This window comes from Nocardioides sp., assembly GCF_036405735.1.
In the GTDB taxonomy this organism is placed as follows: domain Bacteria; phylum Actinomycetota; class Actinomycetes; order Propionibacteriales; family Nocardioidaceae; genus Nocardioides.
The window spans coordinates 1-43643 of record NZ_DASWXC010000068.1 but is presented as its reverse complement, the minus strand read 5'-3'; the positions used below and the strand labels follow the sequence as shown (position 1 = coordinate 43643).

Annotated in this window: 40 protein-coding genes, 2 tRNA genes and 1 pseudogene; 28 read left to right on the top strand and 15 right to left on the bottom strand. The window is 72.1% G+C overall.

Going from position 1 to position 43643, the window contains the following annotated elements:
• The 3 genes from ilvD to VGE38_RS10915 all read left to right on the top strand — a co-directional run.
• Nucleotides 1-1638 (top strand): dihydroxy-acid dehydratase (ilvD, locus tag VGE38_RS10925; protein WP_331142566.1); only part of this gene is annotated, 1638 nt, incomplete at its 5' end.
• Between the two features lie 3 nt (nt 1639-1641).
• The gene (locus tag VGE38_RS10920) at nt 1642-2628 is read left to right on the top strand and encodes a hypothetical protein (protein ID WP_331142565.1); all 987 of its coding nucleotides are present in this window, start codon (nt 1642-1644) and stop codon (nt 2626-2628) included.
• Between the two features lie 23 nt (nt 2629-2651).
• On the top strand, nt 2652-3389 hold the full coding sequence (locus VGE38_RS10915; protein WP_331142564.1) for a GNAT family N-acetyltransferase: 738 nt from the start codon (nt 2652-2654) through the stop codon (nt 3387-3389).
• 15 nt (nt 3390-3404) lie between these two features.
• Here VGE38_RS10915 and VGE38_RS10910 read toward each other — a convergent pair whose 3' ends face one another.
• Nucleotides 3405-3869, bottom strand: a complete 465-nt coding sequence (locus VGE38_RS10910; RefSeq protein WP_331142563.1) for a hypothetical protein — start codon at nt 3867-3869, stop codon at nt 3405-3407.
• Between the two features lie 74 nt (nt 3870-3943).
• On the opposite strand from VGE38_RS10910, the gene VGE38_RS10905 reads away from it, so the two are divergent.
• The 5 genes from VGE38_RS10905 (at nt 3944) to ilvC (ending at nt 8760) form a co-directional block, all read left to right on the top strand.
• Nucleotides 3944-4360, top strand: coding sequence for a VOC family protein (locus tag VGE38_RS10905; RefSeq protein WP_331142562.1), 417 nt, complete (start codon nt 3944-3946; stop codon nt 4358-4360).
• 5 nt (nt 4361-4365) lie between these two features.
• Nucleotides 4366-5037 (top strand): 4a-hydroxytetrahydrobiopterin dehydratase, encoded by a 672-nt coding sequence (locus VGE38_RS10900; protein WP_331142569.1) that lies wholly within the window; start codon nt 4366-4368, stop codon nt 5035-5037.
• Nucleotides 5038-5296: 259 nt separating this feature from the next.
• Nucleotides 5297-7093, top strand: coding sequence for an acetolactate synthase large subunit (locus VGE38_RS10895; protein ID WP_331142561.1), 1797 nt, complete (start codon nt 5297-5299; stop codon nt 7091-7093).
• Nucleotides 7093-7653, top strand: coding sequence for an acetolactate synthase small subunit (gene ilvN / locus VGE38_RS10890; protein WP_331142560.1), 561 nt, complete (start codon nt 7093-7095; stop codon nt 7651-7653). The genes VGE38_RS10895 and ilvN overlap by 1 nt, the downstream gene beginning before the upstream one ends.
• Before the next feature lie 81 nt (nt 7654-7734).
• Nucleotides 7735-8760: a ketol-acid reductoisomerase gene (gene ilvC / locus VGE38_RS10885; protein ID WP_331142559.1), complete on the top strand. Its 1026-nt coding sequence runs from the start codon at nt 7735-7737 to the stop codon at nt 8758-8760.
• Between the two features lie 95 nt (nt 8761-8855).
• Here ilvC and VGE38_RS10880 read toward each other — a convergent pair whose 3' ends face one another.
• The 3 genes from VGE38_RS10880 to VGE38_RS10870 form a co-directional block, all read right to left on the bottom strand.
• Entirely contained in the window at nt 8856-9683 is an 828-nt protein-coding gene (locus VGE38_RS10880) for an ABC transporter permease (RefSeq protein WP_331142558.1), read from the bottom strand.
• The gene (locus VGE38_RS10875; RefSeq protein WP_331142557.1) at nt 9680-10579 is read right to left on the bottom strand and encodes an ABC transporter ATP-binding protein; all 900 of its coding nucleotides are present in this window, start codon (nt 10577-10579) and stop codon (nt 9680-9682) included. The genes VGE38_RS10880 and VGE38_RS10875 overlap by 4 nt, the downstream gene beginning before the upstream one ends.
• A gap of 97 nt (nt 10580-10676) precedes the next feature.
• Complete coding sequence (locus VGE38_RS10870) at nt 10677-11012, bottom strand: DUF6907 domain-containing protein (RefSeq protein WP_414690939.1); 336 nt, start codon at nt 11010-11012, stop codon at nt 10677-10679.
• A gap of 224 nt (nt 11013-11236) precedes the next feature.
• Between VGE38_RS10870 and VGE38_RS10865 the strand changes: the two genes are divergently transcribed.
• Together VGE38_RS10865 and VGE38_RS10860 are read left to right on the top strand one after the other, a co-directional pair.
• Nucleotides 11237-11890, top strand: coding sequence for a DsbA family oxidoreductase (locus tag VGE38_RS10865; protein ID WP_331142555.1), 654 nt, complete (start codon nt 11237-11239; stop codon nt 11888-11890).
• A 140-nt stretch (nt 11891-12030) separates the two neighbouring features.
• Nucleotides 12031-17379 carry a carboxypeptidase regulatory-like domain-containing protein gene (locus VGE38_RS10860; protein WP_331142554.1) on the top strand — a complete coding sequence of 1783 codons (5349 nt, stop codon included), beginning with the start codon at nt 12031-12033 and terminating at the stop codon, nt 17377-17379.
• Between the two features lie 76 nt (nt 17380-17455).
• Here the strand turns inward: VGE38_RS10860 and VGE38_RS10855 are convergent, their stop codons facing one another.
• Complete coding sequence (locus tag VGE38_RS10855; protein WP_331142553.1) at nt 17456-18025, bottom strand: O-methyltransferase; 570 nt, start codon at nt 18023-18025, stop codon at nt 17456-17458.
• 258 nt (nt 18026-18283) lie between these two features.
• Here VGE38_RS10855 and VGE38_RS10850 point away from each other — a divergent pair, with 258 nt between their 5' ends.
• The 6 genes from VGE38_RS10850 to VGE38_RS10825 all read left to right on the top strand — a co-directional run bounded on the left by VGE38_RS10850 (nt 18284) and on the right by VGE38_RS10825 (nt 25621).
• Nucleotides 18284-18475: a hypothetical protein gene (locus tag VGE38_RS10850; protein WP_331142552.1), complete on the top strand. Its 192-nt coding sequence runs from the start codon at nt 18284-18286 to the stop codon at nt 18473-18475.
• 10 nt (nt 18476-18485) lie between these two features.
• Complete coding sequence (locus tag VGE38_RS10845) at nt 18486-19571, top strand: 3-isopropylmalate dehydrogenase (protein WP_331142551.1); 1086 nt, start codon at nt 18486-18488, stop codon at nt 19569-19571.
• A 96-nt stretch (nt 19572-19667) separates the two neighbouring features.
• Nucleotides 19668-20750, top strand: coding sequence for a branched-chain amino acid aminotransferase (locus VGE38_RS10840; RefSeq protein ID WP_331142568.1), 1083 nt, complete (start codon nt 19668-19670; stop codon nt 20748-20750).
• A 45-nt stretch (nt 20751-20795) separates the two neighbouring features.
• Nucleotides 20796-22352, top strand: a complete 1557-nt coding sequence (locus VGE38_RS10835) for a serine/threonine-protein kinase (protein ID WP_331142550.1) — start codon at nt 20796-20798, stop codon at nt 22350-22352.
• A 215-nt stretch (nt 22353-22567) separates the two neighbouring features.
• Nucleotides 22568-24145 (top strand): citramalate synthase, encoded by a 1578-nt coding sequence (gene cimA / locus VGE38_RS10830; RefSeq protein ID WP_331142549.1) that lies wholly within the window; start codon nt 22568-22570, stop codon nt 24143-24145.
• 63 nt (nt 24146-24208) lie between these two features.
• Entirely contained in the window at nt 24209-25621 is a 1413-nt protein-coding gene (locus VGE38_RS10825; protein WP_331142548.1) for an amidase, read from the top strand.
• A 2-nt stretch (nt 25622-25623) separates the two neighbouring features.
• On the opposite strand, the gene VGE38_RS10820 is transcribed toward VGE38_RS10825, so the two are convergent.
• The 4 genes from VGE38_RS10820 to VGE38_RS10805 form a co-directional block, all read right to left on the bottom strand.
• Nucleotides 25624-26775 carry a GGDEF domain-containing protein gene (locus VGE38_RS10820; RefSeq protein WP_331142547.1) on the bottom strand — a complete coding sequence of 384 codons (1152 nt, stop codon included), beginning with the start codon at nt 26773-26775 and terminating at the stop codon, nt 25624-25626.
• A 62-nt stretch (nt 26776-26837) separates the two neighbouring features.
• On the bottom strand, nt 26838-27446 hold the full coding sequence (locus VGE38_RS10815; protein ID WP_331142546.1) for an energy-coupling factor transporter transmembrane component T family protein: 609 nt from the start codon (nt 27444-27446) through the stop codon (nt 26838-26840).
• A complete protein-coding gene (locus tag VGE38_RS10810) occupies nt 27443-28144 on the bottom strand; it encodes an energy-coupling factor ABC transporter ATP-binding protein (RefSeq protein WP_331142545.1) in 702 nt (233 codons plus the stop codon). The genes VGE38_RS10815 and VGE38_RS10810 overlap by 4 nt, the downstream gene beginning before the upstream one ends.
• Nucleotides 28144-28782: a biotin transporter BioY gene (locus VGE38_RS10805; protein WP_331142544.1), complete on the bottom strand. Its 639-nt coding sequence runs from the start codon at nt 28780-28782 to the stop codon at nt 28144-28146. The genes VGE38_RS10810 and VGE38_RS10805 overlap by 1 nt, the downstream gene beginning before the upstream one ends.
• Nucleotides 28783-28879: 97 nt before the next feature.
• On the opposite strand from VGE38_RS10805, the gene VGE38_RS10800 reads away from it, so the two are divergent.
• Complete coding sequence (locus VGE38_RS10800) at nt 28880-29434, top strand: TetR family transcriptional regulator (RefSeq protein ID WP_331142543.1); 555 nt, start codon at nt 28880-28882, stop codon at nt 29432-29434.
• A 39-nt stretch (nt 29435-29473) separates the two neighbouring features.
• Here the strand turns inward: VGE38_RS10800 and VGE38_RS10795 are convergent, their stop codons facing one another.
• The 3 genes from VGE38_RS10795 to VGE38_RS10785 are packed head-to-tail and all read right to left on the bottom strand — an operon-like array spanning nt 29474 to nt 32378.
• Nucleotides 29474-30652, bottom strand: a complete 1179-nt coding sequence (locus VGE38_RS10795) for a PP2C family protein-serine/threonine phosphatase (RefSeq protein WP_331142542.1) — start codon at nt 30650-30652, stop codon at nt 29474-29476.
• An 18-nt stretch (nt 30653-30670) separates the two neighbouring features.
• Nucleotides 30671-31474 carry an alpha/beta fold hydrolase gene (locus VGE38_RS10790; RefSeq protein WP_331142541.1) on the bottom strand — a complete coding sequence of 268 codons (804 nt, stop codon included), beginning with the start codon at nt 31472-31474 and terminating at the stop codon, nt 30671-30673.
• A 46-nt stretch (nt 31475-31520) separates the two neighbouring features.
• Entirely contained in the window at nt 31521-32378 is an 858-nt protein-coding gene (locus tag VGE38_RS10785; RefSeq protein ID WP_331142567.1) for a 3-methyladenine DNA glycosylase, read from the bottom strand.
• A 41-nt stretch (nt 32379-32419) separates the two neighbouring features.
• Between VGE38_RS10785 and VGE38_RS10780 the strand changes: the two genes are divergently transcribed.
• The 5 genes from VGE38_RS10780 (at nt 32420) to VGE38_RS10760 (ending at nt 35983) form a co-directional block, all read left to right on the top strand.
• Complete coding sequence (locus VGE38_RS10780; RefSeq protein WP_331142540.1) at nt 32420-33244, top strand: fumarylacetoacetate hydrolase family protein; 825 nt, start codon at nt 32420-32422, stop codon at nt 33242-33244.
• A gap of 49 nt (nt 33245-33293) precedes the next feature.
• Nucleotides 33294-34736 carry a glutamate--tRNA ligase gene (gene gltX / locus VGE38_RS10775; RefSeq protein ID WP_414690938.1) on the top strand — a complete coding sequence of 481 codons (1443 nt, stop codon included), beginning with the start codon at nt 33294-33296 and terminating at the stop codon, nt 34734-34736.
• Between the two features lie 8 nt (nt 34737-34744).
• Nucleotides 34745-35704, top strand: a complete 960-nt coding sequence (locus tag VGE38_RS10770) for a CPBP family intramembrane glutamic endopeptidase (RefSeq protein WP_331142538.1) — start codon at nt 34745-34747, stop codon at nt 35702-35704.
• A gap of 55 nt (nt 35705-35759) precedes the next feature.
• A tRNA-Gln gene (locus VGE38_RS10765) sits at nt 35760-35831 on the top strand.
• 79 nt (nt 35832-35910) lie between these two features.
• Nucleotides 35911-35983, top strand: a tRNA-Glu gene (locus VGE38_RS10760).
• A gap of 93 nt (nt 35984-36076) precedes the next feature.
• Here the strand turns inward: VGE38_RS10760 and VGE38_RS10755 are convergent.
• A complete protein-coding gene (locus VGE38_RS10755; protein ID WP_331142537.1) occupies nt 36077-36874 on the bottom strand; it encodes a hypothetical protein in 798 nt (265 codons plus the stop codon).
• Between the two features lie 220 nt (nt 36875-37094).
• Between VGE38_RS10755 and VGE38_RS10750 the strand changes: the two genes are divergently transcribed.
• From VGE38_RS10750 to VGE38_RS10740, 3 genes are read left to right on the top strand one after another with little or no spacing between them, the layout of a single operon-like run.
• Nucleotides 37095-38561 carry an Ada metal-binding domain-containing protein gene (locus tag VGE38_RS10750; protein ID WP_331142536.1) on the top strand — a complete coding sequence of 489 codons (1467 nt, stop codon included), beginning with the start codon at nt 37095-37097 and terminating at the stop codon, nt 38559-38561.
• Nucleotides 38561-39040 carry a methylated-DNA--[protein]-cysteine S-methyltransferase gene (locus VGE38_RS10745; RefSeq protein ID WP_331142535.1) on the top strand — a complete coding sequence of 160 codons (480 nt, stop codon included), beginning with the start codon at nt 38561-38563 and terminating at the stop codon, nt 39038-39040. The genes VGE38_RS10750 and VGE38_RS10745 overlap by 1 nt, the downstream gene beginning before the upstream one ends.
• A gap of 44 nt (nt 39041-39084) precedes the next feature.
• The gene (locus VGE38_RS10740) at nt 39085-39627 is read left to right on the top strand and encodes an NUDIX domain-containing protein (protein ID WP_331142534.1); all 543 of its coding nucleotides are present in this window, start codon (nt 39085-39087) and stop codon (nt 39625-39627) included.
• A 23-nt stretch (nt 39628-39650) separates the two neighbouring features.
• On the opposite strand, the gene VGE38_RS10735 is transcribed toward VGE38_RS10740, so the two are convergent.
• A complete protein-coding gene (locus VGE38_RS10735) occupies nt 39651-40373 on the bottom strand; it encodes an IclR family transcriptional regulator (RefSeq protein ID WP_331142533.1) in 723 nt (240 codons plus the stop codon).
• Between the two features lie 100 nt (nt 40374-40473).
• Here VGE38_RS10735 and leuC point away from each other — a divergent pair, with 100 nt between their 5' ends.
• The 3 genes from leuC (at nt 40474) to VGE38_RS10720 (ending at nt 43341) form a co-directional block, all read left to right on the top strand.
• The gene (gene leuC, locus VGE38_RS10730) at nt 40474-41889 is read left to right on the top strand and encodes a 3-isopropylmalate dehydratase large subunit (protein WP_331142532.1); all 1416 of its coding nucleotides are present in this window, start codon (nt 40474-40476) and stop codon (nt 41887-41889) included.
• Between the two features lie 2 nt (nt 41890-41891).
• The gene (leuD, locus tag VGE38_RS10725) at nt 41892-42485 is read left to right on the top strand and encodes a 3-isopropylmalate dehydratase small subunit (protein WP_331142531.1); all 594 of its coding nucleotides are present in this window, start codon (nt 41892-41894) and stop codon (nt 42483-42485) included.
• Nucleotides 42486-42654: 169 nt separating this feature from the next.
• A complete protein-coding gene (locus tag VGE38_RS10720; protein WP_331142530.1) occupies nt 42655-43341 on the top strand; it encodes an HU family DNA-binding protein in 687 nt (228 codons plus the stop codon).
• A 37-nt stretch (nt 43342-43378) separates the two neighbouring features.
• On the opposite strand, the pseudogene VGE38_RS10715 reads toward VGE38_RS10720, so the two are convergent.
• Nucleotides 43379-43643, bottom strand: a pseudogene (locus VGE38_RS10715) (2-phospho-L-lactate guanylyltransferase); the annotation flags it as partial.

Below are 43643 nucleotides of genomic sequence, written 5' to 3'. Positions count from 1 at the left end.
GGCGCGCGTGGCCTGTGGCGCGCTACCGGCATGAAGGACGGCGATTTCGGCAAGCCCATTATCGCAGTGGTCAACTCGTTCACGCAGTTCGTGCCCGGCCACGTGCACCTGAAGGACCTCGGCCAGCTCGTCGCGCGCGAGATCGAGGCAGCCGGCGGCGTCGCCAAGGAATTCAACACGATCGCCGTGGATGACGGCATCGCCATGGGGCATGACGGCATGCTCTATTCGCTGCCGAGCCGCGAGATCATCGCCGACGCGGTGGAATACATGGTCAACGGCCACTGCGCCGACGCCATGGTCGCGGCCGCCGACGACAAAATCTCCGACGGCGACATCAAGGCCATCGAGGAAGCCGCCTGCCCCACCTGCGGCTCGTGCTCGGGCATGTTCACCGCCAACTCGATGAACTGCCTCACCGAGGCGATCGGGCTCTCCCTGCCGGGCAACGGCTCGACGCTGGCCACCCACGGCAAGCGCCGGGCGCTGTTCGAGGAGGCCGGCCGGCTGATCGTCGACATCGCGAAGCGCTACTACGAGCAGGACGACGAGTCGGTGCTGCCGCGCAACATCGCCAACCGCTCCGCGTTCGAGAACGCCGTCGCGCTCGACGTCGCCATGGGCGGCTCGACCAACACCGTGCTCCACCTGCTCGCCGCGGCGCGCGAGGCCGAGCTCGACTTCGACGTCGCCGACATCGACGCCATCTCGCGCCGTGTGCCGTGCCTGTCGAAGGTCGCGCCCAACAGCCCGAAGTACCACATGGAGGACGTCCACCGCGCCGGCGGCATCCCCGCCCTGCTCGGCGAGCTGCGCCGGGGCGGCGCGCTCAAGGAGGACGTGCACTCGGTGCACTCGCCCGGTCTCGACGCGTGGCTCGGCACCTGGGACATCCGCGGCGAGTCGCCCTCGCAGGCCGCGATCGACCTCTTCCACGCCGCACCCGGCGGGGTCCGCACCACCGAGGCCTTCTCCACCGACAACGAGTGGGCGAGCCTGGACACCGACGCGGCCGAGGGCTGCATCCGCGACTTCGCGCACGCCTACTCCGCCGACGGCGGGCTGGCGATCCTGCACGGCAACCTCGCCGCCGACGGCTGCGTCGTCAAGACCGCCGGCGTGGCCGAGGAGATCTGGACCTTCTCCGGTCCGGCCGTCGTCTTCGAGTCCCAGGAGGACGCCGTGGCCGGCATCCTGGGCAAGAAGGTGAAGGAGGGCGACGTCGTCGTCATCCGCTACGAGGGCCCCAAGGGCGGCCCGGGCATGCAGGAGATGCTCTACCCGACCTCCTTCCTCAAGGGCCGTGGCCTGGGCGCCAAGTGCGCGCTGATCACCGACGGCCGCTTCTCCGGCGGCACCAGCGGACTCTCCATCGGCCACGTCTCCCCGGAGGCGGCGGGCGGCGGTGTCATCGCGCTGGTCGAGGACGGCGACGTCATCTCCATCGACATCCCGAACCGCTCGATCCGGCTCGAGGTCGACGACCTGGTCCTCGACGAGCGCCGGGCGGCGCAGGAGAAGCGGGAGAAGCCGTACACCCCGGTGAGCCGCGACCGGGTCGTCTCGGCGGCGCTGCGCGCCTACGCCTCGATGGCCACCTCGGCCTCCGACGGCGCCTACCGGCGCGTCCCCGACTAGGTCGTGCGGCTCCGGATGGGGCCGGCCACGGTCGCGATCGCGGCGGTGGCCGGCGAGGCGGTGCTGTTCGCCGCCATCGCGCTGACCGGCGGTGGGGGAGCGGCGACGGCGGACGAGGCCCGCGCCGGCGTACGGGCGGCCGGGTGGGCGCACTCGCGGACAGCCACGACCGGGTCGACCGGGGAGACGCCGGCGGCCATTCCTGCGCGCCTCCCGGGCGGTGGGACGCAGGTGTTCGAGGGCAACCGGTTCCTCGTGGCGTACTACGGCACGGCGGGCACCGGTGCGCTCGGCGTGCTGGGTGAGGGACCACCCGATCGGGTGCACCGGCGGCTGGTGCGCGCCGCCGCGCCGTTCGCCCGGCCGGGCAGCCCGGTCCAGCCGGTCTATGAGCTCATCGTCACCGTCGCCGACGCCTACCCCGGCAAGGACGGCGACTACAACCACGACATCCCGCGCGCCGCGGTACGCCGCTACATCGACGCCGCGCACCGCAACGGCGCACTCGTCGTGCTCGACATCCAGCCCGGCCGGGCGAACTTCCTCTCCGTCGCCCGCCGTTGGGCGTGGGCGCTGCAGGACCCCTGGGTCGGACTCGCGCTCGACCCCGAGTGGCGGATGGCGCCGCACAGCGTCCCGGGCCGCGTCATCGGCAGCGTGCACGCCCGCGAGGTGAACCGCGTCTCGGCCTGGCTCTCCGGCCTGGTGGCGCAGCGCGCGCTGCCGGAGAAGCTGTTCGTGCTCCACCAGTTCCGGACCTCGATGCTCCAGCGCCCCGAGCGGATCGTGCGCCGCCCCGGGCTGGCGCTGGTGCAGCACGTCGACGGGTTCGGCACCCCGGGGCAGAAGCTCGACACCTACCGCGCGGTGGCGCGGCCGCGGCAGTTCGCCATGGGCTTCAAGCTGTTCTACGACGAGGACGTCCCGCGCATGCGCGCGGCCGCCGTACGACGGGTGCGGCCGGTGGTGCGGTTCGTGAGCTTCCAGTGACCGGCGATCGGGAGGAGCGACGCGTGCCGCAGGTCGACGAGTTCGGGCAGGCGGTCGGCGACCTCGTCCCGGGCTGGGAGCCGCGCGAGCGGCCCGCGCCGGTGACGCTGACGGGCCGCTACGTCCGCGTGCAGCCGCTGACCTCCGCGCGCTACTCGGAGCTGTTCGACGCCGTCTGCGGCCCCGAGGACGGCCCGCTGTGGACCTATCGGCCCATCCGTCGACCGGGCAGCCTGGCGGAGCTGTGGATGCACCTCGCCGCGATCGTGGACGACCCCGCCAACGTCACCTTCGCCCTGGTCCCGCGGGAGGGGCCGTACGCCGGCCGGGCGGCCGGGATCGCGTCGTACCTGCGCATCGAGCCGGCGACCGGACAGGTCGAGGTCGGTGGCGTGCTGTTCGCCCGTGCCCTGCAGCGCACCCGGGCGGCCACCGAGGCGATCCACCTGCTGATGCGGCACGCGTTCGACGACCTCGGCTACCGCCGGTTCGAGTGGAAGTGCGACAGCCTCAACGAGCCGTCGCGCCGCGCGGCCGCCCGGCTCGGGTTCAGCCACGAGGGCCGGTTCCGCCGCCACATGATCACGCAGGGCCGCAACCGGGACACCGACTGGTTCTCCGTCATCGACGCGGAGTGGCCGGCGGTCCGCGCCGCACACGAGCGCTGGCTCGACCCGGCGAACTTCGACGGTGGTCGGCAACTCGCCTCGCTGAGCGATCTCACCGCGCCGCTGCTGGCCGGACAGTCTCAGGGTTCGTAGCTCAGGGCCGGTAGCTCAGGGCCGGTACTCGTGGCCCGGCCGGCCCGGAGTGCGCCGGTCCTCCTTGAGCTCGGACTCGTAGAGGTGACGCCGACCCTCGGCGAGCGCGTCGCGGGCGGCCTTCTCGAGCTCCCGGAAGGCCGCGTAGTAGCCGTCGTCGTACTCCTCGACGATCTGGAACGTCCAGCGGCCCCACAGCACGTTGCGGCCGACCAGCTCACGCTCGAACCGGTCGGCGAGCTGGGTGTGGCCGGCTTCGCGGAGCTGGTCGACGCCCTTCCCGAGCGTGAAGTCGGCGGTGCCGCTGAGCCGGTGGAAGGTGTAGAGGTGGCCGCGGGCGATCTCGACGGCCTCCAGCGCCTCGGAGATGTTGCCGAGCGCCTCCACGGTCAGGTCGTCCACGCCGTCGGGTCGCTGGTGCGCCTCGTCGGTGCCGGCTGTGGTCGGGTCGTCGGTCGGGCCGGTCGCGTCAGTGGTCATGAGGGCCGGTACCCCGAGGCGGTGCCGGGCCGCGCCGCTCGCCGCTGTCGGCGCCTGATGGCAGGGTGGTCCCCATGGACCAGCGGATCAGCTTCGTCACGCTCGCGGTCGGCGACGTCGAGCGCAGTCGTGGCTTCTACGTCGACCGTCTCGGCTGGCAGCCGGAGGTCTTCGTTCCGGGCGAGGTGCTGATGCTCCGCGCCGGCGAGCGGCTGGTGCTCAGCCTCTGGGACCGCGCGCACTTCGAGGCCGAGGTCGGCGAGATCGGCGCACCGAGCGGCGTGCCGCCCGTGACGCTCGCCCACAACGTCGCCACGCCCGCCGAGGTCGACGAGGTGCTGGCGACCGCTCGGGAGGCCGGGGCGGAGCCGGTCTCCGCCGGCCAGCAGCGCGAGTGGGGCGGCTACACCGGTTACTTCGCCGATCCGGACGGGTACCGCTGGGAGGTCGCTTACAACCCGGGCCCGATCGGACAGGTGGTGCTGCCGTGACGTCGATGTCGGACGACGACCGCCGGGTGCTCTCCGGCACCGAGGTCGAGGAGCGCCGGCCCGAGGAGTGGCGTCAGCTGCTCGGCCGGCTCTGTGCCCGCTTCCGCACGGCCGACTTCGCTGCCGGGCTCGCCCTGGTCAACCGGATCGGCACGGTCGCCGAGGCGGCCGACCACCATCCCGGCGTCGACCTGCGCTACGGCCACGTCGATGTCCGGCTGCGCAGCCACGACGTCGGTGGCGTGACCTCGCGCGACCTGCGGCTGGCCGCCGAGATCAGCGGCCTGGCCGCCGACGCGGGTGCGGTCGCCGAGCCGGGCGGCCTGGAGATCATCGAGCTGGGCCTCGACACCTGGGACGCCGCCGAGCTGCGCCCGTTCTGGGCCGCCGTGCTGGGCTACGGCGATGCCGCGGCCGACGACCTGGTCGACCCCACCGGGCTCAACCCGTCGGTGTGGTTCCAGGACACCGAGCCCCACGCCACCCCGCCACAGCGGTGGCACCTCGACGTGTGGGTGCCGCCGGAGGAGGTGGAGGGCCGCATCGCGGCGGCGCTGGCCGCCGGCGGGACCCTCGCCGACCAGAGCGCGGCGCCGAGCTTCTGGGTGCTGGCCGATCCCCAGGGCAACCGGGTGTGCCTCTGCACATGGCAGGACCGGGGCGACCCCGCTGCCTGACGACGGCTCACTAGCCGCATCGTGGGATTACTGTCCCGAATGGTGGGACGGGTGAGAGACTGTGCTGACGGAACCGACGCTGCGGAGTACCGTGGGCGCATGCGCCAGGAGATTCTCGTACGCACGCGACGCGCCCGCTGACCGATCAGCAGACGCGTCTCCCTCCGTTGCCTTGTGGCCGGAGGGTTTTTTGTTGCCGTGCCAGACCACCTGACGAGCCCGACCGCACCACGAAGGCACCACAGATGAGGAACAACCGATGAGCGAAGAGATCCTTGGATCGAGCCGTTCGCGAGGTACGAGCGAGCGAGTCGAGATCACCGGGGCGCAGAGCCTGGTCAAGTCGCTGGAGGCGGCCGGGGTCGAGCACATCTTCGGCATCCCGGGCGGCGCCATCCTCCCGGCGTACGACCCGCTCATGGACTCCAGCATCCGGCACATCCTGGTCCGGCACGAGCAGGGTGCCGGGCACGCCGCGCAGGGGTACGCCGCCGCGACGGGTCGCGTCGGCGTCTGCATGGCGACGTCCGGCCCGGGTGCGACCAACCTCGTCACGCCGCTGGCCGACGCGCACATGGACTCCACGCCGCTGGTGGCGGTCACCGGCCAGGTCGGCACCGACCTCATCGGGACCGACGCCTTCCAGGAGGCCGACATCCGCGGCATCACGATGCCGATCACCAAGCACAACTTCCTGGTCACCGACCCGGCCGAGATCCCGCAGAAGATCGCCGAGGCGTTCCACATCGCCAGCACCGGCCGTCCGGGCCCGGTCCTGGTCGACGTCACCAAGTCGGCGCTGCAGTCGATGACCTCCTTCGACTGGCCCACCGAGCTGCACCTGCCCGGCTACCGACCGGTGACCAAGCCGCACGCCAAGCAGATCCGCGAGGCGGCTCGGCTCATCGTCGACTCCCGCCGGCCCGTGCTATACGTCGGCGGCGGCACGATCCGCTCGGGTGCCAGTCGCGAGCTCGCCCAGCTGGCGGCGCTCACCGGCATCCCGGTCGTCACCACGCTGATGGCGCGCGGCGCGTTCCCCGACAGCCACCCCCAGCACCTCGGCATGCCGGGCATGCACGGCACCGTCGCCGCGGTCGCCGGCCTGCAGAAGAGCGACCTCATCATCAGCCTCGGCGCCCGCTTCGACGACCGCGTGACCGGCCGGCTGGACTCCTTCGCGCCGAACGCCAAGGTCATCCACGCCGACATCGACCCGGCCGAGATCGGGAAGAACCGGCACACCGACGTCCCGATCGTGGGCGACATCCGCGAGGTGCTCGTCGACCTCATCGCGGCGCTCGAGGCGGAGGCGGCCCAGGGCCGTACCGGCGACTACGAGGCGTGGGTCGCGTTCTGCGTCGGCGTGAAGGCGAAGTACCCGCTCGGCTACGAGGCACCGGCCGATGGCCTGGCGCCCCAGTACGTCCTGGAGCGGCTCGGAGCCATCGTCGGTCCCGACGCGATCTACACCGCGGGCGTCGGGCAGCACCAGATGTGGGCTGCGCAGTTCGTGGGCTACGAGCGGCCCAACACCTGGATCAACTCCGGCGGCCTCGGCACGATGGGCTTCTCGGTGCCGGCAGCGATGGGCGCCAAGGTCGGCATGCCGGACACGACCGTCTGGTCGATCGACGGCGACGGGTGCTTCCAGATGACCAACCAGGAGCTCGCCACCTGCGCGATCGAGGGCATCCCGATCAAGGTGGCGGTCATCAACAACGAGTCGCTCGGCATGGTGCGGCAGTGGCAGACGCTGTTCTACAACCAGCGCTACTCGAACACGAACCTGCAGCGACACGGTGGCCCCGTGCGGATCCCCGACTTCGTCAAGCTCGCCGACGCCTACGGCTGCGTGGGGCTGGCCTGCGAGAGCGCCGACGACGTCGACGCCACGATCGAGAAGGCGATGGCGATCGACGACGCCCCGGTCGTGGTCGACTTCCGGGTCCACCGCGACGCGATGGTGTGGCCGATGGTCGCCGCCGGCACCAGCAACGACGAGATCAAGTACGCCCGTGACCTGGCGCCCGTCTTCGAGGAGGACGACCTCTGATGACCACCCTGAAGACCGAGACGACCAAGCACACCCTGAGCGTGCTGGTCGAGAACAAGCCGGGTGTCCTGGCGCGCGTCGCGGCACTGTTCAGTCGCCGCGGCTTCAACATCGACAGCCTCGCCGTCGGCCCCACCGAGCACCCCGACGTCTCCCGGATCACCATCGTGGTCAACGTCCAGGGCAGCCCGCTGGAGCAGGTCACCAAGCAGCTCAACAAGCTCGTCGAGGTCATCAAGATCGTCGAGCTCGAGCAGGACAACCGGGTCCAGCGACAGCTCACGCTGGTCAAGGTCGCGGCCACGTCGTCCACGCGCGGAGAGGTCCTCGACATCGTCCAGCTGTTCCGGGCGAAGGTCGTCGACATCGCGGCCGACGCGATCACGATCCAGGTCGTCGGCAACGCCGGCAAGCAGGCCGACTTCCTCCGGATCGTCGAGCCCTACGGCATCCGTGAGCTGGTCCAGTCCGGCATGGTGGCGATCGGTCGCGGGTCGCGGTCGATCTCCGAGCGGCCGGCCCGCCCGGTCGCCGTACCCGCGCCGCCGGCCGCCAGCTGAGCCAGCCCCGCCACGGGTCCGCCCGTCGGCCCAGATACGTTCATCCCACCCCAGGAAAACACCCCAGAAGGAGAGCCCGACGTGGCTGAGATTTTCTACGACGACGACGCCGACCTGTCCCTGATCCAGGGCAAGTCGGTCGCGGTCATCGGTTACGGCAGCCAGGGCCACGCCCACGCGCTGAACCTGCGCGACTCCGGTGTCGACGTCCGCATCGGCCTGCAGCCGGGCTCGAAGAGCACCGCGAAGGCCACCGACGAGGGCTTCACCGTCCTCACGCCGGGCCAGGCCGCGGCCGAGGCCGACGTCATCGTCATCCTCGCCCCGGACCAGCACCAGCGCGGTCTGTACGCGAACGAGCTGGCCGAGCACGTCACGCCCGGCAAGACGCTGGTCTTCGGCCACGGCTTCAACATCCGCTTCGGCTACATCACCCCGCCCGAGGGCGTCGACGTCATCCTGGTCGCCCCGAAGGCGCCCGGCCACACCGTGCGGCGCGAGTACGTCGCCGGCCGCGGCATCCCGGACATCATCGCGGTCGAGCAGGACGCCTCGGGCCAGGCATGGGACCTCGCGAAGTCCTACGCCAAGGGCATCGGCGGCACCCGTGCCGGCGTCATCAAGACCACCTTCACCGAGGAGACCGAGACCGACCTCTTCGGCGAGCAGGCCGTCCTGTGCGGCGGCGTCTCCCACCTGGTCCAGGCGGGCTTCGAGACGCTCACCGAGGCCGGCTACCAGCCGGAGATCGCCTACTTCGAGGTGCTCCACGAGCTCAAGCTCATCGTCGACCTGATGTGGGAGGGCGGCATCGCCAAGCAGCGGTGGTCGGTGTCCGACACCGCCGAGTACGGCGACTACGTCTCCGGGCCGCGCGTGGTCACCCCCGAGGTGAAGGCGAGCATGAAGGCGATCCTGGACGACATCCAGTCCGGCGCCTTCGCGCAGCGGTTCATCGCCGACCAGGACAACGGTGGCGCCGAGTTCCTCAAGCTCCGCGAGGAGGAGGCCCAGCACCCCATCGAGGCGACCGGCCGGCAGCTGCGCTCGCACTTCGCCTGGAAGCAGCAGGACGCCGACTACACCGAGGGCTCCGCCGCTCGCTGACCCTCGCGACGTCATCTCGCAACGTCATCTCGCAACGTCATACGGCCTGGTCGCTCACGCGACCAGGCCGTATGACGTTCTGGGAGGCGCGGGGGCTACTTCACCTCGGCGCGGAGCACCAGCCTCAGCCCGATCATGAACGGGACCACGATCCACAGGGTCGACGTCACCGCGAGCTGCGCCCAGTCCTGGGCCGACAGCGTGGCGTCGAACAGCTGGAAGCGGGTGTCGTTGATGTCGAGCCATCCGGCGTTCTCCGCCCACCACCGCTGGCTGCTGGCCAGGGCGCCCGAGAGTCCCGGCAGGACGAGGTTGACGACGAAGTACCCGACGATCGCCGCCGGCGAGCTGCGCAGCAGCAGCCCCAGCACGAACCCGAGCAGCATCCCGAGCTCGTTGGCGAGGATGATCTGGGCGAACGTCGACAGCGGGATGTCCCAGACCGGGTCGGTTCCGGTGACGGCGGCCGTCACAAGGTTGCCGGCCGCGCCGATGCCGAGAGCCACCAGCATCGAGACCGCGCCCACGGCGAGTACGTCGACCAGCTTGGCGCCGATGACACGGAGCCGGCCCGGCACCTGGGTGAACGTGCTGAGCGCCGTGCGCTGGCTCCACTCGCTGGTGACGGCCAGCACGCCGATGACGGGCAGGATGACCGAGGTGGGACTGCCGACGGCCGCGGCGAAGGACTCCAGCGTCAGCGTCTCGCGGTCCCCGAGCAGGATCGTGACCGCGGTGGCCACCGCGGAGGTCAGCCCGATGCTGGCCAGCAGCCACAGGCCGGCCCGTGTGTCGAACATCTTGCGGAGCTCGAAGGACAGGATCCGGCCGAACGGGATCCGGGTGGGTGCCGGCCGCTGCTGTCCGACACCGGCGGTCGTGGCGTTCCCGGCGGTGGCCGGGGCGAGGGTCGTCGTGCTCATGCTGCTGCTCCTTCTCGCTGGGTCTCGGCGGTGAGCTCGAGGAAGATCTCCTCCAGACCGGCGCCGTCGGCCGCGCGGAGCTCGGTGACGGCGACACCGGCGGCGAACGCCGTCCGGCCCACGAGAGCGGGCTCGGCCTCGGCACGCAGGCTGCCGTCGGCGCTCGGCTGGACGCCGATGCCGGCGGCGGTCAGGCAGGCGAGCAGGGCTGCCGGATCATCGCCGCGCACGAAGGTTCCCGCGGCGGCCAGGAGCTCCTCCTTGCTGCCCTGGGCGACGACGGTGCCACGACCGATAACGACGATGTCGTCGGCGATGACCTCGATCTCGTGCAGCAGGTGGGAGGAGAGCAGGACCGTGCCGCCCCGGTCGGCGAAGCCGCGCAGCAGGTCACGCATCCAACGGATGCCGGCCGGGTCCAGGCCGTTGGCCGGCTCGTCGAGGATCAGCACCTCGGGGTCGCCGACCAGAGCGGTCGCGATGCCGAGCCGTTGGCGCATGCCGAGGGAGTAGTGGCGCACCCGGCGCCCGGCCTCGTCCTCGGTGAGGCTGACCAGCGCCAGGAGCTCGTCGACGCGATCGCGAGGCATGCCGGTGATGCGTTGCGCGAGCGTGAGGATCTCCCGGCCGGTGCGGCCGGCATGCTGGGCGGAGGCATCGAGCAGCACGCCGACCTCTCGTCCGGGGTTCGGCAGGTCGGCGTAACGCCGTCCGAGGACCGTGGCCGTGCCCGAGGTGGCCGGCGTCAGCCCGGTCATGATGCGCATGGTCGTGGACTTGCCGGCCCCGTTGGGGCCGAGGAAGCCGGTGACCCGTCCCGGCGCGGCCGTGAACGTCACGTGGTCGACGGCCGTGTGGCCGGCGTACCGCTTCGTCAGGGAGTCGATCGTGATCATGCCCCCAGACTTCCGCCGCCGGGGCCGTCCGCGCTTCGGGCACCACCCTGACTCGACCCCGGAACGCACCCCGGGGTCGAGGCAGGGACTCCGTGGCTCAGCGGCCCTCGGTGAGGGCCACCTGCCGCTCCAGCCGGTCCAGGAACAGCCGAGCCGACTCGGCGCTGAGCATCATTCCGGGGCCGGGTCCCATCGTCTCGATGGCCACCCACGTGAGCTCGTCGTCCAGATGACGACCCACCCGGACGCTGAGCTCCAGGGTCGTGAGCGAGTCGGTCGCAGGCACCGTGTCGCCGTCGCCCGCGATGGCGGGCAGGATCGACGGCTCGCTCTGGTGGTAGCGGTCGTCGGGGTGGTCGTCCTCGCGGTGGTCACGCACGCACCAGCTCGGACAGGGTTCGGTGAGCCAGGTCGGCCCGGACTGTTCGTACATCTCCTCGACTCCTGTCGCCAATGCCGCTGCCACGGTAGGCGGCGGCGCGGACACCCGGGTGGCGCCACCGACGCGGCAACCTCCAGCATCCCATACCAGTATGGGGAAGCCGTGCGTCGTGTCGTGAGTCGGGGTGCCGTCCCGCGGCGCGGTCACGACAGCCGCCCGGGACAGGCACGGGGCCGGCGCGGGAAGAACGGCGAGCGGCCCGGCGTTGCGACAGCGTGCGCATCGACATCTGGTCCGACATCGCCTGCCCCTGGTGCTACCTCGGCAAGCGCCGACTCGAGACGGCGCTGACGGCGGTGGCGGCGCGGACGGGGTCGAGTGCCGAGGACGTCGAGGTCGTCTACCGCTCCTTCCAGCTCGACCCGTCGGCGCCGACGGTGGCGACCGAGACGGCTCAGCAGATGCTGGCGCGCCGCTACGCCATGACGCAGGAGCAGGCGGCCCAGGCGCAGGCACAGGTCACCGCGTTGGCGGCCGCCGAAGGCATGACGTGGCAGCACCACAAGACCGTGCACGCCAACACCTTCGACGCCCACCGCCTGCTGCACCTGGCAGCCGAGCTCGGCTGCCAGGCCGAGCTGACGGAGGCGCTGATGCGCGCCAACTTCAGCGAGGGCCGCAACCTCGCCGACCACGAGGTGCTGCGGGAGGTCGCGGTGACCGCAGGGCTGCCGGCCGACCGGGTCGTGGACGTCCTGACCGGCGACGCGTACGCCGACGCGGTGCGGGCCGACATCGCCCAGGCGGCGGCGTACGGCGCGACCGGCGTGCCGTTCTTCGTCTTCGACGGCAGGTACGGCGTCTCCGGCGCCCAGTCGGTCGAGGTCTTCGAGCAGGTGCTGGGCCAGGTTCTGGCCGAGGCCGGCTAGTCCGGTCGGAGACGCCACCCGGGACTTCGTCCCGTCTCGTGGGAATCTGCTGCGAGCCGCCGGGGTGCCCGGTGGAATAGGCGCTTGGTTCGGCATGCGCCGTCTCGGGAGCCGTCGTGCAATGCAGAAGGCGTGTCTTGATGGTTCTCAGCAAGCGGTGGTGGGCCGGCTTCGTCGCGGTCCTGGTCATGATGAGCGGAGTCGGCCTGATGGCGCCGGCGCACGCGGAGGGGGAGACCGGCCCGGACGCCGGCCCGGACGCCGGCACGGAGGTGACCGCGGAGGCGCTCAGCTCGCTCTCCGGCACCGTGACCGACAGCGCGGAGACGCCTCTGGCGGACGTCACGGTGGCGGCCTACGAATGGAGCTCCGTCGAGGGGTCGGGCTACTGGACCTACCGGGCCGAAGCGGCCACGGACGCCGACGGCCGCTACGAGCTCAGCGTGGCTCCCGGCGTCTACTCGTTGCGCTTCGACGGCGGCATCGACCATCTCACCGAGTGGCTGGGCGACTACGACAGCGACACCTTCGAGCCGGCGTACGGCACGGTCCAGACGGTGACCGTCTCCGAGGAGCCGGCCACGGTGGGGGCGACCCAACTCACGCCGGCGGCGACCTTCAGCGGCACCGTGACCGCGGGCGCGGAGAACGTCTGCCCGTCCGTTCAGGTCGAGCGCATGGTCGATGACGGCTGGACCTTCGTGTCGACCACAGTCGCCTGCGACGAGGCCACCGGCACCTACACGGTGGGCGGCCTGCCCGACGGCCAGTACCGCGTCTTCGTGGAAGCCGAGGCCTTGTGGGAGGGCGAGACGCTGACGACCTACGTCGGCGAGTACTACGACGACGCCTACGACGCCAGCGACGCGATCACTCTCAGCCTGGCCGCCGCGACGCCGAGGACCGGCATCGACCTCAGCCTCGTGCCTGCGCGGTCGATCTCCGGACGCGTCACCGGGCCGGAGGGCGAGGCCGTCCCGAATGCCGACGTCACCGTCTACTCCTGGTCCTCGTGGAGCTCCGACCCCGAGGACGGCTTCTGGTTCGGCTCCCACGCCGCCACCACCGGCCCGGACGGCACCTACCAGGTCAACTACCTCGCCCCCGGCACGTACCGGATCGGCTTCAGCGCCGACGGCCTGCGGGAGGAGTTCCACGACAACGCGGCCACGGTCGAGAGCGCGCTCGACGTCGAGGTGGACGGCGCGGACGTCGCCAACATCGACGCCCAGCTCACCCAAGGCGCCACGATCAGCGGCTCGGTCACCAGTGGCACTACGCCGGTCGCCGACGCCCGAGTGGAGCTGTCGGTGCAGCGCAGCTACCCGTGGGGCAAGTCGTGGGAGTCGCTCGAGGACACCAGCTCCGTCGCGGATGGCGGCTTCTCCTTCGGTGGCCTGGAGGCCGGCACCTACCGGGTCTGCGTGACCAACGGCGGCGACTACGTCGAGGAGTGCTGGGACAACGCCGCCTCGACATCGAAGGCCACCCCCATCACCGTCGCGCACGGCGCGACCCGCACCGGCATCGCCCTGGACCTCGCCCTCGGCGGCACGATCGCGGGCACCATCGAGAACGCCGCCGGCGAACCGCTGGCCAGCGTGAGCATCCCGGTGTGGCAGCGGACGGCCAACGGTACGTCCTGGACGATCGTCGACTGGGGATGGACTCTCGACGAGGGCACCTACCGGGTCTCCGGTCTCCCGGCAGGCTCCTACCGGGTCGGCTTCAACTACGCCGGATCCGGCGACGACTACGTGTCGGAGTACTTCGACGACCAGCCCTCTCTCGACGCGGCCGACGACCTGGTCGTCACCGCAGGCGTGACCACCTCGGCCGACGCCACCCTCGCGCGTGCCGCCACCCTCACGGGCAAGGTCCTCGACGCACAGGGCGAGCCGCTCGGCGGCGTGTCTCTGGACTGGTTCACGCAGGGCTACTCCGACTACGGCCACGACCCGGGCGAGGCCTGGCACTACGGCGGCGACGGCACCACGAACTGGGACGGCGCCTACACCATCACCAGCGTGACACCCGGCCCCGTCCGCCTGGGGCTCTTCCCCCACGACGGCGTGCACATGGAGGAGTACTACGACGGTGCCGCTTCGGTCGACGCGGGCGACGACGTCATGGCCGTCGCAGGCGAGAGCACCGCGGTGCCCGATGTCACGCTCGCCCGCGGTGGCACGATCTCGGGGCAGGTGACCGCCTCCGACGCCCCTGACGGCCTCTTCGCTCACCTGGAGCTCTACCGGCTCGTCGTCGAGGACGGGGAGACCGACTGGTCGTGGGCAGGGTCGCGCAGCACCGACAGTGCCGGTCAGTACACGTTCACCGGGCTAGCGACCGGCAGCTACCGGATCCACGTGTACCCGAGCGGCAACCACCTCGAGCAGTACTACGGCGGTTCGCGTCGCCTCGAGACCGCCACCACGATCGAGGTGGCCGTCGGTCAGGACGTCACCGGCAAGGACGTCGAGGTCGCCGTCGGCGGCATCGTGTCCGGGACCGTGACCGGAAACGGCACGGCGCTCGAGGGCGCCCGCGTTGACGTCTTCCTCATCGACGACAGCGGTGACGGGTACGACGGCTCGTGGAGCGCCTGGACCAGCCCCGACGGCAGCTACGCGATCACGAACCTGCCGCCGGGTGACTACAAGCTCCTGTTCGACGGGGCCGGCCCGTTCGTCGCCGAGTACTGGCGCAACAAGTCGGCCTGGGAGACCGCCACCGCGTTCTCCCTGGGGCTCAGCGCGACCAGGTCGGCCATGAACGCCGACCTCGCGAGCGGTGCCACGATCGCCGGCACCGTGACCGCCGACGGCGCACCTGTCGTGGAGTCCCGCGTCCGCGCCTACCTGCTCGGCGCCGGCGGCGCCGACTGGGTGGACCGCTGGAGCACCTGGACCGAGGCCGACGGCAGCTACGAGCTCGACGGCCTCCCTGCCGGGGAGTACAAGGTGAGGTTCGAGCCGACCGGTCCGTTCGCGGGCGAGTACTGGGAGGACCAGGACGCCTGGGAGACCGCCGACGACATCACGCTCGCCCTGGGGGACGTCCAGGGCGACCTCGACGCCGATCTGGAGCGGGCCGCGACGGTCACAGGTGTGGTGACCGGTCCCGGCGACGAGCCCGTCGAGGAGGTCGAGGTCTGCCTCTATGAGCCGTACGCCTACGGCGACGAGACCGAATGGGACACCGTCGACTGCTCCTGGTCGGGCACGAACGGCAGCTACGCGGTCGAGGGCCTCGAGTCCGGGACCTACCGGATCGGGTTCTACACCGGCGATGCCGACGGTGACCTCGCCGGCGGCTTCTACTCGGCAGCAGGGCTGGTGGGCACGATCGAGGCCGGTGCGGACGTCGTGCTGACCGCGTCCCAGACGCTCACGCTCAACCAGAAGCTCGCCGTGGGCGGCGCGATCTCCGGGCAGGTCAGCCAGGCCCCCGGAGCCGACTCCTACGGCGACGGTGTCGTGACGCTCTACGACCAGGCGGGCAAGGCCGCCGGCAGCACCTACGCCTACGACGGCGAGTACACCTTCGCCGGCGTGCCCGCCGGGAGCTACAAGGTCGGGTTCGCCCGGTCGCCGCAGGCGTCCGACGTCATCGGCGCGGCGGAGTTCTACCAGGACAAGGTCGAGACCGTCGGGCTGGCCGGTGCTTCGCCGGTCGTCGTGAAGGCGGGCGAGACGACCAGCGGCATCGACGCGGTCATCGAGACGGGCGGCAGGATCAGCGGCACGCTGACCAAGCCGGTCGGCACGCGGACCGCGGACTGCTACCTCCTCGCCGCCGACCCGCAGGGCAGCGCCAGCACCCGGCTGACCCCGCGGGTCTACGAGGCCAGCGAGGGAACGCAGGCGTTCGCGATCACCGGCCTCAACGCGGCCGGCTACCAGCTGCGGCTGGAGTGCTATGACTTCGACACGGGGGAGGAGTCGATCTGGTACTACGACGCCCAGTCGGCGTCGCGGCTCTCCGCATCGGTGGCCGCCGCCGACGTGGTGACGGTCCCGGCGCTCGGCCAGGAGGTGAAGCTCGGCGCGCTCGGCGTCACCACGACGGTGATCGCGCCGACCGGTGCCCCCACGATCAACGGCACCGCCGCGGTCGGTCAACGGCTGACGGTCGCCACCACGAGCCTGAAGTGGGCGCCGGCCGACGTCGTGGTCAGCTACCAGTGGAAGGCCGACGGTGCCCTGGTGAGCACCAACCCGGTCTACACCGTCAAGGCCGCGGACCTCGGAAAGCAGCTGAGCGTGGTGCTGGCCGCGTCCAAGGCGGGCTACACCGGGGCCGAGGTCGCCTCGACCGCGACCGCCGCCGTGGCCAAGGGGACCATCGCCGCGGTGGGCGCGCCGGCGATCAGTGGCACGGCCCAGGTGGGCAGCACGCTGACCGCGAACGAGGGCAACTGGAGCCCCAGCGCCGTGACGACGTCGGTCTCGTGGTCCGTGGCGGGTGTCCAGGTGGCGACCGGGCCGACCTACCAGCCCGGCGCGGCTGAGGCCGGCAAGACGGTCACGATCACGGTCGTCGCCTCCCGCGAGGGCTACCACGACACGACCGCCACATCCGCGGCGACGGCCGCGATCGCGGCGGCCGACGCCACGGCCATCACCCATACCGGCCAGCCCGGGATCGCGGGGGTCGTCGAGGTCGGCCAGACCGTCGAGGTCGACCTCACCGGTCTCGCCTGGACGCCGGCGGACGCGGCGACCGCGGTCACGTGGCTGTCCGACGGAGCGGAGGTCGGCACCGGTCCCAGCTACGCCATCACGGCCGACGACCTCGACAACGCGCTGACCGTCGTCGTGCTGGCCACCAAGGCCGGTCATGTCGCCGACACCGCGACGTCGCCTGCCCGCACGGTCGTCAAGGGCGCGCTGGTCAACCTCACCAAGCCGGCGATCACCGGTACGGCGAAGGTCGGCCAGACGCTGACCGCCTCGCCGGGAACGTGGGACCCGGCCGGGGTCCAGGTCTACTACGAGTGGTACGCCGACGACGAGTGGCTCGAGAACGACGGCCCCAAGCTGCTGCTGACCGCCGACCACATCGGCAAGGCCATCACGGTCGAGGTGCTCGCGACCCGGCGCGGCTACCACAGCAGCTGGGCCGCGTCGCCTGCCACCGCACTGGTCGGGGCCGCCACGCCGCCGCCCACCCCGCCGGCACCGCCGGCACCGCCGGCTCCGCTTCCGGTGGTGCCGCCGCCGGCGGTCAAGGGCAAGGCCCAGGCGGGCAAGAAGCTGTCCGCCGCGACGGTCCTGCCGGCCGGAGTGAGCGGGAAGGTGACCTACACGTGGACCTTCACCCCGAAGAAGAAGGGCAAGAAGAAGCCGAAGCCGAAGACCGTCGGGAAGTCGTCGTCGCTGAAGATGAAGAAGCAGTGGAAGGGCGGCAAGATCAGCGTCACCGCGGTCGTGACGCTGCCCGACGGTCAGCAGGTGAAGGTGACCAGCAAGCCCAAGAAGGTCACCTAGCACCCCACGGAGACCGGGAGAACGAGGACGGGGCGGCCGCGCTGCGGCCGCCTCGTTCCCGTCGTGCCGGACCGGCTCAGCGCTTGGTGGCGATGACCGCCGACGCGTCGGCCGCCACCATGACCTCCACCGCGGTGAAGCGGTCGTCGGTGAGCCACTCCTCGCGGAGGGTGTCGACGCGGCCGTAGGCCAGCGGGGGCCACTGCTCGCAGGGCGGGAAGTCGTCCAGCACGACGATCCCACCGGACTCCACGAGGCCCTCGATCCGGTCCACCCGCACCTCCTCGGGCTGCCCGGAGTCGAGGAACAGCAGCGAGAAGGGTCCCGCGTCCGCGAGCGAGGCCCAGTCCGCGGTCCGCACCTCCACCTGCGGGTCGTCCTCGAAGATCTCGGCCGCGGCCTTGGCCAGTCGCGGCTGGAGCTCGGCGGTGAGGATCCGTGCGGTGTCGCCGCGTACGCCGGAGCGCAGCCACGCCGTACCGACGCCGGTGCCGGTGCCGAACTCCGCCATCGTCCCGCCGCGGGTGGCGGCCAGCGCCGCCAGGAGGCGGCCGGTCTCGTTGCGGCAGAACGAGACGTAGCCGGCGCGGCGCGAGACGTCGAAGGCGCGGGTGACGATCTCCGGCAGGTCTGGCGGGGCGCTCATGGTCCGAGTCTTTCACCCTGGACCAGATGTCTCGCCCAGCGGGACGGTTCCGAGAGGGCCTGGCGCGGGCGCTGCGCAGCGGGGTACCGTCGCCGCATCATGCGGAAGATTCTCATTCTGGTAGCCCGCCGCGACGGGGCCCTCAGCTAGCAGCTGACGAGAGGCCATCCCCGTCGCGGTGATGGTCCATCCTGATTTCTTCCGAGATCTCTTCCCGGCTTCTCATCCCTCAACCCGATCGAAGCCGGAGGACCTCCCATGTACGCGATGTACGACTACGCGACCGACTCCCGCCATCGCCCCACCGAGTGGGGCCCGGCCAAGCACCGGTCGGCCGACGCGCGGTTCCGCGACGGCCACGACGGCGCCGAGGCCGCCGAGGCCGCCGAGGCCGTTCAGGCCGCGCTCGACCTGCGGGACAACGGCGGACAGCGTCCCGACGACAACTAACGTGCTGCCCATGACTGACACAACGGGGACTACGGGCACCCCCACCGACAGCCTGCGGCTCGCCGTCATCCCTGGCGACGGCATCGGCCCGGAGGTCACCGCGGAGGCGCTGAAGGTCCTCGAGGCCGCCTCCCCGGTGAAGTTCGAGCAGACCCGCTACGACCTGGGCGCCGAGCGGTACCTCGCGACCGGCGAGGTGCTGCCGGACTCGGTGCTCGCGGAGGTCCGGGAGCACGACGCCATCCTGCTCGGCGCCGTCGGCGGCAAGCCCAACGACCCGAACCTGCCCCCGGGCATCCTGGAGCGCGGACTGCTGCTCAAGCTGCGCTTCGAGCTCGACCACTACGTCAACCTCCGGCCGTCGCGGCTCTTCCCGGGCGCGGTCTCGCCGCTGGCGGACCACGTCCTCGAGAAGGGCGACGTCGACTTCGTCGTCGTCCGTGAGGGCACCGAGGGCTCCTACACCGGCAACGGCGGTGCGCTGCGCGTCGGCACGCCCCACGAGATCGCCACCGAGGTGTCGGTCAACACCGCGTTCGGTGCCGAGCGCGTCATCCGTGACGCGTTCCACCGGGCCCAGAAGCGGCCGCGCAAGAAGCTCACCCTGGTTCACAAGACCAACGTGCTGGTCAACGCCGGCTCGGTGTGGTGGCGGCTGGTGCAGGAGGTCGGGCGGGAGTTCCCCGACGTCGAGGTCGACTACAGCCACATCGACGCGGTCATGATCTACCTGACCACCGACCCGCAGCGCTTCGACGTGATCGTCACCGACAACCTCTTCGGCGACATCATCACCGACCTCGCGGCAGCGATCACGGGCGGCATCGGCCTGGCCGCCTCGGGCAACGTCAACCCCGACCGCACCACGCCGTCGATGTTCGAGCCGGTCCACGGCTCCGCGCCCGACATCGCCGGTCAGCAGAAGGCCGACCCGACCGCGGCGATCCTCTCCGCCTCACTGCTGCTGGACCACCTCGGCTACCCCGACGCCGCCGCCGCGATCGACGCGGCCGTCCTCGCCGACATGCACCAGCGGACGGCGCCCCGGCGTACGTCCGAGGTCGGCGACGCCATCGCTGCCCGCGTAGCCGGGTAGCGGCGACCCCTCACCGATCACCGTCACGAGGCCGGGCGCAGCGACTGCGCCCGGCCTTGTGACGTCTTCCGCCACGACAGGACTACATTCATGACCATGCAGATCAGCACCACCGCCTCGTCCTCGCCGGCGAGCGAGGAGCGCCTCGCCGAGATCCTCGCCGACCCCGGCTTCGGGGTGCACTTCACCGACCACCTGTTCAAGGTCGAGTGGACCCCCGAGCAGGGCTGGCACGACGCCCGCATCGAGCCCTACGGCCCGCTGAGCCTCGACCCGGCCACCTCGGTGCTGCACTACGCCCAGGAGACCTTCGAGGGCATGAAGGCCTACCGGCACGCCGACGGCTCCATCTGGTCGTTCCGGCCGGAGGCCAACGGCGCCCGGATGGCGCGCTCCAGCCACCGGCTCGCGCTGCCCGTGCTCGAGGTCGAGGACTTCGTGCAGGCGGTCGACGAGCTGGTCCGCATCGACGCCCGCTGGGTGCCGGAGGCGTCGGAGGGCGACGAGAAGAGCCTCTACCTGCGCCCGTTCATGTTCGCCTCCGAGGCCTTCCTCGGCGTGCGGCCCTCGAACCACGTCACGTTCATGGTCATCGCCTCCCCGGCCGGCTCCTACTTCGCCGGCGGGGTGAAGCCGGTCCGGCTCTGGCTCACCGAGACCTACACCCGCGCCGGACGCGGTGGCATGGGCGCGGCGAAGACCGGTGGCAACTACGCCAGCTCGCTGGTCGCCCAGCAGGAGGCCTACGCCAACGGCTGCGACCAGGTGGTCTTCCTCGACGCCGAGCAGGGCAGGTACGTCGAGGAGCTCGGCGGCATGAACCTCTACTTCGTCTACGGGGACGGTCGCATCGTGACGCCCGAGCTGACCGGCACGATCCTGGAGGGCATCACCCGCGCCAGCATCATCGAGCTCGCCGGCAAGCTCGGCTACCAGGTCGAGGAGCGCCGCATCGCGATCGAGGAGTGGAAGGCCGGCGTCGCCAGCGGGGAGATCACCGAGATCTTCGCCTGTGGCACCGCCGCGGTCGTCACCCCCGTCGGCGAGCTGGTCTGGGACGGCGGCTCCGCCCCCAGCCTGGGCCACGGGGAGGTCGCCACCCGGATCCGCAAGGAGTTGGTCGACCTGCAGTTCGGCCGCGCCGAGGACACTTTCGGCTGGATGCACCGGATCGCCTAAGCGCCGCACCCCGACGCGGCGGGCCTCAGCGGCTAACCTCTGCGGGTGACCACAGCCCGGGGGGAGCGCTCCGAGGGTCCCCGGACCATCGGTGACTACACGCTGCTCGCGCCGCTGGGCGAGGGCGGCATGGGTGTGGTCCACCTGGCGCGCCGGCCCGACGGACAACGGGTCGCCCTCAAGGTGCTCCGGCCGCATGTCGTGGGCGACCAGGAGACCCGCGAGCGGCTGGCCCGCGAGGTGGGCTCGCTGAGCCGGATCCGGAACCGATGGGTCGCCGAGATCATCGATGCCGATCCGTGGGCGCCGGTTCCCTACATCGCGACCCGCTACGTCCCCGGTCTGTCGTTGCACGACCAGGTCGCCCAGCAGGGTCCGGTCGCCGGCTCCGACCTGGCCTGGCTGGCCCGCTGCCTGCTGGAGGGCATCGCGGCCGTCCACGAGGCCGGCGTGCTGCACCGCGACGTGAAGCCGTCCAACGTGTTGATGGAGGGCCGCACACCCGTCCTCATCGACTTCGGCTTGGCTCGGGTCGCCGACGACGCCAAGCTGACCCGCACGGGCTGGCTGCTGGGCACGCCGGGCTACCTGGCACCGGAGATCCTCTACGGCGACGAGCCGACTCCGGCGGTCGACGTGCATGCCTGGGCGGCGACGGTCGCCTACGCCGCGACCGGGCGGCCGCCGTACGGCCGGGGCCCGGCCATGGCGGTCATGGACCGCGCTCGGCGCGGTGAGCACGACCTGAGCGGGGCGCCCGCGGACCTGCGGCCGGTGCTCGACGCCGCGCTCGACCCCGAGCCCGGGCGTCGGCCGACGGTGCCGCAGCTGCTCGGCTGGCTGCGCGGCCACGGCCCGGCCCCCACGACCCAGGTGGTGCCGCGCGTGACGCGCCCGCCCATCGAGCAGCCGATCGAGACCCTGCCGTTGGCGGTGCTCCTCGACGACGCCGACGATGGGCCCACCCGCGTGCTCGACGACCCGTACGCGGACCAGCGTGAGGACCCGACCGGCGTCGCGCCTCCGCGAGCGGTCGGAGCTCCCGAGCGGCTGCGGCGGTTCGTGCTGTGGGCCGCGGCCGCCCTGATCGCCGTGGCCGGCCTGACGGCGTACCCCTGGCTCGCCGGGATCGCGCTCGTCGTGCTGGTGTGGCTGTTGCGGGGCGGTTCGCTGGCCGCCTCGACGACAGGGGAGCGGCGCCGGGCGCGCGGCGCCAGGTGGTACGACGGCCCGCGGCTGGTCCTCGGGGCTCCGTGGCACGTGGTCCGCTCCGCTCCCGGCTCGCTGCTGCTGGTGCTGTGGTCGCTGGGCATCGTGCTGACCGCGGGGCTGCTCTGCTACGCGGTCGCGGCTTCGGCCGGCGTCACCCTGGCCGCGTGCGGCGCGGTGTTCGTGGCAGGTCTGTCGTGGGGTCCCGGTGCCGGCCGGGTGCGATCGCCGCTCTCCCGGGTCGTCCACCCGCTCGCGTCGCGTCCGAGGGTCTGGCTAGGGGCCGCGCTGGTGCTGCTCGCCGTGGCGGGGCTGCTCGGCGGACTGGCCGCCACCCAGGGCGCGCAGTGGGCGCCGGCCGGCGGCCCGCCGTTCCAGGGCCTGCTGCCGTAGCGGCGGCCAGTCGCATCGTGGGATCCCCGCCCGTGCCGGGCGCGGGCGTGGCACGATGAGGAGCGTGGCCCACCTGCGCACCATCATTAGCTAGCGCGTCAGCGATCCTGACGCGCCGACCTCTCGCACCCTCGAGAGGTTTTTTTGTGCCCTGATGTTCCTGCCCTGATGTTCCCGAGACAACGCTGACCACCGAAGCCGGATGAGTGAAGAAGATGGACCTGCACGGAGCCTTCCACGTCTACGACACCACCCTGCGTGACGGCGCGCAGCAGGAGGGCCTCAACCTCTCCGTGGCGGACAAGCTCGCGATCGCCCGTCATCTGGACGGGCTCGGCGTGGGCTACATCGAGGGCGGCTGGCCGGGGGCCAACCCGAAGGACACCGAGTTCTTCCGCCGGGCGGTGGGCGAGCTCGATCTCAAGCACGCCAGGCTCGCGGCGTTCGGCTCGACGCGGCGGGCCGGGATCGCGGCGGCCGACGACCCGCAGGTCGCGGCGTTGCGTGACAGCGGCGCGAGCGTCGTGACGCTCGTCGCCAAGTCGCACGACCGCCACGTCGAGCTGGCGCTGCGCACGACCCTGGAGGAGAACCTCGCGATGGTGCGCGACACGGTCGCCCACCTCACGGGCGCGGGCCTGCAGGTCTTCTTGGACGCCGAGCACTTCTTCGACGGCTACCGGGCCAACCGCGGCTACGCCCTGGAGGTGCTGCGCACCGCGTTCGAGGCGGGGGCCGAGGTCGCCGCGCTGTGCGACACCAACGGCGGCATGCTGCCCGGCTGGGTCGCCGATGTCGTCCACGACGTCGTGGAGACCACCGGCGGTCGGGTGGGCATCCACTGCCACAACGACACCGGCTGCGCGGTCGCCAACACGCTCGCTGCCGTCGACGCCGGGGCGACCCACGTGCAGGGGACGATCAACGGCTACGGCGAGCGGACCGGCAACGCCGACCTGGTCGCGGTGGTCGCCAACCTCGAGCTGAAGGTCGGCCACCAGGTACTGCCCCCGGGCCTGTTGCGCGAGGCGACCCGGACCGCCCACGCGATCGCCGAGGTCACCAACGTCCCCCCGGCGGGACGGCAGCCGTACGTCGGCGCCAGCGCGTTCGCGCACAAGGCCGGCCTGCACGCCAGCGCCATCAAGGTCGACCCCGACCTCTATCAGCACCTCGACCCGGTCGAGGTCGGCAACGACATGCGGCTGCTGGTCTCCGACATGGCCGGGCGGGCGTCGATCGAGCTCAAGGGCAAGGAGCTCGGCTACGAGCTGGCCGACCGCGACCTCGTGGCCCGGGTGACGGACCGGGTCAAGGACCTGGAGTCGGCCGGCTACACCTTCGAGGCCGCCGACGCATCCTTCGAGCTGCTGCTGGCCGAGGAGGTCGAGGGCGCGCGGCCGTCGTACTTCGAGGTCGAGTCGTGGCGGGTCATCACCGAGGCGCGCCCCTCGGGCGACCTCTCGACCGAGGCGACGGTGAAGCTGGTCGCGGGCGGCGTCCGCTTCGTCGTCACCGGCGAGGGCAACGGTCCGGTCAACGCGCTGGACCAGGCGCTGCGCGCCGCGATCGGTCAGGCGTTCCCGCAGGTCGCGCAGTTCGAGCTCATCGACTACAAGGTCCGGCTCTTCGACCAGGGCCACGGCACCGACGCGCGCACCCGCGTGCTGATCGAGACCTCCGACGGCGACACCTCCTGGGTCACCGTCGGCGTCGGCGAGAACGTCGTCGAGGCGTCGTGGGAGGCGCTCGTCGACGGGTTGACCTTCGGGCTGCGCCGCCACAGCTCCTGAATCCCTGGACTGGCTGTCGCCGGCCGGGTGTCGCAGACCGGGATACCGGACTAGCGTGCCGGTGTGACCGATCTCCACGACCTCACCGCGCTGGAGCAGGGCGACCTGGTGCGCCGGTGCGAGATCTCGCCCGGCGAGCTGGCCGAGCACTACCTGGCCCGCATCGAGAGGCTCGACGGGCCGGACGGGGTCGGCGCCTTCGTGACGGTCGCGGAGGAGCGGGTCTCCGCCTGCGCCCGGACGCTCGCGGTCGGGCCCGTGGGGGAGTCGCCGCTGTTCGGTGTCCCCACGGCCATCAAGGACCTCAACCTGACCCGGGGCGTGCGCACGACCTTCGGGTCGGCGGCGTTCGACGACTACGTGCCCGACGTCTCCGACAACGTCGCGCTGTCGATCGAGGCGGCCGGGATGATCTCCCTCGGGAAGACCAACACCCCGGAGTTCGGGTCACCCTGCTACACCGAGCCGGACGTCGCGCCGCCCGCCGTCACGCCGTGGGACCGCAGCCGGGGCGCCGGCGGCTCGTCCGGTGGCGCCGCGGCCGCGGTCGCGGCCGGGCTGGTCCCGGTCGCGCAGGGGAGCGACGGCGGCGGCTCGATCCGGATCCCCGCCTCCTGCTGCGGACTGGTCGGCTTCAAGCCGTCCCGCGGCCGGGTGTCCGCCGCGCCGATGTGGGGCGACCCCGTCGGGCTGTCGACGTCGGGCCCGATCGCCCGCACGGTGCGCGACGCCGCTGCGCTCCTCGACGTGCTGGCCGGGCCGCGCACCGGCGACCCGTTCTGGGCCGCTTCGCCCGAGGAGTCGTTCCTCACCGCCTGCGACCAGCCGCCGGGCCGGCTCCGCATCGCCCGCTTCGCGACGCCGCTCATCGCGCCCGACGCCGTCGTCGACCCGGAGGTGCGGCGCGGCTACGAGGACGCCTCGGCGCTGCTGGAGTCGCTCGGCCACGACGTGGAGGACGTGCCGGTCCCGCTGCCGCCCGAGGCGGTGCCGGTCTTCGAGACCTGCTGGGCGGTGCTCACCGCGCTGTCCGTCGTACCCCCCGAGCGCGAGGACCGGCTCCGCCCGCTCACCCGCTGGCTCACCGACCGCGGCCGCGCGGTGTCGGGTCCGGCCTTCGGGCTCGCGATCGGGCAGCTGCGGCGCTACGCGGCGGCGGCGCTCCACGCGCTGGCGCCGTACGACGCCGTGCTGACCCCGACGCTCGCGACACCGCCGCTGCCGGTGGGCGCGATCCGCGACGACGCCGACCCGGCACGCGACTTCGAACGCCAGAAGGCCTTCACCCCGTGGACCTCGGCCTGGAACGTCACCGGCATGCCCGCCGTCTCCCTCCCGCTGCACCAGACTCCGGACGGGCTGCCGGTGGGCGTGATGCTCGCGGCCCGCCCGGCGCAGGACGCCCAGCTGCTCTCCCTCGCGGCGCAGCTGGAGGCGGCCGCCCCCTGGCACGACCGTCGACCGCCGGGCTGGTGAGGTTAGGCGCGCACGTAGTGCACGGCCCGGTTGCGGCCCTCCGCCTTGGCCCGGTAGAGCGCCTCGTCGGCGTGGCGCAGCGCCTGGGTGAGGTCGGTGCCGTCGTCGACGACCGCCGAGCCGAAGCTCGCTGTCACCTCGCCGCGGCCCTGTAGTGGGTCGGCCGCCTGCAGCAGCCGGGCGATCGCATGGGTCACCACGTCGGCCGCCTCGACCCGCGCGCCGGGGAGGAGCAGCACGAACTCCTCGCCGCCGAAGCGCGCGACGAGGTCGCCGGAGCGGCAGGCGTCACGGCAGGCTCGTGCGAAGCTGGCCAGCACCTCGTCGCCGGTGGCGTGGCCGAAGGTGTCGTTGACCCGCTTGAAGTGGTCCAGGTCGGCCATGATCAGCACCGAGTGGTCGACCTGCCGGACGGCCTGGGCCGCGAGCGCGAGGAACTCCCGGCGCTGCAGGGCGCCGGTCAGGTCGTCGCGGGTGGCGCGGCGGTGCAGATCCTGGATGAACTGCCGGTGGCTGAGCGAGGACATGCTGAACGACACCGCCACGAGCATCACGCTGATCAGCAGCGTCGTGGGCGTGGAGCCGAACCAGGTCCGGAACACCTCGCTGTCCGGTCCGGCCGTCACGAACGCCAGCATGCGGCCGAGGTAGAAGACCGCGACCGCGCCGCAGGCGTAGCACAGCAGCGCGGCGACGGAGGCGTTGCGTTCGGGGCTCTCCTGGGTCGTGTGCCGCACCAGCCACAGCTCGCGGGCAGCGAGGCCGAGACCGAGCGCCATCAGGGCCAGGAAGGCCGCTCCGCCGGACCACACGTCGTCGCGCGGGTCGCCGAGCGCGCTCGCCAGGCCGGCCAGCGCCGGCCCGGCGGCCAGGACCGGCCACGACGGTCCGGACCGGTGCAGGGAGCGCGCGCCGGTCCAGGCGGCGGCGGCACCGGCTACGCCGACCACGTTGCCGAGCGGGTTGGCCCAGACCTGCGCCGCGGTGCCGTTGAACAGCCACAGGAAGGAGGCGCCCATGAAGGCCGCGAGCGAGACGCACCACCAGCCGCAGAACGCGGCCCGGGTGCTGCGGTAGGTGCCGACGTAGAAGAGGACGAGCATGCTGGCCGCGATCAGCGTGAACGTCACGCGAAGCGTCACGATGTCCAGCACGGCACCCCCTTCTCCGGCCAGCCTAGGCGGGCAGGGCACGTCATGGGGGCAGGACGCAGGGGTCAGTCCTCGCCGATGCCGCGCGCGTGGAGCGCTGCGCCGGTCTCGTGGGCGCGGGCCACGACACGCACGACGAACGGCGTCAGGTAGGCGCGCGGGTGGCGGATCCCGCGGGCGCGGGCGGCGTCGCGGGTCTCGACCGCCAGGGCGACGGTCGCGGGCAGGGACTGGATCGCCATCGCGAACGTGAGCGCCACCCGCTCGGGATCGACGCCGACACGGCGCAACGGGCGCATCGCCGCGACGAGGGTGTCGAGCAGGGCGTTCACGCTCGTGGTCGAGGTCAGCACGACGCCGAGCAGGACCAGGGCGAGCAGGTCGGCGAGCGTCTCCACCGCCTTCTGCCACCCGTCGAGCCAGCCCTGGATCGCGGAGAGCAGCACGGCCAGCAGCAGGATCCCGCGCGCGGCGCGCAGGAGTACGCCGACCGGCAGGCGCGCCACCACGGCGAGTGCCAGCGCCAGCGCGAGGAGCCCCAGGCCGGCCGTCATGCTGCGCAGCAGCACGACCGCGACGCCGAACGCCGCGGAGGCGAGCAGCTTGAGCCCGGGCGGGAGTCGGTGCAGCCACGTGTCGCCCGCGAGGTAGCCGCCGACCAGCAGGCTGCTCATCGAGTCACCGAGGCGACGTACTCCTCGACCGCCGCCGGTGCCGGTCCGTCGAACACCACGCGACCCTCGGCCACCACGAGCGCACGCTCGCACCGCGCGGCGAGGTCGAGGTCGTGGGTGACGAGGACGAGCTGTTGGGTCAGGCCGAGCAGCGTCTCGCCGACCCGGCGGGAGTTGGCCAGGTCGAGCAGCGTGGTCGGCTCGTCGGCGACCACCACCGCGGGCTCGGTCGCGAGCACGCCGGCGAGCGCGAGCAGCTGGCGCTGGCCACCGGAGAGGGTGTGGACGCTCTGGTCGGCGTGCGCGGCCAGGCCGAACCGGTCCAGCACCGCCACCGCGTGCTCGCGGCGCGCCGCCTTGTCGCGGATCCGACGGCGCAGCGAGAGCTCGACGTCCTCGACGCAGGTCGGCATCACGAGCTGGGCGGCGGGGTCGGTGAAGCAGAACGCCACCGTCCGGCGTACCGCCGCGCCGTCGCGGGCGACATCGAGGTCGCCGACACGCACCCGACCGGTGGTGGGGGTGACCAGGCCGTTGAGCAGGCGTGCGAGCGTCGACTTCCCCGAGCCGTTCGCGCCGATGATCGCGATCCGATGCTCGCTCAGCGTCAGCGAGGTCGGGTGGAGCAGGACGCGGTCGCCGCCCCCGGTGGTCCCGGGGACGACGACCGCGGCCTCATCGAGCCGGATCAGCGGCATCAGCCGCGGCGCAGCAGCTGCGGGAAGGCGCGGTGGACCTCCGCCGCGACCAACGCGACCAGGGTGGTCTTGACGAAGTCACCCAGCCAGAACGGCATGTCGAAGTGGAGCGCGTCGTTCCACGACACGTCGAGGAAGAGCTTCATGCCGGTGATGCCGAGCGGGTGGATCACGAACACGCTGCCGGCCGCGGAGCAGAGGAAGACGACCAGGGCACGCGTCTTGCCCTTCTCGCCCGCGACGTACTTGACGAGCAGGCCGCCGAGGAACGCGGCCACCGGGAACGACCAAAGGTAGCCGGCGCTGACCCCGGTGAACGGGGCGATGCCCGAGGAGTGGTCGGAGAAGACCGGCAGGCCGATCGCGCCGAGGGCGAGGTACAGGGCGACGGCGAGGAAGCCGCGCACCGGGCCGAGCACGCAGCCGGCGAGCATCACGCCGAAGGTCTGCAGCGTGATGTCGATGCCGGCACCGGTCGGGATGCCGCCCACCAGGGCGCAGGCGGAGATCAGCGCTGCGAACGCGGCGATCAGCGCGAGGTCCGTGGTGGTGAGGCGTCGCGGCCTTGCGGGGCCCCCGTCGGCGAGGGTGCCGGAGGTCTCGGACGTCTCGGAGGTCTCGGAGGTCTCGGTCGTCATCGTGGACTCTTTCGTCGCAGGGACCTGAACAGTGGTCAGGTGAACGGCGTTCAGGTTAGGGTGGCGACCCCTGCCGGTCAACCGTGGAGTCCGTCACATGCGCTACCGCCGCCGCGACATCGTCGAGCGCGCCGTCGAGGTCCTCGACGACTACGGCCTCGCCGACCTGTCGATGCGACGCCTCGGCTCCGAGCTCGGCGTGCAGCCGAGTGCCCTCTACCACCACTTCGCCAACAAGCAGACGCTGCTGGCCGCGATCGCCGACGAGCTGCTCTCGCGCCCGGCGTGGCCGGTGACGGGGGAGTGGGCCGACCGGGTGGTCGCCATCTGCGGCACCCTCCGCGACGCGCTGCTGGCCTACCGCGACGGTGCCGAGCTGGTCGCGACCGTGCACGCGTTCGGTCTCGGCGCCAGGCTGCCGCACGAGCTGCTCCTGGCGGCGCTGGCCGACGGAGGTGTCGGCCCCGTCGCTCCCGCCGCCGCCCGCACGCTGCTGCACTACGTCTACGGTCACGCGGTCGACGAGCAGACCCACCTGCAGGCGACCGCGGCGGGTGCCATCGACGACGACCCTCGCGACGTCGACGACTTCGGCGTCGGGCTCGCGATGATCGTGGCCGGCATCCAGGTGGTGGGGGCCACCCGGTCCTGAAGCCCGTCCTGAGGCCGGTCCTGGGACCGGGCCCGAGCGTCAGTGAGCCGGTGGGACGCGGACGCCGACGGCCGCGATGTCGTCGTACGCGTTGCCGTCCTGGAAGGCGAGCGCCTCGGAGACCAGATGGGACAGGGCGCCGTCGATCGTGTCGGACGCGGCGAGCGAGTCGCGCAGCGAGGCGAGCAACCGCTGCTCGCCGAACATCGTTCCGCCGGCGCGCCCGTCGGTGATCCCGTCGGTGTAGAGCACGATGCCCTCCTCCGGTCCGAGCAGCAGCTCCTGCTCGGCGAACGGGAGGTCGGGCAGCATGCCGATCAGCGGCCCCGAGAACGCGGCGAAGCGCGGCTCGCGGCCCGGGCCGATCAGCACCGGCGGCGGGTGGCCCCCGACGCTCAGCACCGCGCGCCAGCCCGCCTCTTCACGGGAGAGACGGACCAGGACGCAGGTGCAGAACCGGTCCTCGTCCCCGTTGAGGAGCAGCAGCTCGTTGAGCTGGCCGAGCACCTGGGCCGGCGAGCGCTCGGCGACGGTCAGCACGCGCAGCGTGTGGCGGACGAACGCCGTGACCACCGCGGCCTCGGCGCCCTTGCCGCAGACGTCGCCGAGCACCACGACCCACTCGTCGTTCGTGACCGCGAAGACGTCGTAGAAGTCGCCGCCGACGACCGTGCCGTCGCCGGCCGGTCGGTAGGCGCCGCTCACCTCCAGGCCGCTCACGGTCGGCACGGAGGGAGGGATGAAGGTGCCCTGAAGGGTGCGGGCCAGCGAGCGGGCCCGCTGCTCGGACACCTCCGCGCGCTCCTTGGCCCGCAGCAGCTCGCGCTCGTACTCACGCCGCTCGGTCGAGTCGAAGACCGCGATGCGCACGACGCGCGGGTCTCCGGCGGTGTCGCGGTCGAGCACGGCGTTGACCAGCGCCGGCATCCGGCTGCCGTCACGGCGTACGACCTCCAGCGCGATCTCGCGCACGGAGCCCTGCAGCTGCAGCAGCGGTCGGTAGTGGGTCTCGTGGTAGAGCCGTCCACCGGCGGAGAGGAGGTCGACGAAGTGCCGACCAGCCAGCTCCGCGCGGTCGTAGCCCGTCCAGGCGAGGAACGTCTCGTTCACCCGCACGATGCGCCCATCCGGGGTCGTGGACAGGTGGCCGCAGGGCGCATGCTCGTAGAGGGCGACCGCGTCGTCCTCCACGAACGCCTCGCCGGGGGCCTCGGGCACCCGCTCCTGGACCATCGGCTAGGACCGCGAGCCGATGAAGGCGGCGATGGCGTCGATCGTCTCCGCGGGGTCGCTGAGGTGCGGGCAGTGGCCGGTTGCCCGGAGCATGACCAGCTCGCTGTCCGGGATGGTCTTCGCGACGAACTCGCCCACCTCCGGTGGCGCGATCACGTCCGAGCTGCACTGCAGCACGAGAGTCGGAGTCACGACGTGCGCCAGGTCCTCGCGGTTGTCGGAGAGGAACGTCGCGCGCGCGAAGCGGCGCGCGATCTCCGGGTCCATGCGACAGAAGCTGGCGGTGAGCTCCTGGCCGAGCTGCGGGCGCTCGGGATTGCCGATGATCGCCGGTGCCATCGCCGCCGACCAGCCCAGGTAGTTGCTCTCCAGCGACTGCAGCAGCTCGTCGATGTCGGCCCGGCTGAAGCCGCCGCGGTAGCCCTCGTCGTCGATGTAGCGCGGCGAGGGGCCGACGAGCACCAGCCGCGAGAACCGCTCCGGCACCCGTCGCTCGGCGAGGACGCCGATCATGGCGGCGACCGAGTGGCCGACGAAGACGACGTCGTGTAGGTCGAGCTCGGTGAGGATCTCGACGAGGTCGTCCGCGTAGCCGTCCAGGGACGCGTACTTCTCCGGGTCGTACGCCGAGGCATCGGCACCGCCCGCGCCGACGTGGTCGTAGAGCACGACCCGGTGGTCCGCGGCGAACGCCGGAGCGACATGACGCCACATCGTCTGGTCACAGCCGAACCCGTGCGCGAAGACCATCGGCCGGCCGGACTCGGGTCCGGTGACCGTCACGTGGTTGCGCACGATGGCACTCATGAGCGAACCCTAGTCCCCCGGCGCCGGTTTCCCTTTACCCAGCCAGTTACCCGGTCAGCAGACGCTCGCACTCGGCGGCCAGGCGCCGGCGCAGCGGAGTGGCTCGCGCGGCGAACGACTCCTGCCGCGCGGCGTACTCGCGCTTGCCCTCGGCGGTCTCGACCCGGACGGGGGACCACTCCTCGCCGGTGGGGTCCAGCCGCCAGCCGGTCAGGTCGTACGGCGCGGCCCGCATGTCGAGGATCCGGATGTCCCAGGCCAGCTCGAAGCAGTCGGCGACCAGGTCGGAGGAGATCATCGGCGAGAGCCGGAAGGCGTGCTTGTACAGGTCCATGCCCGCGTGCAGGCAGGCCGGCTGCTCGAAGTCGGGCCGGTCGTCCGAGGCGGGGGAGAGCGTGTTCAGCGGGACCGCGGCCGGGGTGAAGAAGCGGAAGGCGTCGAAGTGGGAGCACGCGATCCGGTGGGACTCCACCACGGCGTCGGTGCCAGCGGCGCCGAGGCGCAGCGGGACGCGGTGGCGGGTCTCGCCCGACTCCGCGCTCCGGTAGACCATCGCCCACTCGTGCATCCCGAAGCAGCCGAGGTTGCCGGGCCGCGACAGGGTCGCGCGCAGCAGCCGGTGCAGCGTCTGGAGCAGCATGCGCTGCGCGGCGACGTACGCCGCAGCGACCGCCCCGCCGTCGTACCCCTTGAGACCGTCGAGCTCCGGCGCGTCCTCGACGAGCACCCCGAAGCCCGGATGCCAGCGCAGCAGCTGCGCGGGACGCTGGGCGTAGTAGGTGAAGAGGAAGTCGTGGACCGGGTGGGCGACACCGGCCTCGCGACGCGCGAGGTGCGGCTCGACGTACGGCGCGAGCCGGGCGCGGTGTGACGCGGCCCGCGCCAGCCACTCCTCGCGCGACATCACCTCCACGGCCGACAAGGGTAGGTCGATAGGCTCGCAGCGTGCGCATCGCGAGATTCACCACCGGCGGAGACCCCCAGTACGGCGTCATCGCCGGTGAGCTCGACCAGTTCGGCCAGCCGGCGGAGGACGCGCAGCTCCTCGTGCTGGCCGGTGACCCGCTCTACGTGGGCCTCAAGCCGACCGAGCAGACGCTCCGGTTCGCCGACGTCAAGCTGCTCGCGCCCGTGATCCCGCGCAGCAAGGTCGTGGCGATCGGCAAGAACTACGCCGACCATGTGGCGGAGATGAAGGGCGTCACCGGCGGTGACGCGCCCGAGGAGCCGCTGCTGTTCCTCAAGCCGAACACGAGCGTGATCGGGCCGGGCGACAGCATCGTCTACCCGCCGCAGACCGAGAACGTCCACTTCGAGGGCGAGCTGGCCGTCGTGATCGGCCGGATCTGCAAGGACGTCCCGGCGGCCAAGGCCGCCGACGTGATCTTCGGCTTCACCCTCGCCAACGACGTCAGCGCCCGCGACCTGCAGGTCAAGGACCAGCAGTGGAGCCGCGCGAAGGGGTTCGACACGTTCTGCCCGCTCGGGCCGTGGATCGACACCGACCTGACGCTGGCGGAGATCGAGGCCGGCATCGACCTCAAGACGTACCTCGAGGGCGACCTCAAGCAGGACGGCACCACCGCCGACCTCATCTTCGACGTCGCGCGGATCATCGAGCACGTCACCGCAGCGATGACCCTGCTGCCCGGCGACGTCATCCTCACCGGCACACCCGCCGGCGTCGGCCCGATGCAGCCCGGCGACGAGGTCGAGGTGACCTCGTCGCGGCTGGGCGCGCTGACCAACCCCGTGATCAAGAAGCCCTGACCAGAGGCCCTGACCCAGAAGTGAGTGCACTGTGACTGTCCGCGTCCGTATGGCTCCGTCCCCGACCGGCTCGCCCCACGTGGGCCTGGTGCGCACGGCGCTGTTCAACTGGGCCTTCGCCCGCCACCACGGCGGCACCTTCGTGTTCCGCATCGAGGACACCGACAAGGAGCGCAGCACCGACGAGTCCTACCGGGCGATCATCGACCTGATGCGCTGGCTCGGCCTGGACTGGGACGAGGGGCCGGAGGTCGGCGGCCCGCACGCGCCGTACTTCCAGAGCGAGCGCGGCGAGCTCTACGCCGACGCCCTGCAGCGGCTGCGCGAGTCCCGCTTCGCCTACGACTGCTACTGCACGACCGACGAGGTCGCCGCGCGCCGCATGGAGTCCGGCTCCAAGGTCATGGGGTACGACGGCTTCTGCCGTGAGCTGACCGAGGACCAGGTCGAGGCGTTCCTCGCCGAGGGTCGCCAGCCGGTCGTCCGGTTCCGGATGCCCGAGGGCTCCATCACCTGGCGCGACCTGGTGCGCGGCGAGGTGACCTTCGAGACCGAGTTCGTGCCCGACTACGCGCTGTGCCGTGCCAACGGCGACCCGCTCTACACGCTGGTCAACCCGGTCGACGACGCGTTGATGGAGATCACCCACGTGCTGCGCGGGGAGGACCTGCTGTCCTCCACGCCGCGACAGCTCGCCCTCTACGAGGCGCTCAAGGAGCTCGGGATCGCGAAGGTGACGCCGGAGTTCGGTCACCTGCCCTACGTGATGGGCGAAGGCAACAAGAAGCTCTCCAAGCGCGATCCCGAGGCCCACGCCCTCGCCTACCGCGACCAGGGCTATCTGCCGGAGGGGCTGCTCAACTACCTGGCGCTGCTGGGCTGGTCGATCGCGGCGGACCGCGACGTCTTCACGCTGGAGGAGATGGTCGAGGCGTTCGACGTCACGGACGTCGTGCCCAACCCGGCCCGCTTCGACCTGAAGAAGGCCGACGCCATCAACGCCGCGCACATGCGGCTGCTGTCGACCGACGAGATCACCCACCGCGTGCTGCCCTTCCTCAAGGCCGACGGGGTGGTCGGCGATCCGGTCTCCGACGCCGATGCCCGGCTGCTCGAGCTGGCGATGCCGCTGGTCGCCGAGCGGATCAACAAGCTGACCGAGGCCTCGGCCATGCTCGGCTTCCTCTTCGTCGACGAGGCGTCCTTCGCCCTCGACCCGGCCGACGCCGAGAAGCTCCTCGACGAGCGGGGCACGGAGATCGTGCGGGCCGCGCTGGCCGCGGTCGAGGGTCTCGCGACCTGGTCGACGGCGGCGATCCAGGAGGCGTTGCAGTCCGCGCTGATCGACGGGCTCGGCCTCAAGCCACGGGTGGCCTTCGGCCCGGTCCGCGTCGCCGTCACCGGCAAGCGGGTCAGTCCGCCGCTGTTCGAGTCCATGGAGCTGCTGGGCCGCGAGCGCAGCCTGGGTCGGCTCCGCGCGGCGCTGGGCTGAGGACGCCGATGCCCGGGCTGCGCTACGACCAGCTGCTGCGCGGCGGTCGCCGGGGGTGGGCCTGGCCGTTCCTCGGCCTGCCGCTGCTCACGATCCTGCTGCTCGTCGTCCAGGTCGGGCTGGTCGTGGTGGCGGCCGCCGTACTGTTCCTGTCCGGGACCGACGCGGGCGAGGCACAGGACCGGCTCACCGGCGACCCCGTCACACCGATGTTCCTCACGGTGGTGAACCTGGGCTGGGCGGCCGCCATCCCGGCGGTCTGGCTGGTGCTCTGGGCCGCCCACGGACTGCGGCCGGGATGGGCCGCCTCGGTGGTGGGGCGGATCCGCTGGCGCTGGCTGGTGACCTGCTTCGGGCTCAGCGCCGCCGCACTGCTCATCACACTGGTCGTCTCCGCGCTGCTGCCGGCGCAGGGCACCGGTGCGGATGTCGCGGGCGCGTCGGGGGAGCTCAACGACTTCACGACGCAGACGCGCGACTTCCTCATCGTCATCGTGCTGCTGACCCCGCTGCAGGCCGTCGGGGAGGAGTACGCCTTCCGCGGCTACCTGACCCAGGCGTGCGGGGCGTTGGCGCGCAGCCGCGTGGTCGCTGTCGTCGTGCCGGCCCTGGTCTTCGCGCTGCTGCACGGGCTCGGCCAGCCGATCCCCGTCTTCGTCGACCGGTTCGCCTTCGGCCTGGTCGCGGGGATCCTGGTGATCGTGACCGGCGGCCTCGAGGCGGGCATCGCCATGCATGTGCTGAACAACCTGATGGCCTTCGGTCTGGCGCTCGCCTTCGGCGACATGACGCAGACCCTCGCCGCCGCCGACGGCAACTGGTGGATCATGCCCGTCACGCTGACGCAGTCGCTCGCGTTCCTCGCCCTGGTGACGTACGCCGCCCGGCGACGCGGGCTGCAGACCACCTCGGACGCGGGGCCGGTGGAGGGGCCGCCCGTTTTGGTCGGCCAGAACCCGTCCGTGTAGTGTTCTGCCTCGGCCCGGCCGCCTCGGCGGAAGGGCCGCTCGACTGCGAAGTCGATGGTCTATGGTGTAATTGGCAGCACGACTGATTCTGGTTCAGTTAGTCTAGGTTCGAGTCCTAGTAGACCAGCGGATCCGAGCGGAAACGCGAGGATTTGGCGGAGAACGACAGCATCGCTAGTGTTCTCCGAGTCGAAAGACAGCAACAAGCCCCCGTTGTGTAGCGGCCTAGCACGCCTGCCTCTCACGCAGGTAGCGCCGGTTCGAATCCGGTCGGGGGTACCGATCCGTTGGGGTCCCGCGCAGCAGGCAGCTGAGTGGGACCCCTTCGGCATTTCCGCCGGACCGGCCCGCGCCAACCGGACGTCAACGTGGTCAGCAGGTCGCCGCCTGGTCGGCGGCCCTCGCCGCGGCGCGGTACGCCTTCACCTCCCGGTCGCCTTGGCGCCAGCTCCGCAGCCACAGCCGCGTGGCCTGGGCGGGCGTCATCTGGCCGGTGCGGAGCATCTCCATGTGGTGCACGTGCATCCGCCAGGTCTCGAGGGCGACCGACGCGCGGCGCAGCGCCCGGTTCCGAGCGGCGACCGCCTCCACGCAGGGGCGGAGCTCCGCGCCGGACTCCTCGGACAGCGCCTGCTCCGGGCAACGGGCCGTGCGCTGGCCGAACGCCCGATAGGCGGCGTCGAAGCGGTCGAGCCGGTGAGCCGCGCCGACGCGGGTCTGGTTCCAGAACTGGTTGGCCTGCTGGAGAGTGATCGCGCCTGTGACGAGCTTGTTCATGGCCCCGATGTGAACCTCCCACTGGCCGAGCGACTCGGTGGCCGCCTCGAGCCCGTCGGTCTGGGCGTCGTACACCTCCTGGCAGCGCTCGAGAGCGATCGGGTTCTGATCGTCGCCCGCGATGTCTCGCGCCATGTCACCCGTCCCGTGTTCGGTCCCGTCCTCCGTCCCGTGCTCCGCAGGGTCCTCGGCGACGTCATCGGGCTGGTCGTCCGTCGTCGGGTCGCCCATCCGCTGCCCCTGCGAGGTCGTCGCGGGCTGGTCCGCGTCGGGGTCGGAACCGCTCCGGGCCTGCGCCATCCAGAGCAGACCCACCAGCAGTGCGCCGGCCACCACCCCCGCGAGCACCGAGAGGATGGTCCGGCCATGGCCATCGTCATACAGATACGACACGAGGGTCCTCCTCACGAACAGCGCTTTGCCGTTGTGCGTATCCGGCGAGACGCGCCCGACCCGCCGACGATCGGCAGGTTTACCCCCAATAGGGGAGCGACGTGGCGCCAAGACCCGGAGCTCCTGAGCGCCGCGCCTCCGGGTGGGCATCGACACCGACGAGAACCGTCGTGTCCGATTCCCGCCAGAAGATGTCGGCGACCCGGGGGATGATGGAGCCATGCTCCTCGACGCCGACGCCTGCTACCGGGCGGTGCAGTCGCGCGACCGCCGCTTCGACGGCGTCTTCTACACCGCGGTGCGCACCACGCGGATCTACTGCCGCCCGTCCTGTCCGGCGCGGACGCCGCACGCCGCGAACGTCACGTTCCACCGCACCGCCGCGGCGGCACAGGCGGCCGGGTACCGCGCCTGCAAGCGATGCCTGCCCGACGCCACCCCGGGCAGCCCCGAGTGGGACCTCGCCGCGTCCGTCGCCGGACGCGCGATGCGGCTGATCGCTGACGGCGTCGTCGACCGCGAGGGCGTCGCGGGACTCGCCGAGCGCCTCGGCTACAGCGCGCGTCACCTGACCCGGCTCCTCACCGCCGAGCTCGGGGCCGGCCCGCTCGCGCTGGCGCGCGCACGCCGTGCCCAGACGGCACGGACGCTGCTCGAGACCACGACCCTGTCCCACGCCGATGTCGCGTTCGCGGCCGGGTTCGCCAGCGTGCGGCAGTTCAACGACACCGTGCGGGAGGTGTACGCCGCGACGCCGACCGAGCTGCGTGGTCGCCGGGCGAGCACCCGGAGCACGGGCGGCACGCTGCGGCTGCGGCTCGCGGTCCGCACGCCCTTCGCCGGCCGGGCGCTGCACGCCTTCCTCATAGGTCATGCCGTCCCCGGCGTCGAGACCGGCGGTGACGGCTGGTTCGCCCGCACGCTCGACCTGCCGCACGGGCCGGGGACGGTCAGGCTCGACCTCGCCGACGCACCGGCGGCGGGGGAGACCGCCTTCGTGACGGCAGCCTTCACGCTCTCGGACCTGCGCGACACCACCGCGGCGGTGGAGCGGGCCCGCCGGCTGCTCGACGCCGACTGCGACCCCGTCGCCGTCGACACGGCGCTGGGCGGCGACCCCGTGCTGGGACCGCTCGTCGCGACGACACCCGGCCTGCGCGTGGCCGGACACGTCGACGGCGACGAGCTCGCCGTGCGCACCGTCGTCGGCCAGCAGGTCAGCGTCGCGGGCGCCAGCACCGTGCTGGGACGGCTGGTGGCCGAGCACGGCACACCGGTCGCCACGGGCATCCCCGGTCTCACCCACCTGTTCCCCCGCCCGGCGTCGCTGGCCGAGGTCGACCCGGAGACGCTGCCGATGCCGCGGTCGCGGGGCCGCGCGATCGCGGGGCTGGCCGGCGCGCTCGCCACCGGCGAGATCCGGCTGGACCGCGGCACCGACCGGGCCGACGTACGCGCCGGGCTGATGGGGCTGCCCGGCATCGGGCCGTGGACCGCCGACTACGTCGCGCTGCGCGCGCTGGGCCACCCCGACGTCTTCCTGCCCGGCGACGTCGGCGTGCGACGGGCGCTCACCGCCCTCGGGCATCCCGCCGCCGACGGCACCGACTGGGCGCCGTGGCGCTCCTACGCACTCATGCACCTGTGGCACTCGCTGCCCGACACCGCCTCGAGGAGGGCCGCCTGATGTGGACCGTGATCGACTCACCGATCGGGGAGCTGCGCCTGGTCGAGCAGGCCGGCTCGATCACCGCGATCGAGTTCAGCCCGTTCCGCGACACGACCGGCCGCCCGCTCGGTGACCGGGCCGACGACCACCCCGTGCTGCAGGAGTGCGCGCGTCAGCTGCGCGCGTACTTCGCCGGGCAGCTGACGGAGTTCGACCTGCCGCTGGCGCCGGCCGGCAGCGACTTCCAGCAGCGGGTCTGGAGCGAGCTGCGCCGGGTCGGCTTCGGCCGTACGGCGACGTACGGCGAGATCGCCGTGCGTCTCGGCATGACCTTCGCCGCCTCCCGGGCCGTCGGGCTGGCCAACGGCCGCAACCCGATCCCCATCGTGATCCCGTGCCATCGCGTGATCGGCGCGAACGGCACGCTGACGGGGTACGCCGGCGGCCTGGACCGCAAGCAGCTGCTGCTGGACCTCGAGACCGACGCGCTGTTCTAGTGCCCGTCACCCTGAGCCCCTCGCGGGGCCCCTAGGGTGGCGACATGCCCTGGCAGACCCGCGCCTCCCGTGTCGTCTACGAGAACCGCTGGATCAGCGTCCGGGAGGACGACGTGGTGCGGCCCGACGGCGGGGCGGGCATCTACGGCGTGGTCACCGTGCGGCACACCGCGGTGTTCGTGGTTCCGGTGACCGACGCGGGCGAGGTCGTGCTGGTGCGCATGTTCCGCTACACGACCGGCACGGAGTCGATCGAGATCCCCGCCGGTGGGACCGACGGCGAGCCGCCCCTCGAGGCGGCGCAGCGCGAGCTGCGGGAGGAGACCGGGCTGGAGGCCGACAGCTGGCGCGACCTCGGACCGATCACGTCGCTCAACGGCGTCGCCGACGCCCCCGGCCGGGTCTTCCTCGCGCAGCGGCTGCGCCCGTCGGGGGCGGCGTCCGCGATGGAGGAGGAGGGGATCACCGAGGTGATCACCGTGCCGTGGGAGCGCGCGATGGCGATGGTCGGCAGCGGCGAGATCACCGACGGCGAGACGATCGCGCCGCTGCTGCGTGCGGCGATCGCGCTGGGCAAGCTCGGCTGAGGCCCGTATTCCTCGCCGCGACGTCACTCCGCCGCGGCGCGACGCAGCGATTCGGAGAGCCGCTCGGCCGCGGCGATGACGGCCGGCGCGTGCATCCGGCCGGGCTGCCGCGAGAGCCGCTCGAGCGGGCCCGAGACCGAGACCGCGGCGATCACCTTGCCGCCGGGGGAGCGGACCGGCGCCGAGACCGACGCGACGCCGGGCTCCCGCTCGCCGACCGACTGTGCCCAGCCGCGGCGGCGGATGCCCGAGAGCGCGGCCGCGGAGAACGCGGCGTTCTGCAGACCGCGGTGCATCCGCTCGGGGTCCTCCCACGCGAGCAGCACCTGCGCTGCCGAGCCCGCGCGCATCGTGACCTGCGAACCCACGGGGATCGTGTCGCGCAGGCCCGAAGGTCGCTCGGCGGCGGCGACGCAGACTCGTGCATCCCCCTGCCGTCGCCACAGCTGCGCGGACTCGCCGGTGATGTCACGCAGCCGGGCCAGCACGGGACCGGCGGTCGCGAGCAGCCGGTCCTCACCGGCGGCCGCGGACAGCTCCGCCAGCCGCGGTCCGAGGATGAAGCGCCCCTGCATGTCGCGCGCCACGAGCCGGTGATGCTCGAGCGCGACCGCGAGACGATGAGCCGTGGGACGGGCCAGCCCCGTGCCGGCCACCAGGCCGGCGAGCGTGGCGGGGCCCGACTCCAGGGCGGTGAGCACCAGGGCGGCCTTGTCGAGGACGCCCACTCCGCTGCCGTTGTCCATATGGCAAGACTACGGTCTCACGTGATGGGATGCAAGAGCTAGCATCTGAAGTGTCATCGAGCGGTGGCCGCATCGTGGTCGCCTAGTGGAGGAGAGCGTCATGGGCAGGACCCTGTCGGAGAAGGTGTGGGACGAGCACGTCGTCCGGACCGGCGAGGCCGGACAGCCCGATCTCCTCTACATCGACCTCCACCTGATCCACGAGGTCACCAGTCCCCAGGCCTTCGACGGCCTGCGGCTCTCGGGCCGCAAGGTCCGCCGCCCCGACCTCACCCTGGCCACCGAGGACCACAACGTCCCGACCGTGGACTGGGACAAGCCCATCGCGGACCCTGTCTCGCGCACCCAGGTCGAGACGCTGCGCACGAACGCCGCCGAGTTCGGCGTGCGTCTGCACCCGCTCGGCGACGTGGAGCAGGGCATCGTCCACGTCGTCGGACCGCAGCTGGGCCTGACCCAGCCGGGCATGACGATCGTCTGCGGTGACTCGCACACCTCGACCCACGGCGCCTTCGGTGCCATCGCCTTCGGCATCGGCACCTCCGAGGTCGAGCACGTGCTGGCGACCCAGACGCTGCCACAGGCCAAGCCGAAGACCATGGCCGTGACCGTCAACGGGAGCCTGCCGGCCGGCGTCACCGCCAAGGACCTGATCCTCACGCTGATCAGCAAGACCGGCACCGGTGGCGGCCAGGGCTACATCGTGGAGTACCGCGGCCAGGCGATCCGCGAGCTCTCGATGGAGGGCCGGATGACGATCTGCAACATGAGCATCGAGTGGGGCGCCAAGGCCGGCCTGATCGCGCCGGACGAGACCACCTTCGCCTACATCGAGGGCAAGCCCGAGGCGCCGAAGGGTGCCGAGTGGGACGCTGCCGTCGCGCACTGGCGGACGCTGGTCACCGACGACGACGCGGTCTTCGACAAGGAGATCGTGCTCGACGCCGCCGAGGTCACGCCGTTCGTCACCTGGGGCACCAACCCCGGGCAGGGCGCGCCGCTGGGCGCCAACGTCCCCCACCCCGAGGACTTCGCCGACGAGCAGGACCGGATCGCCGCGGAGAAGGCGCTGGCCTACATGGGCCTGGAGGCCGGCACCCCGCTGCGCGAGGTGAAGGTCGACACCGTGTTCATCGGCTCCTGCACCAACGGCCGCATCGAGGACCTGCGCCTGGCCGCCGAGACCATCGCCGGTCACCGGGTCGCCGAGGGCACCCGGCTGCTGGTCGTCCCGGGCTCGGTGAAGGTCCGGATGCAGGCCGAGGCCGAGGGACTGCACGAGGTCTTCCTCGCGGCCGGCGCGGAGTGGCGCGGTGCCGGCTGCTCGATGTGCCTGGGCATGAACCCCGACACGCTGCAGCCGGGCGAGCGCTCGGCCTCGACGTCCAACCGCAACTTCGAGGGTCGCCAGGGCAAGGGTGGTCGCACCCACCTGGTGTCCGTGCCGGTCGCCGCCGCCACGGCCGTCCGCGGCACGCTGTCCTCGCCCGCCGACCTGATCCCCGCAGGAGTCTGACCATGGAGAAGTTCACCACCCACACCGGCGTCGGCGTCCCGCTCAAGCGCAGCAACGTCGACACCGACCAGATCATCCCCGCCGTGTACCTCAAGCGCGTCACACGCTCCGGCTTCGAGGACGGCCTGTTCGCCGCCTGGCGCGGGGAGCCCGACTTCGTCCTGAACAACCCCGCGTACGCCGCGGGCACCGTGCTCGTCGCCGGGCCGGACTTCGGCACCGGCTCCTCCCGCGAGCACGCGGTCTGGGCGCTGCAGAACTACGGGTTCAAGGCCGTCATCTCCAGCCGGTTCGCCGACATCTTCCGCGGCAACTCCGGCAAGGCCGGGCTGCTCGCCGCGCAGGTCGATGAGAAGGTCGTCCAGCGGCTCTGGGACTACCTCGACGACAACCCCGGCGGGCAGATCACCGTCGACCTGGAGGCGAAGACCGTCAGCACCCCCGACGGCGAGGTGCAGGACTCCTTCGACATCGACGACTACACCCGCTGGCGGCTGCTGGAGGGCCTCGACGACATCGGCATCACGCTCGGGCACGAGGCCGACATCGCCGCCTACGAGGCGCACCGGCCGAGCTGGAAGCCCGCCACGCTCTGACCCTGTCGCGAGCGCGACCTTTCCTGGTCCTGTGGGCTGGTCTCTGGCGCTGGTCTTTGGGCTGGTCTCTGGAGCTGGTCATTGTGACGACCCCGCCGAGTGCCTAGCGTGCCAAGCAGGCACGCCGCGCGCCCAGGCTCGGCGCCGAGGGGTTCAGGAAGGGTCGGAAGTGAACAAGTCTCAGCTCATCGACGCGCTCGCCGCGCGGTACGACGGGAACAAGAAGGCAGCGGCGCACGCGCTGGAGTCCGTGCTCGACACCATCACGCGCGAGGTGGCGCGCGGTGAGAAGGTCGCCATCACGGGCTTCGGCTCGTTCGAGAAGCGGCTCCGGCCGGCTCGATGGGGCCGCAACCCACGGACCGGCGAGCGGATGAAGTCGAAGAAGACGTTCGTCCCGAAGTTCAGCGCCGGCGCCGACCTGCGCAACGTCGTGTCCGGGGTCAAGAAGCTGCCGAAGCTCAACCTCGACGCCGCCCGTGCGGCGGCGTCGATGGCGAGCGCACCGGTCAAGGCGGCCGCGGCCAAGGCGGCTCCGGCGAAGGTCACTCCGCCGGCGAAGGCAGCGGCCTCGCCGGCTGCCTCCCGGGCCGCGAGCGACTCCGGCGCCGCCGCGCCGGCCGCGAGGAAGACCGCGACCACCAAGAGCGCCCCGGCGAAGAAGACGGCGGCCAAGAAGACGGCGGCCAAGAAGACGGCGACCGCGAAGAGGGCCACCACGCCGACGACGGCGACTAACACGAGCACGCCGACGAAGGCAGCGGCCAAGAAGACGGCGGCCAAGAAGACGGCGACCAAGAAGACGGCGACGAAGAAGGCGCCAGCCACGCCGACCGACTCGCCGACCGACTCCTAGACACGGCCGGCCGCCGACGCTCGAGCGGCGCCTGGTCCTACCAGCCGAGAAGCTCGGCCGTCGCGGCAGCGGTGCGCGGCCCGAGGCCGATGGCGGCCGCGAGCCGCAGGTCGGCCAGCTCGTCGACGTCGTGGCGCAGCGAGCCGAGCTCGCCTGCGAGGGCCACGGCACCGCTGCCGTCGTGCTGAGCCCGGGAAGCGACGCCGAACCGCGGCGCGAAGCCGTCGGCCGGCGCGGTGTACAGCGTGGTGCCGAGACCCGCCGCGTCGGCGACGTACGCCGCCCGGCCCGCCGGCGCGGCG

What these genes read in the sequence shown, in the direction of transcription:
- VGE38_RS10910 (WP_331142563.1), bottom strand. Translation starts at nt 3,869, where the DNA reads ATGACCACTGACGCGACCGGCCCGACCGACGACCCGACCACAGCCGGC.
- VGE38_RS10905 (WP_331142562.1), top strand. Translation starts at nt 3,944, where the DNA reads ATGGACCAGCGGATCAGCTTCGTCACGCTCGCGGTCGGCGACGTCGAG.
- VGE38_RS10900 (WP_331142569.1), top strand. Translation starts at nt 4,366, where the DNA reads ATGTCGGACGACGACCGCCGGGTGCTCTCCGGCACCGAGGTCGAGGAG.
- VGE38_RS10895 (WP_331142561.1), top strand. Translation starts at nt 5,297, where the DNA reads ATGAGCGAAGAGATCCTTGGATCGAGCCGTTCGCGAGGTACGAGCGAG.
- ilvN (WP_331142560.1), top strand. Translation starts at nt 7,093, where the DNA reads ATGACCACCCTGAAGACCGAGACGACCAAGCACACCCTGAGCGTGCTG.
- VGE38_RS10880 (WP_331142558.1), bottom strand. Translation starts at nt 9,683, where the DNA reads ATGAGCACGACGACCCTCGCCCCGGCCACCGCCGGGAACGCCACGACC.
- VGE38_RS10875 (WP_331142557.1), bottom strand. Translation starts at nt 10,579, where the DNA reads ATGATCACGATCGACTCCCTGACGAAGCGGTACGCCGGCCACACGGCC.
- VGE38_RS10870 (WP_414690939.1), bottom strand. Translation starts at nt 11,012, where the DNA reads ATGTACGAACAGTCCGGGCCGACCTGGCTCACCGAACCCTGTCCGAGC.
- VGE38_RS10860 (WP_331142554.1), top strand. Translation starts at nt 12,031, where the DNA reads ATGGTTCTCAGCAAGCGGTGGTGGGCCGGCTTCGTCGCGGTCCTGGTC.
- VGE38_RS10855 (WP_331142553.1), bottom strand. Translation starts at nt 18,025, where the DNA reads ATGAGCGCCCCGCCAGACCTGCCGGAGATCGTCACCCGCGCCTTCGAC.
- VGE38_RS10850 (WP_331142552.1), top strand. Translation starts at nt 18,284, where the DNA reads ATGTACGCGATGTACGACTACGCGACCGACTCCCGCCATCGCCCCACC.
- VGE38_RS10845 (WP_331142551.1), top strand. Translation starts at nt 18,486, where the DNA reads ATGACTGACACAACGGGGACTACGGGCACCCCCACCGACAGCCTGCGG.
- VGE38_RS10840 (WP_331142568.1), top strand. Translation starts at nt 19,668, where the DNA reads ATGCAGATCAGCACCACCGCCTCGTCCTCGCCGGCGAGCGAGGAGCGC.
- cimA (WP_331142549.1), top strand. Translation starts at nt 22,568, where the DNA reads ATGGACCTGCACGGAGCCTTCCACGTCTACGACACCACCCTGCGTGAC.
- VGE38_RS10815 (WP_331142546.1), bottom strand. Translation starts at nt 27,446, where the DNA reads ATGAGCAGCCTGCTGGTCGGCGGCTACCTCGCGGGCGACACGTGGCTG.
- VGE38_RS10810 (WP_331142545.1), bottom strand. Translation starts at nt 28,144, where the DNA reads ATGCCGCTGATCCGGCTCGATGAGGCCGCGGTCGTCGTCCCCGGGACC.
- VGE38_RS10805 (WP_331142544.1), bottom strand. Translation starts at nt 28,782, where the DNA reads ATGACGACCGAGACCTCCGAGACCTCCGAGACGTCCGAGACCTCCGGC.
- VGE38_RS10800 (WP_331142543.1), top strand. Translation starts at nt 28,880, where the DNA reads ATGCGCTACCGCCGCCGCGACATCGTCGAGCGCGCCGTCGAGGTCCTC.
- VGE38_RS10790 (WP_331142541.1), bottom strand. Translation starts at nt 31,474, where the DNA reads ATGAGTGCCATCGTGCGCAACCACGTGACGGTCACCGGACCCGAGTCC.
- VGE38_RS10785 (WP_331142567.1), bottom strand. Translation starts at nt 32,378, where the DNA reads ATGTCGCGCGAGGAGTGGCTGGCGCGGGCCGCGTCACACCGCGCCCGG.
- gltX (WP_414690938.1), top strand. Translation starts at nt 33,294, where the DNA reads ATGGCTCCGTCCCCGACCGGCTCGCCCCACGTGGGCCTGGTGCGCACG.
- VGE38_RS10770 (WP_331142538.1), top strand. Translation starts at nt 34,745, where the DNA reads ATGCCCGGGCTGCGCTACGACCAGCTGCTGCGCGGCGGTCGCCGGGGG.
- VGE38_RS10750 (WP_331142536.1), top strand. Translation starts at nt 37,095, where the DNA reads ATGCTCCTCGACGCCGACGCCTGCTACCGGGCGGTGCAGTCGCGCGAC.
- VGE38_RS10745 (WP_331142535.1), top strand. Translation starts at nt 38,561, where the DNA reads ATGTGGACCGTGATCGACTCACCGATCGGGGAGCTGCGCCTGGTCGAG.
- VGE38_RS10740 (WP_331142534.1), top strand. Translation starts at nt 39,085, where the DNA reads ATGCCCTGGCAGACCCGCGCCTCCCGTGTCGTCTACGAGAACCGCTGG.
- VGE38_RS10735 (WP_331142533.1), bottom strand. Translation starts at nt 40,373, where the DNA reads ATGGACAACGGCAGCGGAGTGGGCGTCCTCGACAAGGCCGCCCTGGTG.
- leuC (WP_331142532.1), top strand. Translation starts at nt 40,474, where the DNA reads ATGGGCAGGACCCTGTCGGAGAAGGTGTGGGACGAGCACGTCGTCCGG.
- leuD (WP_331142531.1), top strand. Translation starts at nt 41,892, where the DNA reads ATGGAGAAGTTCACCACCCACACCGGCGTCGGCGTCCCGCTCAAGCGC.